We start from the raw sequence: 57,671 nt of genomic DNA, 5'->3' as shown, positions 1-57,671 counted from the left end.
AAATTTGCCTGCCGTGCTACCGTGGACGGAGAATTGGCCTGCGAGGCCGACATCATCTGTGCCGAGAGGAAAGTCGCTTGATCCATCCCACTGCCATCGTCGATCCCGAGGCGCGTCTGGCCGAGGACGTCGAGGTCGGACCCTTCACGGTAATCGGCCCCGACGTCGAAATCGGGCCTGGCTCACGTATCGGTCCACACGTGGTGATCAAGGGGCCTACGGTGCTTGGGGCACGGACTCGTATCTTCCAATTCGCTTCGGTGGGTGAAGACTGCCAGGACAAGAAATACGCCGGTGAACCGACGCGTCTGGTGATGGGCGACGACAATGTCATTCGCGAATGCGCCACGCTGCATCGTGGTACGGCCCAGGATCGCGGCGAGACCACCATCGGCGCGCGCAACCTGTTCATGGCCTACGTGCACGTGGGCCACGACTGCGTGATCGGCAACGACTGCATTCTGGCCAATCAAGCCACTCTGGCCGGCCACGTCACCGTGGGGGATTTTGCCATTCTCGGCGGTCTCGCCGCCGTGCACCAGTTTTGCCACTTCGGCACCCACGCCATGGCCGGCGGTGGTTCGATCATCACCAAGGACACCCCGGCTTTCGTCATGATCAATGGTAACCCGGCCCAGGTTCATGGCCTCAACCTGGTGGGGCTCAAGCGACGGGGTTTCTCCAAGGAAGCGATTCGGTCGCTGGGCGAAGCCTACAAGCTGGTGTATCGCCAAGGGTTGACCGTGGAACAGGCGCTGTTGGAGATCCGTGAGCGTTATCGGTTGGCGGAAACTGAAACCTTTGCCGCCTCCATCGAGATCTCGACTCGCGGCATCGTGCGCTGATCATGGCCGGCGTGCCGCTCAAGGTCTATCTAGTGGCCGGCGAGCTGTCCGGTGACCGGCTGGGTGCCGGGTTGATGCGTGAGCTCAAGGTGCGCCATCCGGATATCGAGTTTCGCGGCATTGGCGGGCCGCGCATGCTCGCCGAGGGCATCGATGGCCGCTTCCCGTTGGAGACGCTCTCGGTGATGGGGTTGGTGGAAGTGCTCAGGCATCTGCCTCGTCTCGTCGGAGTGCGGCGCGCCCTGCGCAGGGACGCCCTGGCCTGGCGGCCGGACGTGATGGTCGGCATCGATGCTCCTGACTTCAACCTGGGCCTGGAGCGCCAACTGCGCGAGACCGGCATTCCCACCGCGCACTACGTCAGCCCCTCCGTGTGGGCCTGGCGTCAGGGGCGGGTCAAGGGCATTGCCCGTGCCGTGGATGCCATGCTCACCTTCCTGCCTTTCGAGGCAGCTTTCTACGCCCGGCACGGTGTGCCGGTAGCCTTCGTCGGTCATCCCCTTGCCGACGAGCTGCCGTTGGAGAATGATCGCATGACGGCGCGTGCCGGCCTCGCCCTACCTCCCGAGGCCGAGGTGTTGGCGGTGCTGCCCGGCTCGCGGGCCAGCGAGATCCGCTTCATGGGAAGGCCCTTCCTCGATGTGGTCGAACGGCTGAGCCAGGCCCGGGCGTCGCTGCACGCCGTCATCCCCGCGGCCACCCCGGAGCGTCGCTCGGAGATCGAGGCGCTGTTGGCCGAACGGCCTGCGCTGGCAGGGCGGGTCACCCTGCTCGATGGCCAGGCGCATGAGGCCATGGTGGCAAGCGACATGGTGCTGCTCACTTCGGGCACCGCCGCGCTGGAGGCGATGCTCTGCCACCGCCCCATGCTGGTGGCCTATCGCATGGCCCCGGCCACCCACTGGTTGGCCCGGCGGCTGGTCAAGAGCGAGTGGATCTCGCTGCCGAACCTGATCGCTCGCGAGACGCTGGTGCCGGAGCTGATCCAGGACGCGGCCAGTGTCGAGGGAATCTCCCGGCGGCTTTCTGCCATGCTCGATGACCGCGCCGGATGCGCCGCCCAGGAGGCGCGCTTCGCCGAGATGCATGCCGGCCTGCAGCGCGATGCCAGCCGTCGCGCGGCCGAGGCCATCGAAGCGCTGGTGGCCCGCCGCCCCTTGCCATCCAGCGTCGTGCCCAAAACCGTCGAGGAGGCGTACTCTGATGGCGACTGAGCTGCCGCCACTGGTGGTCGACTACCAGGGTTTGCGACTGGCTGGCGTCGACGAGGTAGGGCGCGGCCCGCTGGTGGGGAGCGTGATGGCGGCGGCAGTGATTCTCGACCCGGCGCGCCCCATCGCCGGGCTCGGCGACTCCAAGACACTGAGCGCCAAGCGGCGTGAAACCCTGGACAGTGAGGTGCGTGACAATGCGCTGGCCTTCGCCGTTGCCGAGGCCACGCCCGACGAGATCGACACGCTCAACATCTATCATGCGACCCACCTGGCCATGCGGCGTGCCATCGATACCCTGACGCCCGCTGCCGAATACCTGCTGGTGGACGGCAACCGCCTGCCCGGGCATCATGTTCCCGGCCAGGCGGTGGTCAAGGGCGACGCCCGCCATCCAGCCATCGCTGCGGCGTCGATACTCGCCAAGGTGGCTCGCGACGCCCAGATGGTGGCGTTGGATGCCCGGCATCCCGATTATGGCTTCGCCCGTCACAAGGGCTACCCGACCCGCGAGCACTTGGCCGCCCTGGAGCGTTTGGGGCCGCTGGCCGAGCATCGCCGCTCCTTTGGCCCGGTCAGGCGCCAGTTGGCGCTGATTTGATGTCCCGGAATTGCTGATTTGATCAGTCAAGGCCGCAGCGAAAGGTGCCGGGGACAGGCCTACGAGGAGGCACTGTGAACCCCTCCTTGGGCGCTACTTTTGCCATCCATGGCAAAAGACCTCCTCTACGGCCTGCCCCCGGCTGAGCCCCGACAATACCCGACTGCCACTGTCTCGTTCGCGTGTTGCCCATTCACTGCCAAGCACCGAGTCCACCATGACCACGCCCTTCGTTCACCTTCGCGTTCATACCGAATACTCCCTGGTCGACGGCCTGGTGCGCCTCAAACCCCTGGTCAAGGCCACGGCCGAACGGGGCATGCCGGCCCTGTCGGTCACCGACGAGGCCAATCTCTTCGCGCTGGTCAAGTTCTACAAGAGTGCCGAGGGGGCGGGACTCAAGCCGTTGATCGGCGCCGACCTGTGGCTGACCAACCCTTACGACGAGGCGCACCCCTATCGCCTGACGCTGCTGGCCATGAACGACACGGGGTACCGCAACCTGACCGAGCTGATTTCGCGGGGCTGGGTCGAGGGACAGCAGCAGGGGCGCGCCGTGCTCGACAAAGCCTGGGTGCTCGACCAGAGCGAAGGGCTGATCGCACTTTCCGGCGGTCGCGAGGGCGAGATTGGTCGCCACCTGCTCAGCGACCATCGGGAGGAAGCGCGGGCGTTGCTCGATGAGTGGAACGCCGCCTTCCCCGAGCGCTTCTATCTGGAGTTGACTCGCACCGGCCGGCCCTTGGAGGAGGAGTGCGTGCATCTTTCGGTGGAGCTCGCCGTGGAGAGCGCAACGCCGGTGGTGGCCACCAACGACGTGCGCTTTCTCGAACGCGACGACTTCTGGGCACACGAGACACGGGTGGCCATCGGCGAGGGCAAGGCGCTCGACGATCCGCGCCGCGAGCGAAAATACACCGAGGAACAGTATCTCAAGAGCCCGGCGGAGATGGCCGAGCTGTTCGCCGACATTCCCGAGGCGCTCGAAAACAGCGTGATGATCGCCGCGCGCTGCAACGTCGACGTGCGGTTGGGTGAGATATTCCTGCCGGAGTTCGCGATTCCCGAGGGCATGACCCAGGACGAGTTCTTCCGTCAGATCTCCCACGACGGCCTCACCGAACGCCTCGACTTCCTCTACCCGGCCGAGGCGTACCCGCGTGACGGCGAAGCGTACCAGGCCATCGACCGGCGTTACCGGGAACGGCTCGACTTCGAGCTCGACATCATCATCCAGATGGGCTTTCCCGGCTACTTTCTGATCGTGATGGACTTCATCCAGTGGGCCAAGGACAACGACGTCCCCGTCGGCCCCGGGCGCGGCTCCGGCGCCGGCTCCTTGGTGGCTTATGCTCAGAAGATCACCGACCTCGACCCCATCGGCTACGATCTGCTCTTCGAGCGCTTCCTCAACCCCGAACGGGTCTCCATGCCCGACTTCGATGTCGACTTCTGCATGGAGAAGCGCGATCGGGTGATCGAGTACGTGGCAGAGCGTTACGGTCGCGACGCGGTATCGCAGATCGTCACTTTCGGCACCATGGCCGCCAAGGCAGTGGTGCGCGACGTGGCCCGCGCCCAGGGCAAGCCCTACTCGCTGGGCGACAAGCTCTCCAAGCTGATCCCCTTCGAAGTGGGTATGACGCTGGCCAAGGCGCTGGAGGCCGAGCCGGCGCTGGGCGAGTTTCTCGAAGCCGACGAGGAAGCCGCCGAGATCTGGGAGATGGCGGAGAAGCTCGAGGGCATCACCCGCGGCACCGGCAAGCACGCCGGCGGGGTGGTGATCGCGCCCACCAAGCTCACCGATTTCGCGCCACTGCTGTGCGACGACGATGGCTCGGGGCTGGTGGTGCAGTTCGACAAGAATGACATCGAAGAGGCAGGCCTGGTCAAGTTCGACTTCCTCGGCCTGCGCACCCTGACCATCATCGACTGGGCGTTGGCCATGGTCGACAAGGTGCGCGCCGTAGCGGGGGAGGGGCCGCTCGATATCGACAGCATTCCACTGGACGACAAGCCGACCTTCGAGATGCTCAAGCGCGCCGAGACCACGGCGGTATTCCAGCTCGAGTCGCGGGGCATGAAGGAACTGATCAAACGCCTGCTGCCCGACTCCCTGGAGGACATGATCGCTCTGGTGGCGCTGTTCCGCCCCGGTCCGCTGCAGTCGGGCATGGTGGACGACTTCATCAACCGCAAGCATGGCCGTGCCGAGATCTCCTATCCGCACCCGGATTATCAGCACGAACTGCTCGAGCCGGTGCTCGCTCCCACCTACGGCATCATCCTCTACCAGGAGCAGGTGATGCAGATCGCCCAGGTGATGGCCGGGTACTCGCTGGGTCAGGCCGACATGCTGCGCCGCGCCATGGGCAAGAAGAAGCCCGAGGAGATGGCCAAGCAGCGCGCCGGCTTCATGGAGGGCTGTGCCGCCAACGGCATCGACAAGGATCTCGCCGGCAACATCTTCGACCTGGTGGAAAAGTTCGCCGGCTACGGCTTCAACAAGTCTCACTCGGCGGCCTATGCGCTGGTTTCGTATCAGACGGCTTGGTTGAAAGCCCATTATCCGGGCCCCTTCATGGCCGCGGTGATGTCCACCGAAATGGACAACCTCGACAAGGTGGTGCCGTTGATCGAGGAGTGTCGCCACCTGGGGCTCACCGTGACGCCGCCGGACGTCAACGTGGGCGGCTACAAGTTCACCGTGGACGACCAGGGCCGGGTGGTATATGGCCTGGGCGCCATTCGTGGCGTAGGCGAGGGGCCCATCGGCGCCATCGTCGAAGCGCGTGAGGCGGAAGGGGCCTTCAGCGACCTTTTCGATTTCTGCCGTCGCGTCGACCCGCGACGTATGAACAAACGTACCCTGGAAGCACTGATTCGTTCTGGCGCCCTGGACAACCTGGGACCAAGCCGTGCCGTGCTCACCGCGGCGCTGGACGACGCTCTCAAGGCGGCCGCCCAGACCCAGACCAACCAGAACCTCGGCATGATGGACATGTTCGGCGAGGCCTTCGTCGATGAAGGCACGGCCAGCGATGCCTATGCCGACTACCTCCGAGTACGCGACTGGAGCGACAAGGAGCGGCTGGCCGGTGAGAAGGAGACGCTGGGGCTCTACCTCACCGGCCACCCCATCGACGAATACGAAGGTGAGCTTGCGCGTTTCGTGGCCACGCGCATCGTGGACCTCAAGCCGTCGCGGGAGCCGCAGCGCGTGGCCGGCCTGGTAGTGGCCGTGCGCACCATGAAGTCCAAGCGCGGCGACAGCATGGCCTTCGTCACCCTGGATGATCGTACCGGACGCATCGAGGCGTCGTTGTTCGGCGAGTTGTACGATACGCTGCGCGGGCAGATTGAGGCCGATCAGGTGCTGATCGTCGAAGGCGAGGTGTCGACGGATGACTATTCCGGCGGGCTGCGCCTGCGTGGCAAGGAGGTCACGCCCATGGTGGCGGCGCGCACGCGCTATGGCGAAGCGGTGGAGCTCTCTCTCGACGGCGCTCGCGGCAACGGCCGGCTAGTGGAGAGCCTGCAGGCGAGCCTGGCCCCGTATCGAGACGATGGGGGCCTGCCGGTGCGTCTGCGTTACCGCAACGCCGCGGCCGCCGGCTGGCTGGAACTGGCCGACGAGTGGCGGGTCACACCCAGCGACGAGCTGTTGACCGGGCTGCGCGATGTCGAGGGACAGGATGGCGTGCGACTCAAGTATCGGTAAACTGGCTTCGGGCTTCGGGCTTCGGGCTTCGGGCTTCGGGCTTCGGGCTTCGGGCTTCGGGCTTCGGGCCTCGGGCCTCGGGCTTAGGACCCCGAGCCGTCGCCAGCAGCGGCGGTGTCGCCTTGCGTGGCGCGTTGAGGGTGCGATAATGCCAGCCACTTTCACTTTTCGCGCCGTCGGCCCGCTTCGGGCCCGGGCGGTGAAACTCAACAAGGCCTCCAGCCAATGAACCCCAACTATCTCGATTTCGAACAGCCCATCGCCGAACTCCAGGCCAAGATCGAGGAGCTACGCCTGGTCGGCAACGACAGCCAGGTCAACCTCAGCGACGAGATCGGCCGCCTCGAAGAGAAGAGTCGCAAGCTCACCGAGTCGATCTTCAAGGATCTCTCGCCCTGGCAGGTCTCGCAGCTGTCACGCCATCCCCAGCGCCCCTATACCCTCGACTATCTCGAGCACGTCTTCACCGACTTCGATGAGTTGCACGGCGATCGGCGTTTCGCTGACGACGCTGCCATCGTCGGCGGCGTGGCCCGACTCGACGAGCGTCCGGTGATGGTGATCGGCCACCAGAAGGGGCGCGAGGTGAAGGAGAAGGTGCGCCGCAACTTCGGCATGCCGCGCCCTGAGGGCTACCGCAAGGCGTGCCGCCTGATGGAGATGGCCGAGCGCTTCGGTATGCCGGTGCTGACCTTCATCGACACCCCCGGCGCCTACCCGGGCATCGATGCCGAGGAGCGCGGTCAGAGCGAGGCGATCGCCTACAACCTGGCGGTGATGTCGCGGCTCAAGACGCCGATCATCGCTACCGTGGTGGGTGAGGGGGGCTCCGGCGGTGCTCTGGCCATCGGCGTGTGCGACGAGCTGGCCATGCTGCAGTACTCCACCTACTCGGTGATCTCGCCGGAAGGCTGCGCCTCCATCCTGTGGAAGAGCGCCGAGAAGGCTGCCGAGGCGGCTCAGGCCATGGGTATCACCGCCGAGCGGCTCAAGGAGTTGGGGTTGGTCGACACCCTGATTCCCGAGCCCCTGGGAGGCGCTCACCGCCATCCGCAGACCACTGCCGAGCGTATCAAGACGGCGCTGCTCGACAGCCTCTCGCGCCTCGACGGCATGGCGACGGAGGAACTCCTCGAGCGTCGCTATGAGCGGCTCATGAGCTACGGTGCCCCTGCCTGATCGGCCTGAGGCGACAGCGCTTGCCGGGCATGTCCCTTCAGCTTCTGGTCGATGACGCCCTGGCGGAAACCTCGCCGGGGCGTGTCGTCTGGGTGGCGCTCTCCGGCGGGCTGGATTCCAGCCTGCTGCTGACGCTCGCCGCGAGAGCCAGCCGCCGCCACCCCCGGCCCCTCCATGCAGTGCACGTCCACCACGGCCTGCAAGCGGCTGCCGATGGCTTCGAATGCCACTGTCGGCAGCTTTGCTCGCGGCTCGGGGTACCTCTCTTCGTGGAGCGCGTGGCCGTCGATGTCGCGGATGGCCAGGGGCTGGAGGGGGCGGCGCGCGAGGCGCGCTACGCCGCCTTCGCGCGTCGCGTGGCGCCCGGCGAGACGCTGTGGCTGGCCCAGCATCGCGACGACCAGGCCGAAACCTTCCTGCTCGCTGCGCTACGCGGCAGTGGCATTCGCGGCCTGGCCGCCATGCCGCCATGCCGCGACTGGCGGATGCGCCGGCTCGAGCGGCCGTTGCTGGGCGAGACGCGTAGTGCACTCGAAGCCGAGGCCGGGGCGCTTGGGCTAGCCTGGGTCGACGACCCGTCCAACCGCGACGAGTCGCTGGATCGCAACTTCCTGCGCCATCGCGTGCTGCCGCTGCTCGAAGCCCGCTGGCCACGGGCCGAGCGCTCCCTTGCCCAAAGTGCCGACCGAGCGGGCGAGGCCGACGACTTGCTCGGCGAACTCGCGGCGCAGGACCTGGCAGCGCTGGGAGGCGAGCCGGCTCGTCTCGAGGTGGCCGGGTTGGCGGCACTTTCGCTGGCGCGCCAACGGCTGCTGGTTCGCTACTGCTGCGAACGCCTGGACTTGACGATGCCGCCGGCGGCGCGTCTGGAAACGCTGCTCGGTCAGCTCGATGCGCGCCGCGATGCCGAAGTTCAGGTGGCCTGGCCCGGCGGTGAGGCGCGAGTCTGGCGCGGTATTCTGCATCTGCTGGCACCGCCCGCTCGAGTTCCCGCCGGCTGGCAGGTCGACTGGGATGGTCTGACGCCTCTGTCGTCACCGCTGGGCGAGTACCGGGTTTCGCTGGTGCCGGCTAGCGGCGCAGCGATTGCGGGCCTGCGCGTGGCTGCCCGCCGAGGCGGCGAGCGGCTGCGCCTGCCTGGTCGCGGTACGCGCGACCTCAAGCGGTTGCTGCAGGAGATAGCGGTACCGCCCTGGGTGCGAGAGCAACTGCTGGTAGCCTGGCACGGCGAGCAGCCGGTGGCCGTGCTGGCGCCGGAGCGGTGTGCGTGGCTGTTGGTCGGCGAAGGGTGGCGGGGAGAGCCCCTCGTCACTCCAGCTCGAGGGTGAAGCCGGCGGCATTCTGGTAGTCGGCTTCCTGCTCCAGGTCGGTTTGCAGCAGCGAGGGATCCTCGGCGGACTCGTGAAGCAGGTACAGGTCGTCGCCTCTGGTAGACAGGGCCGGCATCGTCGGAGGGCGCTCGGGACGGGCGTGATTGAGCAAGACCGCCAGTCGCAGCAGTCGGGCCAGCCTGCCGAGGGCGGATTTCTCGGCTGCCGGGAGCGCCTGCCACTCCTTGACCGGAAACTTGCGCCGGTGGGCGCGAACCAGAAAGGCCAGCCGGCGCTGTTCGGGGCGCGAGAAGCCGGCGAGATCCGAGTGCTCCAGCAGGTAGGCGCCGTGACGGTGGAACTGGCTGTGGGAGATGGCCTGGCCGATCTCATGCAGGCGCGCCGCCCAGGCGAGGAAGCGTGTCTGTTCCTCGTCCAGCCCCCAGGATTCGCGTACCTGGCCGAGCAGCGCCGTGGCCGTGGTAGCGACATGCCGGGCCTGGCGCGAGTCGATGCCGTAGCGTTGTTCGAGCGCCTCGATGGTCTTGAGTCGGGTGTCTTCCGGGCTGTTGCGACCCACCATGTCGTAGAGTACGCCTTCGCGCAGGGCGCCGTCGGCGTAGCGCATCGTGGCCAGCTCGAAAGCCTCGAAAATGGCGCCGAGTATGGCCACGCCGGCGGGAAAGACCCGGGCGCGATCGGCCTTCAGTCCGGTCAGGTCGAGCTTGTCGACGTGCTTGCACTTCAGCAGTCGCTGACGGAGCCGCGCGAGGCCTTGGCGAGTGATCGTTCCTTCCGGGGCATCGCCGGCGGCAGCGATCACCGCGGCGGCGGCCTTGATGGTGCCGCTGGAGCCGACGGGGTCGTTCCAGCCCAGTTCCCGATAGGGGCGCTGGATATTGGCCAGCTCGGAGTGGGCGGCCAGTTCGGCGCGGCGAAAGGCTTTTTCGGTGATGGCACCATCGGCGAAGAAGCGGCGGGAATAGGACACGCAGCCGAGTTGCAGGCTTTCCAGTGCCAGAGGCTCGAAGCGCTCGCCGATGATGAACTCCGTGGAGCCGCCGCCGATATCGACGATCAACCGTCGCCCGTTCTCGGCCAGGGAGTGGGCGGCCCCCAAATAGATGAGGCGCGCCTCCTCTCGGCCGGCGATGATCTCCACGCGGCAGCCGAGCAGCGCCTCGGCGCGCTCGATGAGCGCTTCGCTGTTGGCGGCATCGCGCAGAGCATTGGTGCCCACCACGCGCAGGTTGCCGGGGGCGATGTCGCTGACGAAGGGCGCGAAGCGTGCCAGACACGCCATGGCACGCTCCAAGGCGGCGTCATCCAACTGGCCGGTGTCATCGAGACCGGCGGCCAACTGCACCTTCTCGCCGCGGCGTGCCACGACCTGCAGGCGACCGCCCAGGGCATTGGCCACCAGCAGGTGGAAACTGTTGGAGCCCAGGTCGATGGCGGCCAGACGGGTCAGCGTAGATTGGCGTGCGGCAAAGCGAGCGTTGCGGTCCGTGACGTCGGTCATGGGAATGTCCTGGCGGCAGGTGGGCAAAAGGGTGCGGCGCCATCGGGAGCTTGTCAATCGCCGTGCTGCAGGCGGCCATCACAGGGGTTGCGTTCCCCGTCGGGCTTGTCTACCATCGTGACGTTCGCCTGTTCCGAATGCTTTCCGGCCGAGACACGGCCTTCGCGTCGCGGTCAACTCAAGTCGTCAGTCAGTCCCTTTTGTCGTCCTCGATCCGTGCCGGCCTGTCATGGGCACGTGAGCCGAGTACAGGCGATGGCAGTCCAGGCGACATAAGCGCTGCTCCCTCGACCAAGATGCCGCCTTGCGGTCTGCGTCCATCAGCCGATACGTCCGGCTGGACCATGTCGAGCGCCGAGTTCATCACCCGTAAGTCATCGCTACAGATTGGATGCCTTCCTGGGTTCTGAACGCACCCTTGCGGCGTACCGTTCTTTTCCCGTCGTTTTCGCGGCGCCGTGCCGTCACGCTGATATGAGCAACCTCCGAACGCACCGATGAATCTCACCGAACTCAAGCAAAAGCCCGTTCCGGAACTCCTGGAAACCGCCCGGGAAATGGGCATCGACAACCTGGCTCGCTCGCGCAAGCAGGACATCATCTTTGCCATCCTGAAGAAGCACGCCAAGAGCGGCGAGGCGATCTACGGGGACGGCGTTCTGGAGATTCTCCAGGATGGTTTCGGGTTTCTGCGCAGCGCCGATAGCTCCTATCTGGCCGGGCCCGATGACATCTACGTCTCGCCGTCGCAGATCCGCCGTTTCAATCTGCGCAAGGGCGACTCCATTTCCGGCAAGATTCGCCCGCCCAAGGAGGGTGAGCGCTACTTTGCGTTGCTCAAGGTCAGCGAGATCAACTTCGACCGGCCGGAGAACGCCAAGCACAAGATCCTCTTCGAGAACCTCACGCCGCTGTTTCCCCAGGAGCGGCTGCGCATGGAGATCGGCAACGGCTCCACCGAGGACATCACGGCGCGGATCATCGACCTGGTGGCGCCCATCGGCAAGGGCCAGCGCGGCCTGTTGGTCTCCCCGCCCAAGGCGGGCAAGACCTTGATGTTGCAGAACATCGCGACGTCGATCACCCGCAACAACCCCGAGTGCCACCTGATCGTGCTGCTGATCGACGAGCGTCCGGAGGAAGTGACCGAGATGTCGCGCACCGTGCGTGGCGAGGTGGTCGCCTCGACCTTCGACGAACCGCCGGCACGCCACGTGCAGGTCGCCGAGATGGTGATCGAGAAGGCCAAGCGCCTGGTCGAGCACAAGAAGGACGTGGTGATCCTGCTCGACTCCATCACCCGCCTGGCACGCGCCTACAACACCGTGGTACCCAGTTCTGGCAAGGTGCTCACCGGCGGCGTCGACGCCCATGCCCTGGAGAAGCCCAAGCGCTTCTTCGGTGCGGCACGCAACATCGAGGAAGGCGGCAGCCTGACCATCATCGCCACGGCGCTGGTCGACACCGGCTCCAAGATGGACGAAGTGATCTTCGAGGAGTTCAAGGGCACCGGCAACATGGAGGCCCACCTGGACCGCAAGCTCGCCGAGCGCCGCGTCTACCCGGCCATGAACATTCGTCGTTCCGGCACCCGCCGCGAAGATCTCATCGCCTCCGACGAAGAGATGCAGCGCATGTGGATCCTGCGCAAGCTGCTCAATCCCATGGAAGACACGGCGGCCACCGAGTTCCTGATCGATCGCCTCAAGGATACCAAGACGAACCTCGAGTTCTTCGAAGCGATGAAGCGCCGCTGATGGTTGTAGGCGGCGAGGCGCTCGGGGCTGTTCCGTCGACAAGCCTGCGGGGAGGCGCTGTGAATACCTCCCTGTACGCTACCCACGCCATCCATGGCGTAGGACCTCCCCTACGGCTTGTCCCCGGCGCCCCTCGCTGCGGTCAATTCTTGGCTCAGGAGCCTGTTGACGGAACAGCCTCGGCTCAAGAACGGTGAGGCTGGATTGTCAGTAGCTTCGCAGGGCGAAGCGATAAGGGGCAGCATGCTAAGCTGCCCCTTTCGTCATTCTGGAACCGGAAGATCTGAATGAAGTACAAGGACCTGCGTGACTTCATCAAGGCTCTCGAGGAAAGGGGGGAGCTGGTGCGCGTGAGCGCCGAGGTCGACCCTTACCTGGAGATCACCGAGATCTGCGACCGCACCCTGCGGGCCGGCGGTCCGGCGCTGCTGTTCGAGAACGTCAAGGGCCACGCCATGCCGCTGCTCGGCAACCTGTTCGGCACCCCCGAGCGGGTCGCCCTGGGTATGGGCGAGGAGTCGGTCGAGGCGCTGCGCGAAGTGGGCAAGCTGCTCGCCTTTCTGAAAGAACCCGACCCGCCCAAGGGCATGCGCGATGCCTGGGAGAAGCTGCCGATCTTCAAGCAGGTCATGAACATGGGCCCGAAGACGGTGCGCAGCGCTCCGGTGCAGGAGGTGGTGCTCGAAGGTGAGGACGTCGACCTCGACCGCCTACCCATCCAGCACTGCTGGCCCGGCGATGCCGCACCGCTGGTCACCTGGCCCTTGGTGGTGACCAAGGGGCCGCACAAGACCCGGCAGAACCTCGGCATCTACCGCCAGCAAAAGCTCTCCAGGAATCGCTTGATCATGCGCTGGCTGTCGCACCGCGGCGGTGCGCTGGACTTTCAGGAGTGGCAGGCGGCCCATCCTGGCGAGCCCTTCCCGGTGGCCGTGGCGCTGGGTGCCGACCCGGCGACCATCCTCGGTGCGGTGACGCCGGTGCCGGATACGCTCTCCGAGTACGCCTTCGCCGGGCTGCTCCGGGGCTCGCGCACCGAGCTGGTCAAATGCGGCCATGCCGACCTGGAAGTACCGGCCTCCGCCGAGATCATTCTCGAGGGGGTCATCCATCCCGACGACACGGCTCCGGAAGGCCCGTACGGCGATCACACCGGTTACTACAACGAAGTGGACCACTTCCCGGTGTTCACAGTGACACGCATGACGATGCGGCGCGACGCCATCTACCATTCGACCTATACCGGTCGGCCGCCCGACGAACCGGCGATCCTCGGCGTGGCTCTCAATGAGGTGTTCGTGCCGATTCTGCGCAAGCAGTTCCCCGAGATCGTCGATTTCTACCTGCCGCCGGAGGGGTGTTCCTACCGCCTGGCGGTGGTGACCATGAAGAAGCAGTATCCGGGCCACGCCAAGCGGGTAATGATGGGCGTGTGGAGCTTTCTGCGCCAGTTCATGTACACCAAGTTCGTGGTGGTGCTCGACGACGACGTCAGCGCCCGCGACTGGGAAGACGTGATCTGGGCCATCACCACCCGCATGGATCCGGCCCGTGACACCGTGATGGTCGAGAATACGCCCATCGACTACCTCGACTTCGCCTCGCCGGTGGCGGGGCTCGGTTCCAAGATGGGGCTCGACGCCACCGCCAAGTGGCCTGGCGAGACCGACCGCGAATGGGGCACGCCCATCGTCATGGACGCGGCCGTCAAGGCCCGTGTCAGCGAACGCTGGGACGAACTGGGAATCGCGCTCCCCCAATCTCCTGATCACAAGAGGCATTCATGACGTCAAGGACCCTGACCTGCCAGGTTACGGCAGTGGAGGATCTGACCCCCGATGTGCTGCGGGTGTGGCTGGAAGGTCGCGCCGAGGCCATGGCGCATGCGCCGGGCCAGTATCTGGAACTCAAGCTCGACGATGACACCTGGGTGCCCTTCTCCATCGCCAATGCCCATGCGGGCGACGGCAGGCTGGAACTGCACATTCAGCACTGGCCGGAGCGAGAGAATTCGGCCCAGCTGCGGCATCTCGTGCAGACGGCGGAACAGCTCTCCCTGCATCTGCCCGGCGGCGACTGCGTGCTCGACAGCGAGGGCACGCGTCCGCTGCTGCTGGTGGCTGCCGGCACCGGTTTCGCGCAGATGAAGGCGATCGTCGAAGCCTCGCTGCACGAGGCTCCCGAGCGCCCCATCGAGCTGTGGTGGGCGGCCCGCGAGCGACGCGACCTCTACCTCGAGAGCCTGCCGCAGCAGTGGGCGGCAGCGCATCCCGCCTTTCGCTTTCACTTGGTCACCGAGCGGGCGCCGGAGACGCCGGTCGTCGGCGATCGAATTGTCGCTCACCGTGGCCGCATCGACCAGGCGCTGGCGGAAACGCTCGCCGACGTCAGCGAGCATGACGTCTATCTCTCCGGATCGCCGGGCATGGTGTATGCCTGCGTGGACGTGCTGGCTTCTTTCGGTCTGGTGGCATCGCGCACCTTTTCCGATGTGTTCGCCTATGCGCCGCGCGACCCCCTGGTGCCCACCCTGGGTAGCCTCAAGCGGGGAACCGGCTCATGAGCGCCGCCCCGATTCTCATCACCGGCGGAGCCCAGCGGCTGGGGCGCCACTGTGCCGAGCGGCTCGTCGACGACGGCCATCCGGTGATCGTCAGCTACCGCCGCGAACGCGACGAGCTGACGGCACTGCGCGAGCGGGGCATCGTGACCCTGCAGGCCGATTTCGCGACGGAGGCGGGCATTGTCGACTTCCTGGCACGGCTGAAGGCCGAGACCCGTGCTCTGCGCGCCATCGTGCACAATGCCAGCGATTGGGCGCCGGACTCCACCGGCGACGAGGCTGGGGCCAACTTCGAACGGCTCTTTCGCATCCACATGCTGGCGCCCTACCTGATCAACCTGCACGGACGCGAGTTGCTCGAGGCGTGTGGCGAGCCCCAGCGCGACATCGTGCACCTGACCGACCATGTGGTGCAGAAGGGGTCGAAGAAGCATGCCGCCTATGCGGCCACCAAGGCAGGACTCGCCAACCTGACGCTCTCCTTCGCGGCCATGTATGCGCCGTCGATCCAGGTCAACGCCATCGCTCCGGCGTTGATCATGCTGAATGAGGGCGACAGCGATGCCTACGTGGAAAAGGCCAAGGCCAAGTCGGTGATGGAGATGGTTCCCGGGCCCGGGGTGATCTACCAGAGCCTGCGCTACCTGCTCGACAATCGCTATGTGACCGGCATCACCTTGCCGGTCGATGGCGGGCGCCACCTGCGCTGATCGCCCCGCTCGGTCGAAGGCGGACAGTGCCTGAGGTAAACTGACGCCCCCTGACGAGAAAGAGAGGTATTCCCATGGCGCATCATGACGACTTTCGTGACGACAGCGGCCTGCTCAGCATCATCCTGGGACTGCTCGTGCTGGTGAGCATGAGCTGTCTGCCGGCCACCATTGGCGTCTACCTGCTGCTGGCCGGCTAGGCATTGTCCGAAAACTGGCTGCGCTCGCCGACTTTTCAGACAACGCCTGAGGCCCTTGCCAGCCGTTCCGCATTGCGGCAGGATGAAGCGACGTATCAGGAGAGAGCCATGACCCCGATCTTCCACGCCCACTCTGCGCATGACGATGTTCACGTCGCTGACGGTGTGCGTGGCTATTGGTTTGGCTACTGGTTTACGACCGGTGTGCCGGTGGCCATGTCCTGAACGCAAGACGCGACATCGCCGGGCGGCACACCACCAGGGCCGCCTCCGCACAGAACCCCCGGACGGCTGGCCCGCCCGGGGGTTCTGCATTTGGGGTGACCGATACCCACGTGAGAGACGACAGGAGAGGTAGCATGACCGCATCCACCGCTTACGCCCATCGCCCGCAGACCGGTTTCACTGGCTACTATGGCTATTGGCGATTTAGCGAAGCGCGGTCGGTCCAGTGCGCCACCTCCGACCGTGAGACTGCCGGTGGCATGACCTCGACACGATGTTTACCGACCTCACGGAGTTGATCGCCATGAATGCCCCGCTTTCCCTGGCCGAGCGCCAGCCACTCGACACCGCTTCCGCCACTTGTCGCGAGACGCGATTGCCCACCCCGGCCGAGCTGCATGCCCGCCTGCCTCGTTCTCCCGAGCTCGCCGAACGCATCGCTGCGCAGCGTGACGCCGTCAAACGCATCGTGGCCGGCGACGACGACCGACTGCTGGTGGTCGTCGGACCTTGTTCGATTCACGATCCGGAGGCGGCTTTTGCGTACGCCCGGCGTCTTGCCGAGTTGATGCCAGACGTTGCCGACCGGCTGTTGCCGGTGATGCGCGTTTACGTGGAGAAGCCGCGCACCACCGTGGGCTGGAAGGGGCTCGCCTATGATCCCGACCTCGATGGCAGCGGCGATATGGCTCATGGCCTGGCTCTGTCGCGTCAGTTGATGCGCGAGATCGCCGCTCTGGGCCTGCCGGTGGCCACCGAGCTGCTGCAGCCAATGCTCGCACCCTACCTGGACGATCTGCTGGCCTGGGTGGCGATCGGGGCGCGCACCACCGAATCGCAGCTGCACCGCGAGCTGGCCAGCGGCCTCGACGCTGCCGTGGGCTTCAAGAACGCCACGGGTGGGGAGATTCAGGTGGCGCTGGATGCCATGCGTGCGGCGGCTCACCCGCATCAGCACTTCGCCCTGGATGCGGCCGGCCGGCCGGTAGTGCGCGACACGGCTGGGAATGCTCATGCCCAGCTGGTGCTGCGCGGCGGGCGCAGCGGCCCCAATCACGATGTGGAGTCGGTGCGTGCCGCCCGCGAGGCGCTGGAGGCCGCCGGACTCAACCCTCGCCTGATGGTGGACTGCAGCCACGCCAACGCCCGCAAGGATCATCGCCGCCAGGCGGCGGTGCTGCGTGACGTGCTGGCACAGCGCCGGGCCGGCGAGATGGCGCTGGCCGGGGTGATGCTCGAGAGCCACCTGAATGAGGGCAAGCAGCCGCTCGAGCGCGACCGGCTGCGCTACGGGGTCTCGATCACCGATGCCTGTCTCGGCTGGGAGGAGACGGCAGCCCTATTGTGCGAGGCCGCCGAGCAGTTGCGCTGAGTCGCCACCACCGTGAGCGGCGCCGGGAACAGGCCAGAGGGGAGGTCCGACGCCAGGGGAGAGAAGCACTGCTTCGAACGAGCTGGCCATGGATGGCCAGCACCGGTCCTGTAAGCGAAGCAGGACGCGAGAGCGAAACAGGGCGTCGGTAGCGTACAGGGAGGTATTCACAGCGCCTCCCCGTAGGCCTGTTGCCGGAACCCGTGGTTGGTCCTGTACCCGGGCGGACGATGTCGGGATAATCGCGCCATTCCCGACCGCCCCAAGGAACCTGACATGCCGTTCACCTTCGAGGACCACGACCCCGACACCTACCGGCGCAAGGCGCGCATCATCAGCGTGGCCATGGCCGGACAGCTGATCGTCTTCGGCCTGTTGTTGGCGCAGCTGCTCACCGTGACGTTCGGCTCCAGCCTGTGGCTCAATGCGTTGGGGGTGCTGCTCGGCCTGATGGCCACCAGCCTGGTATTCGCCGTGCTGCGCGAGCGTCCCTGGATGGCGGAAATGCGCTACGTGTGGCAGCTCAAGCACCACTTGTCGCGCCTCAGCGGCTACCTCGCGAGCCTGCGCCGTGGCGTGGAGGAGGGCAACGACGTCGCCTTGCACCTGCTGACCGCCTACCACCAGGGCATGGCCCAGCTCGCCGAGCTCAACGGCCGCACCCTCGACGACGACAGCGAACTGTTGGCCGAGCGGTTGCGTGTGCGGCAACTACGCCATGAAAAGGGCCTGCCCGAACGGGTCGAGGGATTCGATCCGGAGGATTTGCGCGCCTTCCGCAAGAGGTAGGCTAACGCCTGATTGTCACGCCTTGGCGGCGTAGGCGTAGAGCAGTGTCTCCTGGGCACTGATCGGGGCGCTGTCGCCGCGCTGGGGGCGGCGATAGGTGCCGTCGGGCTGCAAGAGCCAGCTCTGGCAGTTGTCCACCAGATAGGTTTCCAGGTCCTTGCGCACTCGGGCCGCCAGCTTCCTGTCGCGCAGCGGAAAGGCCGTTTCCACGCGGTGGAACATGTTGCGTGCCATGAAGTCGGCGCTCGAGCACCAGGTTTCGGGCTTGCCATCGTTGTGGAAGTGGATGACCCGAGTGTGCTCGAGAAAGCGGCCGATGACCGAGCGTACGCGAATGGTTTCCGAGATGCCGGGCACGCCGGGGCGCAGACAACACATGCCGCGGATGATCAAGTCGCATTCCACACCGGCTTGGGAGGCGCGATAGAGGGCCTGAATCAACTTGGGCTCGGTCAACGAGTTGCACTTGACGATCAGATGGGCGCGCCTTCCGCGGCGGGCATGCTCCGCCTCGCGGTCGATCATCGCCACCAGTCTCTCATGCAGCGTGAAGGGGGCATGCAGCAGCGTTTCGATGTGTCGGGCACGGCCCATGCCGGAGAGCTGCTGGAAGACCTTGTGCACGTCGGCGCACAGCGTCGGATTGGCCGTGAGCAGGCTGTAGTCGGTGTACAACTTGGCCGTCTTGGCGTGGTAGTTGCCGGTGCCGAGGTGAGCGTAGTGGCGCAGCTTGCCACGCTCGCGACGTACGATGTGCACCATCTTGGCGTGGGTCTTGTAGGCCATCACCCCATAGATGACGATGGCGCCAGCCTCCTGCAACCGCGAGGCCAGCGCCAGGTTGTCGGCCTCGTCGAAGCGTGCACGCAGTTCGATCACCACCGTGACTTCCTTGGCGTTGCTGGCGGCCTCCACCAGGGCGTTGACGATGGAGGAGTCGGCACCGGTACGGTAGAGCGTCTGCTTGATGGCCAGCACGTTGGGGTCGCGTGCCGCTTCGTGCAGCAGGTCCTCGACCGGCGTGAATGCCTGGAAAGGGTGGTGGAGGAGGATGTCACCGGCGGCAATGGCGGCGAATAGGCTCTCCTTGCGCAGCAAGGACTTGGGAATGCCGGGCGTGAAAGGGCGATAGAGCAGGTCCGGGCGGTCGACCTCGCCGAGCACCGACATCATGCGCGTCAGGTTGACCGGGCCGCTCACGCGATACAGGTCGGCTTCCTCGAGCTCGAACTGCTTGAGCAGAAAGGCGGCCAGTTCCTCGGGGCAGTTATCGGCCACTTCCAGGCGTACCCCGCTGCCGTAGCGGCGGGCCAGCAGTTCGCCACGCAGTGCCGAGGCCAGGTCGGAAACCTCCTCCGGATCCACCGAGAGATCGGCGTTGCGGGTCAGACGGAACTGGTAGAGGCCTCGCACCGCCATGCCGGGGAATAGCTCCTCGGCGTGGGCGTGAATCATGGACGAGAGAAACACGAACTCGCGAAAGCCGTCGGCGCACAAGGCATCTGGCAGGGCGATCACCCGTGGCAGCGAGCGAGGCGCGGGCAGTATCGCCAAGCCCCCCTCGCGACCGAAGGCATCTTTTCCCTCGAGTTCGACGATGAAGTTGAGGCTCTTGTTGACCAGCCTCGGAAAGGGGTGCGAAGGGTCCAGGCCGATGGGGCTTATCACCGGCATGATCTCGGCTTCGAAATAGTCGCGTACCCAGCGGCGTTGCTCGGCAGTCCATTCACCCCGACGACGAAAGCGCAGTCCGTGGGCCTCCAGCGCGGGAATCAGCGAATCGTTGAGGATCTGGTACTGGCGTGCCACCTGGGCGTGGGCCAGTTCGCTGATCTCGCTCAGGACCGAGCGTGGGGAGCGGCCGTCGGCACCGGTGGATTCGTCTCCTAGAGCGATCTGGTGCTTTAGGCCGGCCACGCGAATCTCGAAGAACTCGTCCATGTTCGACGAGAAAATCAGTAGGAACATCAGCCGGTTGAGCAGCGGGTGCGCTTCGTCGAGGGCCTGTTCCAGAACGCGGATATTGAACTGCAGGTGAGAGAGTTCGCGATTGAAGTACAGGCTCGGGTCGCCGAGGTCGGCTTCCGGGTCGGGGATCGCCTTGGGCTTGATCCCGGTTCCCGTCTGGTTGAGTCGGGGCGTAACCGGCTCGCCGGCGGTTTCGACCGGCGGTGGTGCATCGCTGGCCCGTTGTGGTGGCGTACCGGACGCAGAATGGCTGTGCGAGTCTTCCATGGTTCCTCTCATCGTCGAGCCGGAAGGGCACAGCCTTCCGGTCACTGGGCGAGCATTCGTGCCGCGCGCTTGGCGAAATAGGTCAGCACGCCATCGGCGCCGGCACGCTTGAAGCAGAGCAGCGATTCGAGGATCACCGAGTCGGCATCCAGCCAGCCGTTCTCGAAAGCGGCCATGTGCATGGCGTACTCGCCACTCACCTGGTAAGCGTAGGTGGGCACCTCGAGCTCTTCTTTCACGCGGCGTACCACGTCCAGGTAGGGCATGCCGGGCTTGACCATCACCATGTCGGCGCCCTCGGCGATGTCCATGGCCACCTCGTGCAGTGCCTCGTTGCCGTTGGCCGGATCCATCTGGTAGGTGCGTTTATCCGCCTTGCCCAGATTGGCGGCCGAACCCACGGCATCGCGGAAGGGGCCGTAGTAGTTCGAGGCGTACTTGGCGCTGTAGGCCATGATGCGCACGTTGGGCAGGTGCTCCTGCTCCAGTACCTGGCGGATCTCTCCGATACGCCCGTCCATCATGTCCGAGGGGGCGACGACGTCGGCGCCGGCCTCGGCGTGGGAGAGCGCCTGCTTGAGCAGCGTTTCCACGGTGCGGTCGTTGAGCACGTAGCCGCTGTCGTCGAGGATGCCGTCCTGACCATGGCTGGTGTAGGGGTCCAGCGCTACGTCGGTGATCACGCCGAGCTCGGGCACGGCTTCCTTGAGGGCGCGTACGCTGCGCTGCACCAGGCCGCCCGAATGATAGGCCTCCTCGGCCAGCTCGCTTTTGTGCGCCGGGTCGACCACGGGGAACAAGGCCAGAGCAGGAATGCCGAGCTGGTAGGCCTCGCGGGCCTCCTCGATCAACAGGTCCAGCGATAGCCGTTCGACGCCGGGCATGGAGGGTACCGCCTCGCGTCGAGCGTCTCCCTCCTGCACGAACACCGGCCAGATCAGGTCGGCGGCGGTCAGGGTGGATTCGCGCATCAGACGGCGGGAGAAATCATCGCGGCGCATGCGGCGCATGCGTGTGGCAGGAAACTGGCGCGGTATCAGGAAACTCAAGGTGCTTCTCCGGCTGGTGTCTCGAAACGCCACCCGGCCAGTCTAGGCGCTGAAGATGACGATTCGATGACAAGTGGATCGTGACAACGAGTATATCAGTGTCGCAGAGTGCCGGAAGCCGCGCCTTGTCGCACCCGGCACGACTCTCTACAGTGTTGGCTTCAAAGCGACGGTTGCGGACTTCCCTCGGGCGGGCCGCTCAGTGGAGGAGAGAAGCATGAGTAAACAGGTGGCGGTCATCCTGTCGGGCTGCGGCGTTCAGGACGGTTCGGAGATCTACGAAACGACGCTGACGCTGCTGCGGCTCGACCAGTTGGGTATCGGGTATCACTGTTTCGCCCCGAACGTGCCTCAGCAGGAGGTGGTCGACCATTGCCGAGGCGAAGCGGTCGACGGAGAAAGCCGTAATGTGCTGGTCGAGGCGGCGCGTCTGGCGCGTGGCGATATCGCGCCTCTCGAGACGCTGGATGCCGAAGACTACGATGCGGTGATCCTGCCTGGCGGTTTCGGCGCTGCCAAGACACTGTCGAATTTCGCCGCGGCCGGCAGCGACATGGAAGTGCTCGAGATGCTGGCGGAGGTGATAGGGGAGTTCCACGCTGAGCGCAAGCCCATCGGCCTGATGTGCATCGCACCGGCGTTGTCTCCCAAGCTGCTGGGCCCGGGCGTGGCCGTCACCGTGGGTCACGATCCCGGCGTTGCCGGCGCGATCAGCGCCATGGGCGGGCTGCACCGCAGCTGCGGCGTGGAGGACATCGTGGTGGACTTCGAAAATCGTGTCGTGTCGACCCCGGGCTACATGCTCGCCACCCGCATCAGCGAGGCGGCCACCGGCATCTTCAAGCTGGTCGACCGCATCGACGAGATGATGGACCTGTGACCCGGCTGCGCCGGGAGCTGTAAGCTATAAGCCGTCAGTTAAACCTCCAGAGCATCGAGCCTTGGGGGTTTTTTTATGGCTTACAGCTTAAAGCTTATCGCTCAAGAGTCGTCTTCCGCCTCGCGCTTCTTGCGGCGTGCAAAGCGGCCGAATAGCAGACCGATCTCGTAGAGCAGGTACATGGGAATGGCCAGCAGACTCTGCGAGATCACGTCCGGCGGGGTGAGTAGCATGCCCACCACGAAACAGCCCAGCACGATGTAGGGCCGCTTCTTGGAGAGGCTTTCCACCGTGGTGGCGCCGGAGACGATCAACAGGAAGGTGGCGATGGGAATCTCGAAGGCCACCCCGAAGGCGAAGAACAGCTTGAGGACGAAGTTCAGGTACTGGTTGATGTCGGTCATCACTGCCACGTCCTCCGGCCCGGTCTGGGTGAAGAACTCGAACAGCAGCGGGAAGACCGCGAAGTAGGCGAAGGCGGCCCCGGCGTAGAAGAGTGCCACGCTGGAGGCCAGTATCGGCATGGCCAGGGCTTTTTCGTTGTCGTAGAGGCCGGGCGCCACGAAGGACCAGGCCTGGTGCAACACGTAAGGGATGGCGGCGAACACGGCCACGACCAGGGTCAGCTTGAAGGGGGCCAGGAACGGCGAGGCCACTTCCGTGGCGATCATCTGCGACCCCTCGGGAAGCAGTGCCATGAGCGGCTGCGCCACGAAGGTGTAGATGTCGTTGGCAAAGGCATAGAGCGCCAGGAAGATCACCAGGATCGCCACCACCGCGCGGAGAAGGCGCGAGCGGAGCTCCACCAGGTGCTCGATCAGCGGAGCCTGAGCCAGGTTCGGCTTGTCGTTGGGGTCGCTCATCGGGACGAGGCATCCCTCTTGTCGTCAGCGGAAGCAGTGTCGTCCTTGACGCCGGTCAGGGCGTCGTCGAGGCGATCTGCGGCCGGTTTGGACGCGTTTTCGCCGGACGCCGGGTCGTTGCGCCTCTGTGGAGCAGGCTCCTCGGCGAGGCTTTCCACGTCGCGTTTGGCCTTGCCCAGGCTCTCGTCGAGTTTGCTCTGCTGATCCTTGAGCTTCTGACGCAGTTCCTCGGCTTCGAGTTGGGCGTTGATCTCCTTCTGCATGCCCGACACGGTACGCTTGACCTTGCCGACCCACAGTCCGAGGGTGCGCGCAGCCTTGGGCAGCCGCTCGGGGCCGAGCACCAGCAGCCCGACGATGCCGAGCAACAGCAGTTCGAGAAAGCCGATATCGAACATGGCGGCTTACTTGCGCTCTTCCCGGTCCTCGACCTTGTCCTCGGTCTTCTCTTCGGCCCGCACGTCATAGGTGTTGGGCGTCTCCTCGTGAGTGACCTTGGCCTGGGAGTTTTCTTCCTCTTTCTGCTTGTCCTCTTCGTTGACGGCCTGCTTGAAGCCTTTGACGGCGCCACCCAGGTCACTGCCCACGTTGCGCAGCTTCTTGGTGCCGAAGATCAGGATGATGATGCCGAGTACGATCAGCAGTTGCCAGATACTGATGCCACCTAACATGAAGGTTTCCTCTGGTTCGGGTTTCCGGTCATGCCGGAACGTCGGGTTCACTTTGACCTTGCGGCCTTCTCTTCGTGCCCGGAAATGCCGAAGCGTTGGCCCAGTTCGTCGAGAACGTCGCGGTGGTCGAGCCCCAGATGCGACAGCATCACCAGGCTATGAAACCACAGGTCGGCCGTTTCGGCGATCAACGCTTGGCGCTCGACATTGCCGCCCCCCTCGGCATCCTTGGCTGCCAGCAGGGTTTCAGTCGCTTCTTCGCCCACTTTCTCGAGTATCTTGTTCAGCCCGCGGTGATGCAAGCTTGCGACGTAGGACTCGGCGGGATCGGCGCTGCGGCGGCTTGCCAGCACGTCGAAGAGTTCGTCGAGAATATCACTCATGTCAGACGCTCCGATTGCGGTGGATCAAGGTTCGGCTTCGCCCGAAAGCTAGCTGCGCTCGCCGACGTTGCGGACAGAGTCTAGTGCCAGAGCAGCAGGCCAACGCCGATGATGCCGGCGCCCAGTACCGCCAAGGGCTGGTCGGCGGCCCATTGGGTCAGTGGCTGCCAGGCCAGAGCGAGTGCGATCAGCATCAGGCCCAGGCGCAGGCGGCGCCGGCTGCGACGCCCCTGCTGGAGTTCGGCGCCGATGCGAGTCACGGCATTGGCTTGATGATGGCGCTGGCGCCGTTCGTGTTCGACCTGGGTGAGCGCCTGATGGGCGAGTACCGGAAGCTCCGGCAACTGGCGCGACAGTTCCGGGGCCTGGCGCTTGAGCGATTCCCACAGGCCTCCGGCTCCGGCGCGCTCCTTCATCCAGCGCTCCAAGTAGGGTTTGGCGGTGGTCCACAGGTCGAGGTCCGGATAGAGCTGGCGTCCCAGCCCCTCGATGTTGAGCAGAGTCTTCTGCAGCAGAACCAGTTGCGGCTGCACCTCCATGTTGAAGCGCCGCGCGGTCTGGAAGAGACCCAGCAGCACCTGACCGAAGGAGATGTCCTTGAGCGGTTTTTCGAGGATCGGCTCGCACACGGTGCGAATGGCGGCCGCGAATTCGTTGGCGCGGGTATCCTCGCTCACCCACCCGGACTCGATGTGCAGGGCCGCCACTTCGTAGTAATCCTGATGGAAGAACGCCAGCAGGTTGCGTGCCAAGTAGTCCTGGTCTTCACGTGTGAGGCTGCCGACGATGCCGCAGTCGATGGCGATGTACTGGGGGTCGGTAGGGTGCTTGCGGGAAACGAAGATGTTGCCGGGATGCATGTCGGCATGGAAGAAGTTGTCGCGGAATACCTGAGTGAAGAAGATCTCGACGCCTCGCTCGGCGAGCTTCTTGAGGTCGGTACCCTGGGCCTTCAGCGCGGCCGTGTCGGCCACCGGGATGCCGTAGATGCGTTCCTGGACCATTACTCGGCGCCGCGTGTGCGTCCAGTGGATAGCGGGCACGAACAGCAGCGGCGACTCCTTGAAGTTGCGCTTGAGCTGGGACGTGTTCGCGGCCTCCTTGTAGAGGTCGAGCTCGTCGAACAGCGTGGCTTCGTAGTCGCGCACCACTTCCACGGGACGCAGCCGACGCGCTTCGGGAATGCGTGCCAGAACGGCGGCGAAGCGGTACATCAGCGCCATGTCCTGGCGCATCACGCGTTCGATGCCGGGACGGATGATCTTGACCACCACCTCCTCACCGCTGTGCATCCGGGCGGCGTGCACCTGGGCGATGGACGCCGAGGCCAGTGGCTCGGGCTCGAAGTGGGCGAAGGCGAGGTTCAGCGGCAATTCCAGCTCCTCCTCGACCAGTGCACGGGCCTCGGAGCCGGGGAAGGGGGGAACCTGGTCCTGCAGGCGCTTGAGCTCGTCGGCGACGTCTTCCGGCAGCAGGTCGCGCCGCGTGGAGAGCAGCTGGCCGAACTTGACGAAGATGGGACCCAGCGATTCCAGGGCCAGACGCAGGCGTTCGCCGCGGGAGTGCTGGCCGATCGGTACCAGCCGCAGCGGCGAGAGGGCGAACAGCATGCGCAACGGCCAGGGCAGACGCTCCATCGGCAGCAGGGTGTCGAGGCGATAGCGCGTGATCACCCAGAAGATGCGGAAAAGTCGCAGCGCCATCATGAGTCCACCCCAGCGTCGAGACGGCGGCGCAGCCGGGCCAGGCGTGCCTCCAGCCGGTCGGTGGCCACTTCCAGTTCGGTGAGGTGATCGCGGAGATTCTCGAGCTGATGGCGTCCGGGAAGCAGGCGTGCCTCTTCGAAGACGTATTCGGCGATATCGGCGGTAAGCTCGCGACGCGTACGCGCTCCCCACTGCGCCAGTCCGCGCACTCCCTCGGCGAGGCTGTGAGCCGGCACGTCGCCGAGCCAATGGGCAAGCTCGGCTTCCCAATCCAGATCGAGATCGAGCAGTAGCTCGCGAGCCGCTTCGAGCCGGTGGACTTGGCCACGTACGCCGATCCGGCCCTGAAACATCAGTCGCTCCACGGAGGCGCCGCCCAGCAGCTCGCCGAGGGCCTCGGTGTCGAGTTCCACCACGGCATCGGCGGTCGTTTCGGCGTCGACCTCCAGGCGCAACAGGTCCACGCCCTGGGCATGGAAGGCCATTAGCAGCTCGAATCGGGGCTGCTCGAGACGCAGCACGATGCGGCTGCCGGCCAGCCGAGCCAGACGCGCCGGGGCGGCAGGATCGCGGGCGAGAAGGGCGTTGAGCGTGCGCTCGATGCCGGCCAGCAACACCATCACAGCTTGATGCCGCGGTGCAGGGCGACGATGCCGCCAGTGAGGTTGGTGTATTCCACCCGCTCCAGACCGGCGGCTTCCATCATGCTCTTGAGGGTCTCCTGGTCGGGATGCACGCGGATCGACTCGGCCAGATAGCGGTAGCTGTCGGCGTCGCCGGCCACCAACTGGCCCATGCGCGGCAGCAGGCGGAAGGAGTACTCGTCGTAGGCCTTGGAGAGCAGCGGATTGACCGGCTGGGAGAACTCCAGCACCAGCAGGCGTCCCCCGGGCTTGAGTACGCGGGTCATGGAACGCAGCGCGGCGTCCTTGTCGGTAACGTTACGCAGCCCGAAAGCGATGGTGATGCAGTCGAAGGTGTTGTCGGGAAACGGCAGGGTCTCGGCGTTGGCCTGGACGTACTCGACGTTGCCGCCCACGCCGCTGTCGAGCAGTTTGTCGCGCCCCACGCGCAGCATCGACTCGTTGATGTCGGCCAGCACCACGCGCCCGCGCGGCCCCACCAGGCGCGAGAACTTGAGGGTCAGATCGCCGGTGCCGCCGGCGATGTCGAGTACGCTATGGCCGGGGCGCACGCCGGCGCGCTCGATGGTGAGGCGCTTCCACAGGCGATGGATGCCCAGCGACATCAGATCGTTCATGACGTCGTAACGGGCCGCCACGGAGTGGAAGACATGGGCCACTCGCGAGGCCTTTTCCTCGACCGGGACTTCCTGGTAGCCGAAGTGGGTGGTGCGCTTGTCGCTGGGGCTCATGCCGTGGGGCTCCCGAATCGCTGCGGTGATCGACAGGCCTGCCGGCCTCGAATGCGCGATATTGTAGCCTTCCCCGGCGGCGATTGTCTTGACGGGAGAGGGCTCCGCTCGGCACTACCCCGGCGACAGGTCTCTGAGGGGGCGCTGTTAATACATCCCTGTACGCTACCGGCGCCATCCCTGGCGCAGGACCCCCTCTACGACCTGCCCCCGGAGGCTTTCGGTATCGAGACCGGGCAACTCAAAGTTGCTTGATCTCGATGCCCAGCGGCTCGCGGCTGGCACCGGCCTCCTCCAGGCGCTGCAGGTAGTCGGCCCAGTTGGTTTCGCGATTCTCGATCAGCCACCACAGGTAGTCCCAACTGAACAGGCCGCTGTCGTGGCCGTCGTCGAAGTGCAGCTTGAGCGCATAGCGCCCGGTGGGCGTGATGTTCTTGAGCCCCACGAACTTCTTGCCGACCTGCAGCGTCTCCTGGCCGCGGCCGTGGCCGCGTACCTCGGCGGACGGCGAGAAGACCCGCAGGTACTCCACCGACAACCGGTAGCTCTCGCCGTCCTCGTAGCTGAGTTCGAGCTCGCGGGCCTGCTTGTGGTAGTGAACGTTGCTGGGAATGGGGGCGGGCATAGTCGTCTCCTGGCTTCGAGCTTCGAGCTTCGAGCTTCGAGCTTCGAGCTTCGAGCGGCTCGTGGCCCGAAGCCCGAAGCGCGCGGCTACAGAATGTACCGCGACAGGTCTTCGTCCATGGCCAGTTCGCCGAGCTGTGAGTCTACGTAGGCGGCGTCGATGGTCAGGGGGCTGCCGATGCCCGAGCCCTGGAACGAGGCCTCCTCGAGCAGGCGTTCCATGACCGTGTGTAGCCGCCGTGCGCCGATGTTCTCGGTGCCCTCGTTGACCTTCCAGGCGATCTCGGCGATGCGCTCGATGCCGTCAGCGGTGAATTCGACCTCGAGCCCTTCGGTGGCGAGCAGTGCCTGATACTGCTTGGTCAGCGAGGCGGAAGGCTCGGTGAGGATACGCTTGAAGTCGTCGGGGGAGAGGGCATCGAGCTCGACGCGGATCGGCAGCCGGCCCTGCAGTTCGGGTATCAGGTCAGAGGGGCGCGACAGATGGAAGGCGCCCGAGGCGATGAACAGAATGTGGTCGGTGCGCACCATGCCGTGCTTGGTGGAGACCGTGGAACCCTCGATCAGCGGCAGCAGATCGCGCTGCACGCCTTCGCGGGAGACCTCGCCGCCGCTCGACTGGCCGCTGCCCTTGGCGACCTTGTCGATCTCGTCGAGGAAGACGATGCCGTGCTGTTCCACCGCCTCGATGGCACGGTGCTTGATCTCCTCCTCGTTGACCAGCTTGGCGGCCTCCTCGTCGCGCAGCAGAGCGAAGGCGTCCTTCACCGCCACGCGTCGGGTCTCGGTCTTCTGCTTGCCCATGCCGGCGAACAGGTTCTGCAACTGGCTGGTCATCTCTTCCATGCCCGGCGGCGTCATGATGTCGATGCCCGGGCCCTGGGGAGTGATCTCGATGTCGATTTCCTTGTCGTCGAGCTGCCCTTCGCGGAGCTTCTTGCGGAAGGTCTGACGGGTGCCGCTGTCCTGGCGCGGCTGGTCCTCCTGGCCACGGGGCGGCGGTAGCAGGGCATCGAGGATGCGATCCTCGGCGGCGTCCTCGGCGCGGTGACGCACCTCTTCCTTGGCGTGTTCGCGTACCAGCTTGAAGGCCGCCTCGGTGAGGTCGCGCACGATGGATTCGACGTCGCGGCCCACGTAGCCCACCTCGGTGAACTTGGTCGCCTCGACCTTGATGAAGGGCGCGCGGGCCAGCTTGGCCAGACGGCGGGCGATCTCGGTCTTGCCCACCCCGGTGGGGCCGATCATCAGGATGTTCTTGGGCGTCACCTCGGTGCGCAGGTCGTCGTCGAGCTGCATGCGCCGCCAGCGGTTGCGCAGGGCGATGGCCACGGCACGCTTGGCCTCCTGCTGCCCGATGATGTACTGGTCCAGGGCGTGGACGATCTCGCGAGGGGTCATCTGGGTCATGATCAGAGCTCTTCGAGGGTGACGTGGTGGTTGGTGAACACGCAGATGTCGCCGGCGATATCGAGCGACTTCTCGGTGATCTCGCGGGCCGTGAGGTCGGTGTTCTCGAGCAGGGCGCGGGCGGCGGCCAGGGCGTAGTTGCCGCCCGAGCCGATGGCGATGATGCCGCGCTCGGGTTCCACCACGTCGCCGTTGCCGGTGATGATCAGCGAGGCGTCCTTGTTGGCCACGGCGAGCAGCGCCTCGAGACGGCGCAGGGCACGGTCGGTGCGCCAGTCCTTGGCCAGCTCCACGGCCGCCTTGACCAGGTTGCCCTGGTGCTTCTCGAGCTGAGCTTCGAAGCGCTCGAAGAGGGTGAAGGCATCGGCGGTACCACCGGCAAAGCCGGCCAGTACCTCGCCGCGATAGAGTCGCCGTACCTTGCTGGCGTTGCCCTTCATCACGGTGTTGCCCAGCGATACCTGGCCGTCACCCGCCAGGGCGACCTGATCGCCGCGGCGCACGGAAACGATGGTGGTCATTCAGAGAACTCCGAAACGGGGAGCTCGATTCCGGCTCCCGATGACTTTCGGCGCCTGCGGACGCCTTGAGTGAACTTCAGGTGAAGTGTGGGCGGCGGGGGTGGAATTCAAGGAAACCGAGTGCCGCAATGCATCGCGACTTGCCTAGTTTTGCAGGCGGATCAGCAGCGGCTCTATCCCCTGGGTCACCATCAGATCCTGGGCGCGGTTGAGTTCGCGGGTGTCGTCGTAGGGGCCCACCTGTACGCGATGCCAGGTTTCGCCGCCGCCGGTCTGGACCTGGCTGACCTGGGCCACCAGGCTGAGGTTGCGCAGGCGATTCTGCAGCTGTTCGGCATCGTCGGACTCGCGGAAGGAGGCGGCCTGCAGCATGTAGCGGGTGCCCGCTTCATCGGCGCCGTCGTTGCCCTCGGAGGCATTGCGATTCGGTGAGGCCTCGGGAACCTGGTTGGCAGCGATGATCTGGGCGATGGGATCGTCCTCGGCGGAGGCGCTGGGGGACTCTCGGTCGGGTGAAGCCGGAGGCGTTGGAGCGCCGACTTCGCCGCGGGGGGCGATCACCTCCGACTCCGGCAGCAGGGTATAGAACTCGAAGGTAGGCATGCGCGGCTCGCTGGCTTCCTGGGAGGGCGCCACAGGCTCGGGCGTCTCCGGCGGTGCCGAACGTGGCAGCAGGGTGGCCAGCGGCGAGTCGTGGCCTTCCTGCCAGGGAGCCGTGCCGTGCTGGTGCTGGGCGAGCAGGAAACCCGCTACCAGACCAGCGAGGCCCCACGCCCAGCCGGGCAGGCGCCAGCCTTCCCGGCGCCGCGAGGTGCGCCGGCGGGTACTGGCGCCGCGCTTGTTGGGGGCAGGACGGCGAGCCATGGATCACATCTCCTCGGGTGCGCTGACGCCCATCAGGTCGAGGCCATTGCGCAGCACCTGTCGGGTCGCGAGGCCGAGGGCCAGGCGAGCGTTGCGCAGTTCGTCATCCTCGACCATCACCTTCACGGCGTTGTAGCAGGTATGGAAGTCGGCGGCCAGGTCGAGCAGGTACTGGGCCACCTGCTGAGGTTCCCGAGCAGCGGCGGCATGAGAGACCACCTCGGGGAAGCGAGCCAGACGGTTGAACAGCGCTTTTTCCTGGTCGGCGTCCAGGCGGGCCAGGCTGACCATCGCCAGGTCGTGATCGAAGGGCGTGCCATCGCTCTCGGCGCGGCGCAGCATGCTGCACACCCGCGCATGGGCGTACTGCACGTAGTAGACGGGATTGTCGTTGGACTGCGAGCGCGCCAGGTCGATGTCGAAGGTGAGCTGCGAGTCGGCGCGCCGCGCGGCCAGGAAGAAGCGGGTGGCATCGCGCCCCACCTCGTCGATCAGGTCGCGCACCGTGACATAGCTGCCGGCCCGTTTGGAAAGCTTCACTTCGACGCCGGAGCGGGTAACCATCACCATCTGGTGAAGCACGTAGTCGGGCCAGCCTTGAGGAATGCCCGCTTCCAGCGCCTGCAGGCCGGCGCGCACCCGGGTCACCGTGGAGTGGTGGTCGGCGCCCTGCTCGTTGATCACGGTGGTGAAACCGCGCTGCCACTTGTCCAGGTGGTAGGCCACGTCGGGCAGGAAGTAGGTGTAGCTGCCATCGGACTTGCGCATGACGCGATCCTTGTCGTCACCGAAGTCGGTGGTGCGCAGCCACAGGGCATCGTCCTGCTCGTAGGTGTGGCCGTTCGCGACCAGACGCTCCACTGCTGCCTCGACCTTGCCTTCTTCGTAGAGCGAGGACTCCAGGAAGTAGACGTCGAATTCGACGCCGAAGGCCTTGAGGTCGAGATCCTGCTCGCGGCGCAGCCAGGCCACGGCGAACTCGCGAATGGCATCGAGGTCTTCCGGGTCGCCCTTGGCGGTGACATGGCGGTCATCGGCGTGCACGGTCTGGCCGGCCAGGTAGTCCTTGGCCACTTCGGCGATGTAGTCGCCGCGGTAGCCGTCGGTGGGCCAGGCATCGTTGCCTGGCTCGATGCCCCTGGCGCGTGCCTGTACGGAGAGCGCCAGGTTGGCGATCTGTGCACCGGCGTCGTTGTAGTAGAACTCACGGGTGACGTCATGGCCGGTGGCTTCGAGCAGCCGGCACAGGCAGTCGCCGATGGCCGCGCCGCGACCGTGGCCGACGTGCAGCGGGCCGGTGGGATTGGCGGAGACGAACTCCACCTGCACTTTCCGGCCCTGGCCGGTGAGGCTGCGCCCGTAGGCATCGCCGGCGTCGAGCACCTGGCGCACGACCTGGGCGGCGGCATCCGTGGCGGCGAAAAAATTGACGAAGCCGGGTCCGGCGATCTCGACCTTGGCGACGGCATCGCTGGCGGGAAGTGCTGCGATCAGTGCCTCGGCCAGGTCTCGGGGCTTGCAGCCGGCAGGCTTGGCCAGCGCCAGCGCCAGGTTGGTGGCGTAGTCGCCGTGAGCCTTGTCGCGGGCAGGGTCGACCTTGATCGTGGGGGTGATGTCAGCGGGCAGCGTGCCTTGCTGCTTGAGCGTCTCGAGGGCGTCCTCGAGCAGTGCAACGATGGTCTCTTTCATGAAGCGTCGGTTGTCCTGTGGCGCCGGCCTGCGAATGGCCGATGAACCGGCGGTGACGAGGCACTCGCGGCGGGGCGCGGGCATGATGGAAACGGAGCCTTGAGCGGGCACGGCCGTCCATTATCGGCAATTGTGGTGCGGCTTTAAACCCTGCCAGCCTAGCTTCGGGCTTCGGGCTTCGGGCTTCGGGCTTCGGGCTTCGGTAGCATAATGCACCGGCGCTGCCATCTTGCAACGCCCTGCCCGTAGCCCGTGCCTCGTAACGCGAGGCTCGTGTCCCGCAGCTCGCGGCTCGTGGCTCGTGGCTCGTGGCTCGTGGCTAGGCAAGCGTCTGCGGATCGATATCCAGCGACCAGCGTACCCGGCGGGCCTCGGGCGTCGCCTCGAGCCAGGCAACGAGCCAGGCGCCGGCCTCATGCAGTCGGCTGCGCTTGTCGGCGCCGAGCATCAGCTGCAGGTGGTAGCGCCCCTGGCGTCGCTCCATGGGAGCCGGCACCGGCCCCAGGCAGTCGACGGCCAACTCGCGTTCGGCCAGCCAGGCGCGCAGCGACTCGCCGGCGTGGCGACCGAGTTCGGTGACGGCCGGCTCCTTGGGGCTCTCCAGGCGCAGCAGGGCGATGAAGCGAAACGGTGGCAGGCCGGCGGTGCGGCGCTCCTCGAGGAGCTGGGCGGCCAGGGCGTCGTAGCCGGCATCCGTGAGCAAGCGCAGGTGGGCGTCGTCGCTGTGCAAGGTTTGCACCAGAACCCGCCCCGGATGGCTGGCACGGCCGGCGCGGCCGGCGACCTGCTCGAGCAGCTGGGCACTGTGCTCCAGAGCACGAAAGTCGCTGGCGTAGAGACCGGCGTCGGCGTTGACCACGACCACTAGCGTCACATGGGGCAGATGGTGGCCCTTGGCGAGCATCTGGGTGCCCACCAGGAGACAGGGTTCGCCACGCCGCACCTCGGCGAGCATCCGTTCCAGGGCATCGCGACGCCGCGTGCTGTCGCGGTCGATGCGGTGTACGGGCACTTGCGGGAACTGCGCGGCAAGCGTCTCCTCGGTGCGTTCGGTGCCACTGCCCAGTGGGCGCAGATCGGCGCTACCGCAGGCCGGGCAGGCGTCGGGCAGCGCTCGGCGGCTGTCGCAGTGGTGGCAGGCCAGCAGGGGCGGCTGGCGGTGCAGCGTCAGTCGTGCATCGCAATGGTCGCATTCGGCGAGCCAGCCGCAGGCGTGGCAGGCCAGCGTCGGAGCGAAGCCGCGGCGGTTGATGAACACCAGCACCTGATGACCGGCGGCCAGAGTCTCGCCAATCGCCGTGAGTACGGGGGGGACGAGCCCGCCCTGGCGTGGGCGGCCGCGCATGTCGACGAGCTCCAGGCGTGCCGGGGCGTGGCGGGTGGCGCGGCGCGTCAGGCGCAGGTGGCGGTAGTCGCCGCGTTGCGCGTGGTGCAGGCTCTCCAGCGACGGCGTGGCGCTACCCAGCAGCAACGGGATGGCGTGTCGCTGGGCGCGCGCCACGGCCAGGTCGCGGGCGTGGTAGCGGAGCCCTTCCTGCTGCTTGAAGGAACCGTCGTGCTCCTCGTCGACGATGATCGCTCCGGGCCGAGCCAGTGGAGTGAAGATCGCCGAGCGGGTGCCGATGATGATGGGCGCGCGGCCGCTGGCGGCAGCCTCCCAGGCGTCGAGGCGTTCGTGGTCGGTGAGTGCGGAGTGCAGGGCGACGACGGGGACGCGAAAGCGGTGGCGGAAACGCGATAAGGTCTGGGGGGTCAAGCCGATCTCCGGTACCAGCACCAGCGCCTGACGGCCACGCGCCACCACGGCCTCGATCAACTGCAGGTAGACCTCGGTCTTGCCGCTGCCGGTGACCCCGTGCAGCAGGCAGGGGTGGAAGGCGTCGAGGCGCTCGTGGAGCGTGGCCAGCGCCGTGGCCTGTTCGCGATTGAGCGGCAGGGCCGGCTCGCCCAGCAGGCGGGCGGTGGCAGGGTCGGCAGCCGCCGTGCGCGGGGTCTCGCGGCGTGTCACCAGCCCCTTGGCGTCGAGCGCCTTGAGCTGTTCGCGGGTGAAGCCCTGGGCCAGAACCGCCGGCGTGGCGAGACCGTGGGGGTGCTGGGCGAGCATCGTCAGCAGTTCGGCCTGGCGGGGAGCGCGTTTGAGTCGCTCGGCGTCCACGGCACGGCCACTGTCGGTCAGCAGCCACTGCTCGCGCATGCGACCGGCTAGCGGCCGTCCCTGACGCAGCAGCACCGGCAATGCCTGGTGCAGGGTATCGCCGAGCGGGTGCTGATAGTAGCGAGCGGTGAAGCGACACAGCCATAGCCAGTCCGCCGGTAGCGGCGCCTCGTCGAGGCACTCCGCCACCGGCTTGAGCTCGCCGAGGGGCAGCTCGCCCGTGTCGCGGCACTCGACCACCACGCCGACGACCTGGCGTCGGCCGAAGGGGACGCGCACGCGCAGGCCCGGCTGCCATCCGCTGGACGGGGGCACGTCGGCGCGATAGTCGAACAGTCGGCGCAGCGGCGTGGGAACGGCCACGCGCAGCACGCGGTGAGCGCCTGGAGTCGGGGAGTCGTGCAATTGGCCTCCGGCCCGGGGTCTGCTAGAATGCTCCGCCGCCGTGGCGCAGGGGCGTTGCGGCGGCTATCGGTTAGCTAGTGACGGTTACCACGACTGATTAACCCGTATGCGGTGCCTGGCAATGATCAGGTGGCGGCATACCGCTCAAGAGGCTCAAGATGAAACAAGGTATCCACCCGGATTACAAGACGGTCACCGCAACCTGTTCGTGCGGTGCGACCTTCGACGTCGGCTCCACGGCCGGCCACGACCTGGCGCTGGACGTCTGCTCCCAGTGCCATCCGTTCTATACCGGCAAGCAGAAGCAGGCGACCACGGGCGGTCGCGTCGAGCGCTTCAACAAGCGTTTCGGTGCCGCCCTCAAGCGCGGCTGAATGCCGCGCCATTGGCGACACCCGCTCAGCGTCATTCCGGAAAACCCGCCATCAGGCGGGTTTTCTGCTACTGGGGCCCTCGTCGAAGCGGCAATTCCCAGAGGTGCTAAATTACGGTAATTGGCACCGATCATCATGGAATGACGCCGAACGGCGGAATCGTGGGGTGCGTTGAGATGTGGAAAGTTTTTCTATACGCTAGATTGCCCGCTCGTTTCACGTTATGACACGGATACCGGATCACAGCATGACAGACGCCAAGAAGCAGGCTGCGCTGGATTATCACGCCAAGCCCATCCCCGGGAAGCTCTCGGTGGAGCTGACCAAGCCCACGGCCTCCGCGCGCGACCTTTCCCTGGCCTATAGCCCGGGCGTGGCCGAGCCGGTACGCGAGATCGCCCGCGACCCGGAGAATGCCTACCGCTATACCGGCAAAGGCAACCTGGTGGCGGTGATCTCCGATGGCAGCGCTATCCTGGGGCTAGGCAACCTGGGGCCGCTGGCCAGCAAGCCGGTCATGGAAGGCAAGGGCGTGCTGTTCAAGCGTTTCGCCGGTATCAACTCGGTGGACGTCGAAGTCAATGCCGAGAGCCCCCAGGCGTTCATCGACACCGTGGCGCGCATCGCCGATACCTGGGGCGGCATCAATCTAGAGGACATCAAGGCGCCGGAGTGCTTCGAGATCGAGCAGACGCTCATCGAGCAGTGCAGCATCCCGGTTTTCCACGATGATCAGCATGGTACCGCCATCGTCACCGCGGCGGGCATGCTCAACGCTTTGGAGATTGCCGGCAAGCGCCTGGAAGAGGCGAAGATCGTATGTCTCGGCGCCGGGGCGGCGGCGATTGCCTGCATGAAGCTGCTGGTTTCGTGCGGCGCACGCCCTGAGAATCTGGTCATGCTGGATCGCCGCGGGGTGATCCACTCCGGTCGCGAGGGTCTCAATCCCTACAAGGCGATGTTCGCCATCGACACCGACAAGCGCACGCTGGACGACGCCATCGAGGGAGCTGACGTCTTCATCGGACTTTCCGGGCCCAATCTGATGAGCGCCGATCACCTGCGCAAGATGGCCGACGATCCGGTGGTCTTCGCCTGTACCAACCCGGATCCGGAGATCGACCCCGAGGTGGCTCGCGAGGCGCGCCCGGACGTGATCATGGCCACCGGCCGCTCCGACTATCCCAACCAGGTCAACAACGTGCTGGGCTTTCCTTTCATCTTCCGCGGGGCGCTCGACGTGCGCGCCACGCGCATCAACGAGGAAATGAAGGTGGCTGCCGTGCATGCGCTCAAGGACCTGGCCCGCGAACCGGTGCCCCAGGCGGTGCTGGAGGCCTATGAGACGCAGAGCCTGGTCTTTGGTCGCGATTACATCATCCCCACTCCGGTGGATGTGCGGCTGCTCGAGCGGGTCGCCGCGGCGGTGGCCCAGGCAGCGGTGGATTCCGGTGTGGCGCGGCGCCCCTATCCCGCGCACTATCCGCTGACATCGGTAGATGACGTCTACGGTAATGGATAGCGTCCCGTTGCAGACTCGCTGAGGATATGCCGCCGCCGACCCTCGGGCCGGCGGCGGCTCGTCATGAAGCGGCGCTTACCAGCTGTAGAGCAACGAAGCGCTGGTGGTGTGGTCGGTGCGGGCGTCGGCGCTCTCCGGTGGCTGCGAGTTGTGCTTGATCTCATGGGATAGCTTCAGTGCCAGCCGCGAGTTGAGCCGGGCAGTGATGGCGCTGAGCGAACGCGACGTCGTGTTGTCGTCGGTTGCCTCGATCGAGACCTCCTGGTCGAGACTGGCCGTATCGGAGAACGCCCAGCGGTAGTCCAGAGCACTGTAGGCGACCGCAAGGGTCTCGTCTCCTGCATCGCTGATATTGTCGTCGCGAAAGCCGGGGCCGGCCTCCAGGGAGAGCCGGTGGCGTTCGCCGTCGAGAAGGTGGCGGCCGTAGCCGGCGATGGCGGTGAACTGCTGGTCGTAGCCGCTGAAGCGATCCTTCTCCCAGCGGGCGAAGCCGAACAGATAATGGGGACCCTGGAAGTCGTAGCGCTCGCGCATGGAAACCAAGTACTGCTCGGCGCTGGTCTCGCCGTCGCGTGCGACGTTGCGCACTTCGCCGCGCAGTGTGTGCATCCAGTTGCCGGTCAGCCAGGTCAGGCGACCCTTGCCGATCAGCGTCCGACTGTCGGTGTTGCCGGAGAGATGAGTGTAGCCGAGCTCGGCCTCGCCACTGAAGGCGTCGGCGTCCTCGTCGGGGGCCGGCGGTGCATAGAAGGGACTGGCAGCCGCACCGCCGGCGATCGTCAGCAAGCCAGCTAGCGGGAGCGCCAACCACTGGTGCCGTAGCCGGCGCGTCGTGGAGTCGCACATGTCGGTCTCTTCGTCTGCCTGGGGCTGGCGTCGCCGCCGCGCGAGCGGCGGCGAGCGGATAGTGTGGGTCGGGCGACATGGCGGTCGCCCGCTCGTCTAGAAGATGGCTTCATAACTGCCGCTGCCTTCGGAGCCGCTGCGTTGCTCGACTTCCTGTTCGATGCGCCGCGGCTGTCGATCCGGCAGGTGATCGGGGTGGAATATCTCGCTGATGCCGCCGGGTTGCTCGTCGGCCAGCAGGCGCCCGGTATCGGGGTCGACACGGGCGCGCACCAGCTCCTCAGGCGGCTCGGGCATGGCTTCGGGGCGATCCGCCAAGGCATCTTCCATGAAATCGATCCATACCGGCAGGGCGGCGTTGGCACCGTACTCGGCAATGCTGTCGTTGTCGTCCTTGCCCACCCACACGGTGGCCACCAGGTCGCTGTTGAATCCGGCGAACCAGGCGTCGCGCTGATCGTTGGTGGTGCCGGTCTTGCCGACGATATCCTGGCGATCGAGGGACAGGGCGGCGCGTCCGGTGCCGTTCTCGATGACGTCGCGCATCATGTCGCGCAGGATGTAGACCGCCGTCGGGTCGGCGACGCGCGGTGCCACCGGGTAGCGCTTGCCGTCACGCTCGATTGCTTCCTGACCGTCTTCGCAGTCGTGGCAGGCGATGGCGGGGCTTGCTTCCTCGATCACCTCGCCGTCGCTGCCGCGGGTGATGCGCTCGATGAACCAGGGCGAGACCTGGAAGCCTCCGTTGGCCAGCACGGCATAGGCGTTGGTCATTTCCAGCGGAGTCAGGCTGGCGCTGCCCAGTGCCAGCGACAGGCCGCTCGGCAGCCGGCTCGAGGCAAACCCGAAGCCCTGAAGGTACTCGATGGTGGTGTCCAGGCCCAGCGTCTGCAGAATGCGGATGGTGACCAGGTTGCGCGAGCGAGCCAGCGCCTCGCGCAACCGGGTGGGGCCGAGGAAGTCGCCGCTGGAGTTGACCGGGCGCCACAGCTCGTTGCTGCCGTCCTCGACCACGACCGGGGCATCGTTGACCACGCTCGAGGCGGTCATCAGGCCGCTGTCCAACGCCGCTAGGTAAATGAAGGGCTTGAAGATCGAGCCGGACTGGCGTTCGGCCTGTACGGCGCGGTTGAACTTGCTTGCCGAGAAACTGAAGCCGCCCTGCAGGGCGAGGATGGCGCCGGTGTCGGGTTCCAGTACCACCAGCGAGCCTTCGGCACCGGGGTGCTGCGAGAGGCGCCAGTTGCCCTCTGCGTCTTCGAGAATGCGCACCAGATCGCCTCGCTCGGCGATCTCGGCGGCCGAGCTGGGCTCGGCGCCGCGCGAGCGCGGACTGCGGTAGGCTCGAGCCCAGCTCAACCCCTCCCAGTCGAGGGTGACCAACTCGCCGCCGCGAGTCATGACGCGCATTTCGCGCCCTTCGCTCTCCGCCACGATGGCGGGCTTGAGCGGGCCATAACTGGTGGTGCGTTCGAGCACGCCGAGCCAGTTACTGACGTCGCCGTCGACCCCTTCGACCTCGGTCTGGCTGCGCTCGGCTGCCTGCTGGGCGGTCTCCATGATTTCCGGCGATTCGTCGAGCTCTTCCTCCAGCCCTTGTCGTTCGGTACGCGCCTGGGCCTCGACCAGGCCGGAGGGGATGTCGCGCTCTTCGGGCCCACGCCAGCCGTGGCGAGTGTCGTAGTCGATCAGGCCGCGGGCCAGCGACTGGCGAGCCAGGGGCTGCAATTCGCTGTCGATGGTGGTGTGAATGCGGTAGCTGCCGGTATAGGCGCTGTCGCCGAAGCGTTCGATGGCGTACTGCCGGGCCATTTCCGCCACGTAGTCGGCTTCCACCTCGGCTTGTGCGCGATGGCGGCGGGCGGTGATCGGCTCCTGGACGCTGTCTTCGTAGGTGGCGGGATCGATGTGGCCGAGTTCGCGCATGCGGTAGAGGATCCAGTTGCGGCGGATCAGCGCACGCTCGGGATTGGCCAGCGGGTTGAACGACGATGGCGCCTTGGGCAATCCGGCGATCATTGCTTTCTGTGCCAGCGTCAGCTCGGCCAGGGGTTTGTCGTAGTAGACCTCGGCGGCGGCGGCGATGCCATAGGCGCGGTGGCCCAGGAATATCTTGTTGACGTAGAGCTCGAAGATAGCCTCCTTGGAGAGGATCTGCTCCATCTGCAGCGCCAGCAGAATCTCACGGATCTTACGGGTGAAGGTGCGGTCCAGACTGAGCAGGTAGTTGCGGGCCACCTGCATGGTGATGGTGGAGCCGCCCGATTGGATGTCACCGCTGGCGGCCAGCTCCAGGGCGGCCCGAGCCAGTCCTTTGGGGTCGACGCCGCGATGATCGAAATAGGCGTCGTCTTCGGCGGCCAGCAGCGCCTGGATGAAATCCGTCGGGATGTCGTCGAACTCCACCGGCATGCGGCGCTCGTCACCGTATTCGCCGATCAATTTGCCGTCGCGGGTGAAAATGCGCAGCGGGGTGTGCAGTTCGAAGTCCTCGAGCTGGCGCACGTCGGGCAGCCCCGGAGAGAAGTAGAGAGCCGCACCGGCCACGCCCAGCAGCGAGGCCGAGAGTAGCGACACCAGCAGCCAGATGACGGAAAAGGTCAGGGTTTTGATCCACTTCATGAAAATACGATATCCGTGGTGAAATCCGTAGGTAAGGCGGGTGCGATGGGGTGCCGTCACTGGCGCCAGCCATTATAGGAAGCCGAGCCGCTCGTCACCAGCGTTGACGGGACATTGCGATGTCGATGTCCCTTCGTGGGGGAATATCAGGTAACCTCCTCGTTGCAGGGCAGGGTACGAATTGCCTGGTACGTTACGCTGGGCCGACCGAACCACGACGCGCGGATGACCGCATCATGATTGGGCAGGGGCATGACTAGATGCGATTCAGGGCCTCCGGCAAGGGATTGATCGGTGTCGACATCACGTCGGCCACCGTCAAGCTGATCGAGTTGCGCCGTGTCGGCGGCACCTTCCAGATCGATAGCTACGCAGTGCGTCCCCTGCGCGAAGGCGCCGTGGTCGAGCGGCGCATCCGCGACATGGGAGAGGTGGCCGACGCCCTGCGTCGTGCAGTGGAGAGCGCTCGGCCTGCTTCTCGCAATGCGTCGGTAGCGGTGCCGGCCAGTGCCGCCATCACCAAGACCCTGACCTTGCCAGCCTCGCTGAATGACGACGAGATCTCCGCACGCATTCAACTGGAGTCGGACAAGCACATTCCCTTTCCGTTCAGCGAAGTCGCCTTCGATTTTCAGCGACTCGGCCTTAACGCCCGCTACGGCGACCAGCAGGACGTGCTGCTGGTCGCCTGCCGCGAGCAGGACGTGCGGCAACTGACCGATGCGCTCCTCCAGGCGGGGCTGGCTCCGGCGGCGGTCGATGTCGAAACCTTCGCCATGGAGCGCGCCTTCGAGGAAGTTCGCGCCCAGTTGCCCTCTTCGACTGGCAGCGAAGAGTGCGTGGCGCTGGTCGATATCGGGGCCACCATGAACGCCTTCCACGTGGTGCGCAATGGGCGCATCACCTACAGCCGGGATACCGTGTTCGGAGGGCGCCAGCTCACCGACGAGATCCGCAATCGCTACGGGTTGAGCCTCGAAGAGGCGGGGCTGGCCAAGAAGCGGGGCGGGTTACCGGAAGATTATCAGGCCAGTGTGCTCGAGCCTTTCCTGGATACGCTGGTGCAGCAGGTGGGGCGTTCCCTGCAGCTCTACTACACCGCCGGGCGCAAGCATGAAGTGCAGCGCATGGTGCTGGCCGGGGGCTCCAGCGTGATCCCGGGGCTCGCCGAGCGCCTTGCCCAGGACAGCGGCATGGAGGTCTCCATCGCCAATCCGTTCCTGCGCATGCGCATCAATCCGCGTATCGATGTCCAGACGCTGGCCGGCGACGCCCCGGCAATGCTCACGGCTTGCGGACTGGCGATGAGGTCTCGCGCATGAGCATCGAGATCAACCTGCTCCCGTGGCGCGAGAAGCAGCGTGCGCGCCGTAGCCGCCGCTTCTATCTGGCCCTGGTTCTGATGGTGGGGCTGGGTGCCGGAGGAGGGCTGGGTGTCACGCACTTCTATCAAGCGGAGCTCAGCGCACAGCAACAGCGCAATGCCCATTTGCGCGATGCGATAGCCGCGCTCGATCAGGACATCCGTTCGATCACCGAGTACGAGGCGGTTCGCGAGCGCATGGCCGGCCAGCTCGACGTGTTCGGCGAACTGCAGCAGGGGCGCTCGCAGACGGTGGCCGTGTTCCGCGACCTGACCCGCAGCCTGGTGGAGGGCGTGCATTACACCTCTCTGGCTCGGCAGGGCGAACGACTGCGTCTCACCGGCCTGGCCGAGTCCGACTCTCAGGTATCCGATCAGCTGCGTGCGCTGGCGGCTGCGCCCTCGCTGGCCGAACCCGTGCTCTCCGAAGTGGAGTCGGCGAACGGCGCCCAGCGGCGCTTTGCGCTCAGCGTCACTCAGCAGTCGGTCGATGTGGCATCCGACGAAGCCGGAGGTGAGCCATGAGCTTGCGGGGAGAGTGGCGTCGTCTGCGCGAGCTCGACTGGCGGGAGCTGGATATCAAGGAGTCGGGAAGCTGGCCCTGGTCGCTACAGCTGATCTGCTGCGGGTTGGTGTTCGGCCTGACGCTCGCCGCCATGCACTGGTATCTGGCGCGCCCCCAGATCGAGGCGCTGAGCGAGGCACGAGCCGAGGAGCGCACGCTGCTGCGCGATTACCGACTCAAGGCGGCTCAGGCCTCGCGCCTGCCCACCATGCTGGAAGAGATGGCCGTGCTCGAAGCGCGCATGGAGGCGCTGATGGCCATGCTGCCCACCGGTGCCGAAATACCTTCGCTGCTGGACAGCATCAGCGAGATCGCCCTCGATCACCGGTTGTCGATCGATGTCATCCGGCTGCGCAGCCCCGAGACGCGCGATTTCTACATCGAACGGCCCTTCGATATTCAGGTTGAGGGCGACTACCACCGCCTGGCTGCCTTTCTGGCCGATATTGCGGCTCTGCCGCGGATCGTCACCCAGCATGACTTTTCGCTGGACCCGGCCGAAGAGGACGATACGCTGACGCTATCCATGCTGGCACGCACCTACAGCTACCGGACCCCCGACCAGACCCAAGGGGAGGGCGCGCCATGAGATGGCTGCAGGGTATCCTCATGACCGTTACGGTAGGGCTGGTCGCCGGCTGTGCCGATCCGCAGTTGGCAGCACTGGATCGCGAACTGGCGGCGATTCGCGACGACCCGGGGCCGACGCCCGCTTTCGAGATGCCCGAGGTTCCTACCTACCAGGCCACGCCCTATCGGGAGGCGGATAGTCGCAGCCCCTTCCGGCCGCATCGGCCGGAAACCGACCCTGAAGCGTCGGGCGAAGGTCTGCTGGCGCCGGACCCGGAGCGACGCAAAGAACCGCTGGAAGGCTTTGCGCTGGAGGAGCTGGCACTGGTGGGCGTGTTGACGGTAGGGGGCGAGCGTTCGGCGCTGGTGCGAACGCCGGACGGTCAGGTCCACCGGTTGCGCGAAGGGAACTACCTGGGCAGCAACCATGGACGCATCGTCGCCATCACTCACTCATCGGTGCAGCTGGTGGAGCTGGTGCCGACCGGCGGTGGTGGCTGGGTGGAGCGCACCACCCGACTCACGCTGGATGACGATACATGACGGCAGCACTGTGGCGACCAGACGACGTTGGCCGGTGTCCGGCCGGAGGGTGAAGAAATGATTGCAATGATGCGTGCACTGGTGGGGCTCTGCCTGCTACTGGTTGCCGCCAGCGCCACGGCCACTACGCTGACCGACCTTGACTTTCGTCAAGGACAGGGGGGTGAGCTGCAGGTCGATCTGCACTTCGACGATGGGGTGCCGGAAGTGCGCGGCTACCGCCTCGACGAGCCGCCGCGCCTGACCATCGACCTCATGGCCACCGGCAATCGTCTCGATCAGCGCCGTTTCGATCTGGGCCTCGGTGGTGTGGCGCAGGTCACCGCCCTGGAGGCGGGGAGTCGAACGCGGCTGGTGTTCGAGCTGGACGATGCCTTGCCTTACCGTACTCAGGCATTGGGCGATCGTCTGCGCCTCTCCATCGGTGGCGATGCCGCGTCGGCGCGGGCCAACGGCGCCCCCTCCGACGCCGAGCCCGCCGGTAGCCCGTCCCCATCGGGAGCGAGTCCGTCCATCGAGGCCATCGATTTTCGCCGCGGCGACGAGGGGGCCGGACGGCTGGTCGTGGTTTTCGATCGGGCCGGGGTCGACGCCCGGGTGCGAGAAGAGAGCGGTAACCGTATCATCGCCGAGCTGCGTGGCGTCGAACTGCCTGAGGCGCATAACCAGGTGCTCGACGTCAGCGATTTCGACACGCCGCTGACCCGTGTCACGCCGCGCCGCAGTAGCGACGGCGTCACCCTCGACATCCGGGGTGGCGGCGACTATGCGATGGTTTCCACGCAAAGCGGTCGACAGTTGACCATCGAGGCGCAGCCGGTCACTCAGCGGGAACGCGAAGAGCGCGTGCGCGAGCAGTTCCCCTATACCGGTGAGCGCATCACTCTCAATTTCCAGGATATCGAGGTGCGCTCGGTGCTGGCGATCATCGCCGATTTCACCGGGCTCAACCTGGTGGCCAGCGATAGCGTTCAGGGACGTGTCACGCTCAACCTGGAAGACGTGCCCTGGGATCAGGCACTCGATCTGGTGCTCAAGAGTCATGGTCTTGCCAGTCGCCAGGAGGGCAATGTCATTGTCGTGGCACCGGCCTCGGATCTCGCCAATATCGAACGTCAGGAACTTGAGGCGCGCACCGAGATGGAGACCCTGGCGCCGCTGACCACGGAGTACGTCCAGGTACGTTACGCCCGTGCCGAGGAGCTGGCCCGCCTGCTGCGCGGCGAGGAGGGGTTCGGCCTGCTCAGCGAGCGTGGTCGGGTGGCCGTGGATCAGCGCACCAATACGCTGTTGATCCAGGATACCGCCGATCAGGTGCAGGAGATCCTCGCCACCCTCGACGAACTGGACATCGCCGTACGCCAGGTGCAGATCGAGGCGCGCATCGTCATTGCCCGCGACGGCGTCACCAAGGAACTGGGCGTCAACTGGGGGGCCTCCGGCGAGGGCAGCCGTTTCAACTTGGGCGGGGCGTCGACCGGCACTCCGGTCGCTACCTACGGCGACGACTTCAGCGGTCAGCGCGAATCCCGCGGTCAGTTTGCCGGCGGTTTCGATGATCCCGCGGGCAGCCAGTTCGAGCGCGGCGGCCTGGCCGTCGATCTGGGTGGGGCCAACCCGATGACCAGCCTCTCCTTTGGCTATCTCTCCGGCGATATCCTGCTCGATCTGGAGCTGCGTGCCCTGGAGAGCGAGAACAAGAGCCAGACCATCTCTCAGCCACGGGTGATCACCGCCAACCAGCGCAAGGCGGTGATCAAGCAGGGTCAGGAGATCCCTTACCAGGAGTCCACCTCCAGCGGCGCGACCAACGTGGAGTTCAAGGAAGCGGTGCTGTCGCTGGAAGTGACTCCGCAGATCACCCCGGACGACCGCATCATCATGGATCTGCTGATCAACAACGATACCGTGGCCGAAGAGGCGTTCGGCGGAGTGCCGGCCATCGACACCAACCAGATCGAGACCCAGGTGCTGGTGGACAATGGTGAAACCGTGGTGCTGGGTGGTATCCTCACCACGGAAGAGCTCCGCCGCCTGGCCAAGACGCCGTTTCTGGGCGATCTGCCGGTGCTGGGAAAGCTCTTTCAGTACAATGAGCAGAACAACCAGAAAGTCGAGCTGCTGGTGTTCATCACGCCCCGCATACTGGACGATAACCTGGCCATTCGCTGATGCAGGCATTACCCAATCTGATCCTCGTTGGCCCCATGGGGGCCGGCAAGAGCACCATCGGCCGCCTCCTGGCGGCCGAGCTGTCACGTGAGTTCTACGACAGCGACCACGAGATTCAGGCTCGTTGCGGGGCCGATATCCCGTGGATCTTCGACGTCGAGGGCGAGGCCGGGTTTCGCCAGCGCGAAGCGCAGATGATCGAGGAGCTCACCGCCCTCGATGAGGTGGTGATCGCCACCGGCGGCGGCGCCGTTCTGCGCGAGGAGAACCGTCGCCGGCTGCGCGAGCGTGGTACGGTCATCTATCTCTTCACCACCGTGGAGCAGCAACTCAGGCGCGTCGCCAAGGATCGCAATCGGCCCCTGCTGCAGCGGCCCGATCGCGAAGCTGCGCTGCGCGAGATGTTCAAGCTGCGTGACCCTCTATACCGTGCCACCGCCGATATCGTGGTGCGCACCGATCGGCGCAGTCCGCGCGGCGTGGTGGGCGAGATCGTGCGCCGCGTACAGCGCCTGGTCGACCCCCTCCAAGCCAAGGCCTGAAAATCATGTCCGCCGCTTTCGCTTCCGAATCGCCCTGCCGCCTGCAGGTGGCACTGGGCAACCGCAGTTATCCCATTCACGTCGGCCCCGGTGTGCTTGGCGATCCGCAGTGGCTCGCTCCTCATCTCGCCGGGCGCCAGGTGATGATCGTCACCAATGCCAGCGTGGCGCCGCTGTATCTTGAGCGCTGTCGCGCTGCGCTGCCGGAGGGGCTGGAGGTGCGTGAGCTGGTGCTGCCCGATGGCGAGGCCACCAAGAACCTCGCGCACGTCTCGCGCATCTGGGACGCCCTGCTGGAAGCCGGTTTCAATCGTCGCTGCACCTTGATCGCCCTGGGCGGTGGAGTGATCGGCGACATGGTCGGCTTCGCCGCGGCGTGCTACCAGCGCGGCGTCGCCTTCATCCAGGTGCCGACCACGCTGTTGGCCCAGGTGGACTCCTCGGTGGGGGGCAAGACCGGCGTCAACCACCCGCTGGGCAAGAACATGATCGGCGCTTTCTGGCAGCCGCGGGCGGTGCTGATCGACACCGATACGCTGGCCACCCTGCCTGAGCGCGAGCTGTCGGCCGGCCTCGCCGAGGTGATCAAGTACGGCCTGATTCGCGATGTCGACTTTCTTGCCTGGCTGGAAAACGCCATGCCGTCGCTGCGTGCCCTCGACGCCTCGAGACTGGCGCAGGCCATCGAGCGTAGCTGTGCGCTCAAGGCCGAGATCGTCGCCGCCGACGAGACCGAGCAGGGCGTGCGTGCGCTGCTCAATCTCGGCCACACCTTCGGACACGCCATCGAGGCTCACCAGGGCTATGGAGCGTGGTTGCACGGCGAAGCCGTGGGCGCCGGCATGCTGATGGCCGCCGAGCTTTCCGCCCGCCTTGGCTGGTTGCCGGCCGGCGATGTCGCGCGAGTCCGCGAGGTCATCGCCGCGGCCGGCCTGCCGCTCGCCGCACCGGCCGACATGACGGCCGATGACTTCCTGGCGCGCATGCGCCTGGACAAGAAGAACGTCGACAGTCGGCTGCGCCTGGTGCTGTTGCGTGCCCTGGGCGACGCCTGCGTCCACGACGCCACTCCAACGCAGACCCTCGAGGCTCTGCTAGGCGACTTTCCCCGCCAGGCCTGATCGTTCGATCGGTTCGCTTCATCGATGCCCGCGACTCGCGGGCATCGCCGTTTACGACACGCCTCCACGCACCAATCCGCATGCCTCATGCCAGATCGGTATGGGGATAGATGCGCGAATTAGACCAAAGTCTAATGGTCGATTGGCTTTCGTTTGCCTTCCGTTGATGAGGCCCGCAAGTTCTTGACGTGGTGGTGTTTTTTGCCCGAGCTTGGATGGCAAGTGATGGATTTGGCAAGGTTTTTGGCGGTGTTTGGGCGGCAGCCGATTGCGTGGCGGCCATGGCTCTGGCTATGCTTGCCATCCTTTGTCCATCACAGCAGAGAGGGCTTTTTTGCCTAAGCCGTAAAAAAGCCAACCGAAAACAATATAATGTCTTTGCTGATCAGTCAATCGTTTCTAGCGAGAGGCACGCCCCATGAACCGAGGCCTACATCATCCCGGCGAGTACCGCGATAACTGCGGGTTCGGCCTGATCGCCCATATGGAGGGGCAGGCCAGCCACGACTTGCTGCGCACTGCCATCGAGTCGTTGACCTGCATGACCCACCGTGGCGGTATCGCTGCCGATGGCAAGACCGGCGATGGCTGCGGGCTGTTGCTCAAGATGCCCGAGGCGTTCATGCGTGACGTCGCCGCCGAGGCACTGGACGTGCCGCTCGGCGAGCGGTTCGCGGTGGGTTCGGTGTTTCTGCCCGACGACGACGCCCGCGAGGCGCGGGCACGCGGCATTCTCGAGGGTGAGCTGCGCGCCTGTGGCCTGGTGATCCGTGGCTGGCGCGAGGTGCCCGTCGATTCCAGCTGCTGTGGCCCCATGGCGCTCGAGTGTCTGCCGCGCATCCGCCACCTGTTCGTCGAGCCGGGCAAGCAGAGTGACCCCGAGCGCTTCGATGTCGACCTGTTCATGGCGCGGCGGCGTGCCGAGCAGATGCTGCGTGACGAGGAGGACTTCTACGTCTGTTCGCTCTCCTCCCAGGTCCTCTCCTACAAGGGGTTGATGATGCCGGTCGACCTGCCGACCTTCTATCACGACCTGGGGGACGAGCGCCTGGAGACGGCGATCTGCGTCTTTCATCAGCGTTTCTCCACCAATACCGCACCGCGCTGGCCGCTGGCTCAGCCGTTTCGTCTGCTGGCTCACAACGGCGAGATCAATACCATCCAGGCCAATCGCGGCTGGGCCAATTCCCGCAAGGAGAACTTCGTCACCGAGCGGCTGCCCGACATCGCCGAGCTCGACGAGATCGTCAACACCGTAGGCTCCGACTCATCGAGTATGGACAACATGCTCGAGGTGCTGCTGATGGGTGGCATGGAGCTGCATCGTGCGGTGCGCATGATGGTGCCGCCGGCGTGGCAGAACGTCGAGACCATGGATGCCGAGCTGCGTGCCTTCTACGAGTACAACTCCATGCATATGGAGCCGTGGGATGGCCCGGCCGGCGTGGTGATGACCGATGGCCGCCAGGCGCTGTGCATGCTCGACCGCAACGGCCTGCGTCCGGCGCGCTGGGTGATCACCAAGAACGGCTACATCACGCTGGCTTCCGAGATCGGCACCTACGACTATGCCCCCGAAGACGTGGTGGCCAAGGGGCGTGTCGGTCCGGGGCAGGTGCTGGCGGTGGACACCCATACCGGCGAGGTGCTGCATACCGACGACATCGACAGTCGCCTCAAGTCCGCCTATCCCTACAAGCGCTGGCTCAAGCAGGAGGCGCACTACCTGGAGTCGGCGCTCACCGAGCTGGCCAGCTTCCAGAACATGGATGCGGAGGCGGTCAAGACCTGGCAGAAGATGTTCCAGGTGAGCTTCGAAGAGCGCGATCAGGTGCTGCGGCCGCTGGGTGAAAGCGGCCAGGAGGCGGTGGGCTCCATGGGCGACGATACGCCGGTGGCGGTGCTCTCCGGCAAGCCGCGCCTGCTTTCCGACTACTTCCGCCAGAAGTTCGCCCAGGTCACCAACCCGGCCATCGACCCGCTGCGTGAGGCGATCGTGATGTCGCTGGAGACCTGCATCGGTGCCGAGCTCAACGTCTTCAAGGCGACCCCGGAGCATGCCCACCGCATCATTCTGACCACCCCCATCCTGTCGCCGCGAAAATTCTCGGCCCTGCTGGAACAGGACGATCCCGCCTTCGCCAGTCATACCCTCACGCTGGGCTACGACCCCGAGCGAATGGGGCTCAAGGCCGCCGTGCTCGAGCTGTGCCGCCAGGCCGAGGCGGCGGTGCACGAAGGCAAGGTGATTCTGGTGCTCTCCGACGCCAAGCTGGCCAAGGGTGAACTGCCCATTCAGGCGGCCTTGGCGGTAGGGGCCGTGCACCAGCACCTGGGCAAGCTGGCGCTGCGCCCGCGGGCCAACATCGTGGTGGAGACCGGCTATGCCCGCGATGCCCACCAGATGGCGGTGCTGTTCGGCGTAGGCGCCACGGCGATATTCCCCTGGCTCGCCTATCAGGTGATGGCCGACATGCACCGTACCGGCGAGCTCACCGGCAATCCGGCGGATACCCGCGAGAACTATCGCAAGGGGCTGCAGAAGGGGCTCTACAAGATCCTCTCCAAGATGGGCATTTCCACGCTTGCCTCGTATCGCGGCTCGCAGCTCTTCGAGGCGGTGGGGGTCGACAGGGAGGTGATGGACCTATGCTTCACCGGCATGGCTTCACGCATCCAGGGGACCGGCTTCAGTGAGCTGCAACTGCAGCAGGAGCTGCTGGCCCGCGATGCCTGGATACCGCGCAAGCCCATCGCTCAGGGGGGGCTGTTCAAGTACGTCCACGACCACGAGTACCACGCTTACAACCCTGATGTGGTCAAGGCGCTGCAGGAGGCGGTGCAGGAAGGCGACTACGCGAAGTGGAAGAAGTTCGCCCAGCTCGTCAACGAGCGGCCGGTGGCCACGCTGCGCGACCTGCTGAAGCTGAAGGCCTCCGCAACGCCGCTGTCCCTGGAAGAAGTGGAGTCGGTGGACGCTCTCATTCCGCGCTTCGACAGTGCGGGCATGTCGCTGGGTGCGCTGTCTCCGGAGGCCCACGAGGCGCTGGCCCAGGCCATGAACGAGGCCGGGGGGCGCTCCAACTCCGGCGAGGGTGGCGAGGATCCGGCGCGCTACGGCACCATCCGCTCCTCCAAGATCAAGCAGATCGCCTCGGGGCGCTTCGGCGTCACCCCGGCCTACCTGGTCAACGCCGAGGTACTGCAGATCAAGGTCGCCCAGGGCGCCAAGCCCGGCGAAGGCGGCCAATTGCCCGGCGGCAAGGTCAACGAGCTGATTGCCCGGCTGCGTTACTCGGTGCCCGGGGTGACGCTGATCTCGCCGCCGCCGCACCACGACATCTACTCCATCGAGGATCTGGCGCAGCTGATTTTCGACCTGAAACAGGTCAATCCGGATGCCCAGGTATCGGTCAAGCTGGTCTCCGAGCCGGGCATCGGCACCATCGCCACCGGGGTGGCCAAGGCCTACGCCGACCTGATCACAGTCTCCGGCTACGACGGCGGCACCGCGGCGAGCCCGCTCACCTCGATCAAGCATGCCGGCAGCCCCTGGGAACTGGGCCTGCCCGAGGTGCACCAGGCGCTGCGCATCAACGGCCTGCGTGACAAGATCCGCCTGCAGACCGACGGTGGGCTGAAGACCGGCCTCGACGTGGTCAAGGCGGCGATCCTCGGCGCCGAGAGCTTCGGCTTCGGCACCGCGCCCATGGTGGCGCTGGGCTGCAAGTACCTGCGCATCTGCCACCTCAACAACTGCGCCACCGGCGTGGCGACTCAGCATCAGTACCTGCGCGACGAGCACTTCCGCGGCACCGTGGACATGGTCAAGCATTACTTCCGCTTCATCGCCGAGGAGGTGCGCGAGATGATGGCCCTGCTCGGGGTGCGCAAGCTCACCGACCTGATCGGCCGTACCGACCTCCTCGAGGTGCTGGAGGGCGAGACGGCTTCACAGCGCAAGCTCGATCTGACCGACCTGCTGGTCAACGACTACGCATCGGCGGACGCGCCGCAGTTCTGTCAGGTGAGCCGCAACGTGCCTCACGACCCGGGTGCCAAGAACCAGGAAGTGCTCGAGGCGCTCGAGGCGGCCATCGAAGCCAAGAGCGGCGGCGAGTTCACCTTCGCCATCACCAACTGCGACCGCTCGGTGGGGGCGCTGACGTCCGGCGCCATCGCCAAGCGCTATGGCGAGGCGGGCCTGGAGGAGGCACCGATCATCGCGCGCTTCACCGGCGTGGCCGGCCAGAGTTTCGGCGTGTTCAACGCCCGGGGTCTGCACCTCTATCTGGAGGGCGATGCCAACGATTACGTGGGCAAGGGCATGAACGGTGGCAAGGTGGTCATCGTGCCGCCGACGGGGAGCCGCTTCGAGACCCACAAGACGGCGATCGTCGGCAACACCTGCCTGTATGGTGCCACCGGCGGGAAGCTGTTCGCCGCCGGCACCGCCGGTGAGCGCTTCGGGGTGCGCAATTCCGGCGCCCATGCGGTCATCGAGGGTGCCGGCGATCACTGCTGCGAATACATGACCGGCGGTCTGATCGCCGTACTCGGTGAGACCGGCGTCAATTTCGGTGCCGGCATGACCGGCGGTTTTGCCTACGTGCTCGACGAAGACCGCTCCTTCGTCGACCGCTACAACCATGAGCTGGTGGAGATCCACCGCATCAATACCGAGGCCATGGAGGCCTACAGGCGCCACCTGAGGGAGGTCATCGAGGAGTTCGTCGCCGAGACCGACTCGCCCCGCGGCAGGGCCATTCTCGAGGACTTCAGCGACTTCGTTCGCCATTTCTGGTTGGTGAAGCCCAAGGCGGCAAGCCTCAACAGCCTGTTGGCGCAATCCCGACGCCAGCCGGAGTGAGTGAGGCGGCGTCGGTCGCCGCGAGCGAGACCGGCGCCCTGAGTCAGCCGGAATTTCAGGAGAGACAGCATGGCCAACCGTTTGAACAACGACTTCCAGTTCATCGACGTGGGTCGCCAGGATCCGCAGAAAAAGGACGCCCGAACGCGTGCCCGGGAGTTCGCCGAGATCTATGAGCCGTACAAGCCCCAGGAGGCGGCCAGCCAGGCGCATCGCTGCCTGCACTGCGGCAACCCTTACTGCGAGTGGAAGTGCCCGGTGCACAACTACATCCCTAACTGGCTGCAACTGGTCAACGAGGGCAACATCCTCGAGGCCGTGGAGATGTGCCACCGCACCAATTCGCTGCCCGAGGTGTGCGGTCGGGTGTGTCCGCAGGATCGGCTCTGCGAGGGGGCCTGCACCCTCAACGACGGCTTCGGTGCGGTGACCATCGGCTCGGTGGAGAAGTACATCACCGATACCGCCTTCGCCATGGGGTGGCGCCCGGACATGTCCCAGGTGACCTGGACCGACAAGAAGGTGGCGGTCATCGGTGCCGGGCCGGCGGGGATCGGCTGTGCCGACATCCTGGTGCGCAACGGCGTCCGCCCGGTGGTGTTCGACAAGTACCCGGAGATCGGCGGCCTGCTCACCTTCGGCATCCCCGAGTTCAAGCTCGACAAGACGGTGATGGAACGTCGCCGCGCGGTTTTCGAGGAGATGGGCATGGAGTTCCGTCTCGAGACCGAGGTGGGCAAGGATGTCGCCTTCGATGCCCTGCTCGAGGAGTTCGATGCCGTGTTCCTGGGCATGGGCACTTACAAATACATGGAGGGCGGTTTTCCCGGCGAGGACCTGCCCGGTGTGCACAAGGCCCTCGACTACCTGATCGCTAACGTCAATCACTGCCTGGGCTTCGAGAAGAACCCGGCCGACTATGTCTCGCTGGAAGGCCAGCAAGTAGTGGTGCTGGGCGGCGGCGACACCGCCATGGACTGCAACCGCACCGCCATTCGTCAGGGGGCGGCCGCCGTGACCTGTGCCTATCGTCGTGACGAGGAGAACATGCCGGGCTCCAAGCGCGAGGTGGCCAACGCCCGCGAGGAGGGTGTGGAGTTCCTGTTCAACCGCCAGCCGGTGGCGGTGATCGGCGAGGAGAAAGTCGAGGGGGTCAAGGTTGTGCGCACGCGCCTCGGCGAACCCGACGAGAACGGTCGCCAGCGTCCCGAGGTGGTACCGGGCTCCGAGGAGGTCATACCCGCTGATGCCGTGGTCGTGGCCTTCGGTTTCCAGCCGAGTCCCTCGCCGTGGTTCGAGACGGTGGGCATCGAGATGGACGAGCGCGGTCGCGTGCTGGCGCCGGAGAAGGGCGCCTACCCCTTCCAGACCACCAACCGCAAGATCTTCGCTGGCGGCGACATGGTGCGCGGCTCCGACCTGGTGGTCACCGCCATCTACGAGGGGCGTCAGGCCGGCGAGGGCATCCTCGACTATCTGGGGGTGTAAGCCACGAGCGGCGGGCTTCGGGCCTCGGGCAGGGCGGAGTTCTCATCCTGCTCGAAGCTCGAAGCTCGAAGCAGCACTCGCTATGGTGAGCAGCGCCGGAGGCAGGCCTGGAGGGGGCTTTTGCCAGGGGTGAGGAGCACTGCTCCGAACGGGCTGGCCATGGATGGCCAGCACCGGGCCGAAATTGAGCCAAAGGTCGTAATCTGCTACTCTGTCGACCCATCCGGGCGCGGCTCCCTGCCGGGCCTACCGATCACGTTTCGACAGGTTCTCCATGACACGATATATCTTCGTGACCGGCGGCGTTGTGTCCTCACTCGGCAAGGGCATCGCATCGGCTTCGCTGGCGGCGATTCTCGAGGCGCGTGGCCTCAAGGTCACCATGCTCAAGCTCGACCCATACATCAACGTGGATCCGGGCACCATGAGCCCCTTCCAGCATGGTGAGGTGTTCGTCACCGAGGATGGCGCCGAGACCGATCTGGACCTGGGCCACTACGAGCGTTTCATCCGCACCAAGATGACCCAGGCCAACAACTTCACCACCGGCCGCGTCTACGAGCACGTGCTGCGCAAGGAGCGCCGCGGCGACTACCTGGGTGGCACCGTGCAGGTGATTCCGCACATCACCGACGAGATCAAACGGCGCGTCTACGTCGGCGGCGAGGGCTTCGACGTGGCGCTGGTCGAGATCGGCGGCACCGTGGGCGACATCGAGTCGCTGCCGTTCCTCGAGTCGATCCGCCAGATCAGAAGCGAACTGGGGTCGAGCCGGGCGATCTTCATGCACCTGACGCTGGTGCCCTACATCAAGACCGCCGGCGAGACCAAGACCAAGCCCACCCAGCACAGCGTCAAGGAGCTGCGCTCCATCGGCATCCAGCCAGATATCCTGATCTGTCGCAGCGAAGTGGAGCTCGAGGAGAGCGAACGGCGCAAGATCGCTTTGTTCACCAACGTCGAAGAGCGGGCCGTCATCCCGCTGCAGGATGCCGACACCATCTACCGCATCCCGTTGATGCTCTGCGAACACGGCCTGGACGAAATCGTCTGCGACAAGCTGCGCCTCGAGGCACCGGAAGCCGACCTCTCCGAGTGGGTGCACGTGCTCGACGCCAAACTCAACCCGCTCAAGTCGATCAACATCGCCATGGTCGGCAAGTACATGGAGCTGCTCGATGCCTACAAGTCGCTCAACGAGGCGTTGATTCACGCCGGCATCCAGACCCGCATCAAGGTCAACGTCGACTACATCGACTCCGAGGACATCGAGCGTCACGGTACCGAGCGTCTGGCCGGCAAGGACGCCATTCTGGTGCCCGGCGGTTTCGGCGAGCGTGGCGTGGAGGGCAAGGTGGCCACCGCCCGTTTCGCCCGCGAGAATGACATCCCGTATCTCGGCATCTGCCTCGGCATGCAGGTGGCAGTGATCGAGTTTGCCCGCAACGTGGCCGGTTGGGACGACGCCAACTCCACCGAGTTCACCCACGACACCCAGCACCCCGTCGTGGGCCTGATCACCGAATGGCTCTCCCCCGAAGGCAAGGTCGAACTGCGTGACGAGGCCTCCGACCTGGGTGGCACCATGCGTCTGGGGGGCCAGGTCTGCCAGCTCAAGACCGGTTCCAGGGCGCGCGAGGCGTACGCGACCGACGAGATCGTCGAGCGCCACCGCCACCGCTTCGAGGTCAACAATCAGTTCATCGAAGAGCTCGAGCAGGCCGGCCTGGTGGTGTCCGGCAAGAGCGTCGACAACTCCCTGGTGGAAATGGTCGAGTTGCCGGATCATCCCTGGTACGTGGCCTGCCAGTTCCATCCCGAGTTCACCTCCACGCCGCGCGACGGCCACCCACTGTTCACCGGCTTCGTCAATGCGGCGCTGGAGCACAAGGCGGCAAGGTCTCGCGCCCAGGCCGCCCCGCAGGAGTGACCCCCGTGTCCGATGCGCTTACCCCTGCCAGCGAACGATGCATCGCCTTTGCCGGCCTCGAAGCCGGCAACGATCTGCCGCTGATGCTGCTCGGCGGCATGAACGTGCTGGAATCCCGTGAGCTGGCCCTCGAAGTGGCCGCGGCTTACGTCGAAGCGACCGGCAAGCTCGGCATGCCCTACGTCTTCAAGGCGAGCTTCGACAAGGCCAACCGCAGCTCCATTCACTCCTTTCGCGGTCCCGGTCTGGAGAAGGGGCTGGCCATGTTGGCCGAGGTGAAGTCGCGCTTCGGGGTGCCCATCATCACCGACGTTCACGAGCCCTGGCAGGCCGAGCCGGCCGCCGAGGTGGCCGATATCATTCAACTGCCCGCCTTTCTGGCACGCCAGACCGACCTCGTGGTGGCCATGGCCGGGACCGGGGCGGTGATCAACATCAAGAAGCCGCAGTTCCTGGCGCCCCACGAGATGCGCCATATCATTCGCAAGTGCGAGGAGGCCGGTAACGACCGCCTGCTGCTCTGCGAGCGCGGCTCGAGCTTCGGCTACAACAACCTGATCGTCGACATGCTGGGGTTTGGCGAAATGAAGCAGACCGGGTACCCGGTTTTCTTCGATGTCACGCATGCCCTGCAGCGCCCCGGCGGCCGTGCCGACAGTGCCGACGGCCGGCGCGCCCAGGTGGCCGAACTGGCGCGTGCGGGAGTGGCCGTCGGCCTGGCCGGGATCTTCCTCGAGGCTCACCCCGACCCTGACAACGCCAAGTGCGATGGCCCTTGCGCGCTGCCCCTCGACCGGCTCGAGCCCTTCCTGGCCCAGCTCAAGGCCCTGGACGACCTGGTCAAGGGCTTGGCGCCGCTCGAGGTTCAATGACCCCCTTACGCTGACACGAAGAGGAAACTGCCATGACCCAGATCGTCGATATACATGCCCTCGAGGTACTCGACTCCCGCGGCAACCCCACCGTCCAGGCCGAAGTGCATCTGGCCAGCGGTGCCGTGGGTGTGGCCTGCGCGCCGAGCGGCGCCTCCACCGGCTCGCGAGAGGCCCTGGAGCTGCGCGACGGCGACAAGACACGCTACCTGGGCAAGGGCGTGCTCAAGGCCGTGGCAGCGGTCAACGGAGCGATTCGCGAGCGCGTCGTGGGCATGGATGCTCGCGATCAGCGCGGCCTCGATGCTGCCATGATCGAACTCGACGGCACCGACAACAAGGCCAGCCTGGGCGCCAATGCCATCCTGGCCGTGTCGCTGGCCGCCGCCAAGGCGGCCGCCAACGCCAAGGGCGTGCCGCTCTATGCGCACATCGCCGAGCTCTACGGCCGGCCGGGCCAGTACTGCATGCCGGTGCCGATGATGAACATCCTCAACGGCGGTGAGCACGCCGACAACAACGTCGACATTCAGGAGTTCATGATCCAGCCGGTGGGGGCGCCGAGTTTCGGTGAAGGGCTGCGCATGGGTGCCGAGATATTCCACGCCCTGAAGAAAGTGCTCTCCGCCCGCGGTCTGGCCACCGCCGTGGGCGACGAGGGCGGCTTCGCGCCGAACCTCGCGTCCAACGCCGAGGCGCTGGCGGTGATCCAGCAGGCCGTAGAGGATGCCGGTTACACGCTCGATCGCGACGTGACCCTGGCGCTCGACTGCGCTTCCTCCGAGTTCTATGCCGATGGCCAGTACAACCTCTCGGGCGAAGGCAATAGCTATGACGCTGCCGGCTTCGTCGACTACCTGGCCGAGCTGTGTGACCAGTATCCCATCGTCTCCATCGAAGACGGCATGGACGAGTCCGACTGGGCCGGCTGGAAGGCGCTCACCGACAGGCTCGGCGACAAGGTCCAATTGGTGGGTGACGATCTGTTCGTGACCAACACCAAGATCCTCGAGCGCGGTATCGACGAACGGATCGGCAACTCCATCCTGATCAAATTCAATCAGATCGGTTCGCTCTCCGAGACCCTGGAGGCCATCCGCATGGCCCAGGATGCCGGTTTCACCGCGGTGATCTCGCACCGCAGCGGCGAGACCGAAGACACTACCATCGCCGACCTGGCGGTAGGCACCAGCGCCGGCCAGATCAAGACCGGTTCGCTGTGCCGCAGCGATCGCGTGGCGAAGTACAACCGTCTGCTGGTCATCGAAGCGCAGCTGGGTGAGTCGGTGACTTACCCTGGACGTGCCGCCATCAAAGGGCAATGAGACGCTTTGGTAGGCGAAGATTCTGGCGATGCATTCTGTAAGAAATCGCCTACATAGATGCGGCGAAACAGGCTGAAAATGTCAGAATCCGGCCGACGCTTCATGCGTCGG

At 65.7% G+C, this 57,671-nt stretch carries 47 protein-coding genes (1 of these 47 only partly in view); 29 read left to right on the top strand and 18 right to left on the bottom strand.

Going from position 1 to position 57,671, the window contains the following annotated elements; translation table 11 throughout:
- The 7 genes from fabZ to tilS all read left to right on the top strand — a co-directional run.
- Positions 1-81 carry the 3' portion of a 3-hydroxyacyl-ACP dehydratase FabZ gene (fabZ, locus tag GFD32_RS17465; protein WP_089683878.1) on the top strand. Its footprint begins 363 nt before the window's first position, so 81 of the gene's 444 nt are visible here — the last part of the coding sequence; its start codon lies off the left edge, out of view; it ends in the stop codon at positions 79-81.
- On the top strand, positions 78-845 hold the full coding sequence (gene lpxA, locus GFD32_RS17460) for an acyl-ACP--UDP-N-acetylglucosamine O-acyltransferase (protein WP_163577858.1): 768 nt from the start codon (positions 78-80) through the stop codon (positions 843-845). The genes fabZ and lpxA overlap by 4 nt, the downstream gene beginning before the upstream one ends.
- Positions 846-847: 2 nt before the next feature.
- Positions 848-2,059, top strand: coding sequence for a lipid-A-disaccharide synthase (gene lpxB, locus GFD32_RS17455; RefSeq protein ID WP_163577857.1), 1,212 nt, complete (start codon positions 848-850; stop codon positions 2,057-2,059).
- Positions 2,049-2,657, top strand: coding sequence for a ribonuclease HII (gene rnhB, locus GFD32_RS17450; protein WP_163577856.1), 609 nt, complete (start codon positions 2,049-2,051; stop codon positions 2,655-2,657). Before lpxB ends, rnhB begins: the two co-directional genes overlap by 11 nt.
- 217 nt (positions 2,658-2,874) lie before the next feature.
- The gene (dnaE, locus tag GFD32_RS17445; protein ID WP_163577855.1) at positions 2,875-6,378 is read left to right on the top strand and encodes a DNA polymerase III subunit alpha; all 3,504 of its coding nucleotides are present in this window, start codon (positions 2,875-2,877) and stop codon (positions 6,376-6,378) included.
- A gap of 225 nt (positions 6,379-6,603) precedes the next feature.
- The gene (gene accA / locus GFD32_RS17440; protein ID WP_163577854.1) at positions 6,604-7,557 is read left to right on the top strand and encodes an acetyl-CoA carboxylase carboxyl transferase subunit alpha; all 954 of its coding nucleotides are present in this window, start codon (positions 6,604-6,606) and stop codon (positions 7,555-7,557) included.
- Between the two features lie 29 nt (positions 7,558-7,586).
- A complete protein-coding gene (gene tilS / locus GFD32_RS17435; RefSeq protein ID WP_163577853.1) occupies positions 7,587-8,885 on the top strand; it encodes a tRNA lysidine(34) synthetase TilS in 1,299 nt (432 codons plus the stop codon).
- On the opposite strand, the gene ppx is transcribed toward tilS, so the two are convergent.
- Positions 8,866-10,389 (bottom strand): exopolyphosphatase, encoded by a 1,524-nt coding sequence (gene ppx, locus GFD32_RS17430; protein WP_163577852.1) that lies wholly within the window; start codon positions 10,387-10,389, stop codon positions 8,866-8,868. The genes tilS and ppx overlap by 20 nt on opposite strands.
- Before the next feature lie 497 nt (positions 10,390-10,886).
- Here ppx and rho point away from each other — a divergent pair, with 497 nt between their 5' ends.
- The 7 genes from rho to GFD32_RS17400 all read left to right on the top strand — a co-directional run bounded on the left by rho (position 10,887) and on the right by GFD32_RS17400 (position 18,005).
- Positions 10,887-12,146, top strand: a complete 1,260-nt coding sequence (rho, locus tag GFD32_RS17425; RefSeq protein ID WP_163577851.1) for a transcription termination factor Rho — start codon at positions 10,887-10,889, stop codon at positions 12,144-12,146.
- 287 nt (positions 12,147-12,433) lie between these two features.
- Positions 12,434-13,933: a 4-hydroxy-3-polyprenylbenzoate decarboxylase gene (gene ubiD, locus GFD32_RS17420; protein ID WP_163577850.1), complete on the top strand. Its 1,500-nt coding sequence runs from the start codon at positions 12,434-12,436 to the stop codon at positions 13,931-13,933.
- Positions 13,930-14,709 (top strand): NAD(P)H-flavin reductase, encoded by a 780-nt coding sequence (locus tag GFD32_RS17415; protein ID WP_163577849.1) that lies wholly within the window; start codon positions 13,930-13,932, stop codon positions 14,707-14,709. The genes ubiD and GFD32_RS17415 overlap by 4 nt, the downstream gene beginning before the upstream one ends.
- Positions 14,706-15,419 (top strand): dihydromonapterin reductase, encoded by a 714-nt coding sequence (gene folM / locus GFD32_RS17410; RefSeq protein ID WP_163577848.1) that lies wholly within the window; start codon positions 14,706-14,708, stop codon positions 15,417-15,419. Before GFD32_RS17415 ends, folM begins: the two co-directional genes overlap by 4 nt.
- 74 nt (positions 15,420-15,493) lie before the next feature.
- On the top strand, positions 15,494-15,619 hold the full coding sequence (locus GFD32_RS20080) for a hypothetical protein (RefSeq protein WP_276208818.1): 126 nt from the start codon (positions 15,494-15,496) through the stop codon (positions 15,617-15,619).
- A 529-nt stretch (positions 15,620-16,148) separates the two neighbouring features.
- On the top strand, positions 16,149-17,216 hold the full coding sequence (locus GFD32_RS17405; RefSeq protein ID WP_163577847.1) for a 3-deoxy-7-phosphoheptulonate synthase: 1,068 nt from the start codon (positions 16,149-16,151) through the stop codon (positions 17,214-17,216).
- Positions 17,217-17,492: 276 nt separating this feature from the next.
- Complete coding sequence (locus GFD32_RS17400) at positions 17,493-18,005, top strand: DUF3087 family protein (RefSeq protein WP_163577846.1); 513 nt, start codon at positions 17,493-17,495, stop codon at positions 18,003-18,005.
- A 15-nt stretch (positions 18,006-18,020) separates the two neighbouring features.
- On the opposite strand, the gene ppk1 is transcribed toward GFD32_RS17400, so the two are convergent.
- Both ppk1 and hemB read right to left on the bottom strand, forming a co-directional pair.
- Positions 18,021-20,240: a polyphosphate kinase 1 gene (gene ppk1, locus GFD32_RS17395; RefSeq protein ID WP_163577845.1), complete on the bottom strand. Its 2,220-nt coding sequence runs from the start codon at positions 20,238-20,240 to the stop codon at positions 18,021-18,023.
- A gap of 41 nt (positions 20,241-20,281) precedes the next feature.
- The gene (gene hemB / locus GFD32_RS17390; RefSeq protein ID WP_163577844.1) at positions 20,282-21,289 is read right to left on the bottom strand and encodes a porphobilinogen synthase; all 1,008 of its coding nucleotides are present in this window, start codon (positions 21,287-21,289) and stop codon (positions 20,282-20,284) included.
- A gap of 217 nt (positions 21,290-21,506) precedes the next feature.
- On the opposite strand from hemB, the gene elbB reads away from it, so the two are divergent.
- Positions 21,507-22,169 (top strand): isoprenoid biosynthesis glyoxalase ElbB, encoded by a 663-nt coding sequence (gene elbB, locus GFD32_RS17385; protein ID WP_163577843.1) that lies wholly within the window; start codon positions 21,507-21,509, stop codon positions 22,167-22,169.
- Between the two features lie 101 nt (positions 22,170-22,270).
- On the opposite strand, the gene tatC is transcribed toward elbB, so the two are convergent.
- The 13 genes from tatC to GFD32_RS17320 form a co-directional block, all read right to left on the bottom strand.
- Positions 22,271-23,032, bottom strand: a complete 762-nt coding sequence (gene tatC / locus GFD32_RS17380) for a twin-arginine translocase subunit TatC (protein WP_163577842.1) — start codon at positions 23,030-23,032, stop codon at positions 22,271-22,273.
- Positions 23,029-23,430, bottom strand: a complete 402-nt coding sequence (gene tatB, locus GFD32_RS17375) for a Sec-independent protein translocase protein TatB (RefSeq protein ID WP_163577841.1) — start codon at positions 23,428-23,430, stop codon at positions 23,029-23,031. The genes tatC and tatB overlap by 4 nt, the downstream gene beginning before the upstream one ends.
- A 6-nt stretch (positions 23,431-23,436) precedes the next feature.
- The gene (gene tatA / locus GFD32_RS17370) at positions 23,437-23,703 is read right to left on the bottom strand and encodes a Sec-independent protein translocase subunit TatA (protein WP_163577840.1); all 267 of its coding nucleotides are present in this window, start codon (positions 23,701-23,703) and stop codon (positions 23,437-23,439) included.
- A gap of 47 nt (positions 23,704-23,750) precedes the next feature.
- Positions 23,751-24,086 (bottom strand): phosphoribosyl-ATP diphosphatase, encoded by a 336-nt coding sequence (locus GFD32_RS17365; RefSeq protein WP_163577839.1) that lies wholly within the window; start codon positions 24,084-24,086, stop codon positions 23,751-23,753.
- 80 nt (positions 24,087-24,166) lie between these two features.
- The gene (gene ubiB / locus GFD32_RS17360; RefSeq protein ID WP_163577948.1) at positions 24,167-25,789 is read right to left on the bottom strand and encodes a ubiquinone biosynthesis regulatory protein kinase UbiB; all 1,623 of its coding nucleotides are present in this window, start codon (positions 25,787-25,789) and stop codon (positions 24,167-24,169) included.
- Positions 25,789-26,412 carry a ubiquinone biosynthesis accessory factor UbiJ gene (locus GFD32_RS17355; protein ID WP_163577947.1) on the bottom strand — a complete coding sequence of 208 codons (624 nt, stop codon included), beginning with the start codon at positions 26,410-26,412 and terminating at the stop codon, positions 25,789-25,791. Before GFD32_RS17355 ends, ubiB begins: the two co-directional genes overlap by 1 nt.
- A complete protein-coding gene (gene ubiE / locus GFD32_RS17350; protein WP_163577838.1) occupies positions 26,412-27,167 on the bottom strand; it encodes a bifunctional demethylmenaquinone methyltransferase/2-methoxy-6-polyprenyl-1,4-benzoquinol methylase UbiE in 756 nt (251 codons plus the stop codon). The genes GFD32_RS17355 and ubiE overlap by 1 nt, the downstream gene beginning before the upstream one ends.
- A gap of 241 nt (positions 27,168-27,408) precedes the next feature.
- A complete protein-coding gene (locus GFD32_RS17345) occupies positions 27,409-27,792 on the bottom strand; it encodes a gamma-butyrobetaine hydroxylase-like domain-containing protein (protein WP_163577837.1) in 384 nt (127 codons plus the stop codon).
- 86 nt (positions 27,793-27,878) lie between these two features.
- Positions 27,879-29,201, bottom strand: a complete 1,323-nt coding sequence (gene hslU / locus GFD32_RS17340; RefSeq protein WP_163577836.1) for an ATP-dependent protease ATPase subunit HslU — start codon at positions 29,199-29,201, stop codon at positions 27,879-27,881.
- A gap of 2 nt (positions 29,202-29,203) precedes the next feature.
- Positions 29,204-29,722: an ATP-dependent protease subunit HslV gene (hslV, locus tag GFD32_RS17335; protein ID WP_089683830.1), complete on the bottom strand. Its 519-nt coding sequence runs from the start codon at positions 29,720-29,722 to the stop codon at positions 29,204-29,206.
- 144 nt (positions 29,723-29,866) lie between these two features.
- Positions 29,867-30,586, bottom strand: a complete 720-nt coding sequence (locus tag GFD32_RS17330; protein WP_163577835.1) for an SPOR domain-containing protein — start codon at positions 30,584-30,586, stop codon at positions 29,867-29,869.
- A gap of 3 nt (positions 30,587-30,589) precedes the next feature.
- Positions 30,590-32,275, bottom strand: a complete 1,686-nt coding sequence (gene argS / locus GFD32_RS17325; protein WP_163577834.1) for an arginine--tRNA ligase — start codon at positions 32,273-32,275, stop codon at positions 30,590-30,592.
- Between the two features lie 319 nt (positions 32,276-32,594).
- Positions 32,595-34,835 (bottom strand): primosomal protein N', encoded by a 2,241-nt coding sequence (locus tag GFD32_RS17320; protein WP_163577833.1) that lies wholly within the window; start codon positions 34,833-34,835, stop codon positions 32,595-32,597.
- Positions 34,836-34,993: 158 nt separating this feature from the next.
- Here GFD32_RS17320 and rpmE point away from each other — a divergent pair, with 158 nt between their 5' ends.
- Positions 34,994-35,209: a 50S ribosomal protein L31 gene (rpmE, locus tag GFD32_RS17315; RefSeq protein WP_163577832.1), complete on the top strand. Its 216-nt coding sequence runs from the start codon at positions 34,994-34,996 to the stop codon at positions 35,207-35,209.
- A 247-nt stretch (positions 35,210-35,456) separates the two neighbouring features.
- Positions 35,457-36,731 (top strand): malic enzyme-like NAD(P)-binding protein, encoded by a 1,275-nt coding sequence (locus GFD32_RS17310; protein WP_163577831.1) that lies wholly within the window; start codon positions 35,457-35,459, stop codon positions 36,729-36,731.
- Positions 36,732-36,806: 75 nt separating this feature from the next.
- Here the strand turns inward: GFD32_RS17310 and GFD32_RS17305 are convergent, their stop codons facing one another.
- Both GFD32_RS17305 and GFD32_RS17300 read right to left on the bottom strand, forming a co-directional pair.
- On the bottom strand, positions 36,807-37,577 hold the full coding sequence (locus tag GFD32_RS17305) for a DUF481 domain-containing protein (RefSeq protein ID WP_163577830.1): 771 nt from the start codon (positions 37,575-37,577) through the stop codon (positions 36,807-36,809).
- A gap of 96 nt (positions 37,578-37,673) precedes the next feature.
- Positions 37,674-40,199, bottom strand: a complete 2,526-nt coding sequence (locus GFD32_RS17300) for a penicillin-binding protein 1A (protein ID WP_163577829.1) — start codon at positions 40,197-40,199, stop codon at positions 37,674-37,676.
- A 260-nt stretch (positions 40,200-40,459) separates the two neighbouring features.
- On the opposite strand from GFD32_RS17300, the gene pilM reads away from it, so the two are divergent.
- The 12 genes from pilM (at position 40,460) to eno (ending at position 57,560) form a co-directional block, all read left to right on the top strand.
- A complete protein-coding gene (gene pilM, locus GFD32_RS17295) occupies positions 40,460-41,521 on the top strand; it encodes a type IV pilus assembly protein PilM (RefSeq protein ID WP_163577828.1) in 1,062 nt (353 codons plus the stop codon).
- Positions 41,518-42,087 (top strand): PilN domain-containing protein, encoded by a 570-nt coding sequence (locus GFD32_RS17290; RefSeq protein ID WP_163577827.1) that lies wholly within the window; start codon positions 41,518-41,520, stop codon positions 42,085-42,087. The genes pilM and GFD32_RS17290 overlap by 4 nt, the downstream gene beginning before the upstream one ends.
- Entirely contained in the window at positions 42,084-42,716 is a 633-nt protein-coding gene (locus GFD32_RS17285; RefSeq protein ID WP_163577826.1) for a type IV pilus inner membrane component PilO, read from the top strand. The genes GFD32_RS17290 and GFD32_RS17285 overlap by 4 nt, the downstream gene beginning before the upstream one ends.
- Positions 42,713-43,240, top strand: coding sequence for a pilus assembly protein PilP (locus GFD32_RS17280; protein ID WP_240455698.1), 528 nt, complete (start codon positions 42,713-42,715; stop codon positions 43,238-43,240). Before GFD32_RS17285 ends, GFD32_RS17280 begins: the two co-directional genes overlap by 4 nt.
- 57 nt (positions 43,241-43,297) lie before the next feature.
- Positions 43,298-45,412, top strand: coding sequence for a type IV pilus secretin PilQ family protein (pilQ, locus tag GFD32_RS17275; protein WP_163577825.1), 2,115 nt, complete (start codon positions 43,298-43,300; stop codon positions 45,410-45,412).
- A complete protein-coding gene (gene aroK / locus GFD32_RS17270; RefSeq protein WP_163577824.1) occupies positions 45,412-45,954 on the top strand; it encodes a shikimate kinase AroK in 543 nt (180 codons plus the stop codon). Before pilQ ends, aroK begins: the two co-directional genes overlap by 1 nt.
- Before the next feature lie 5 nt (positions 45,955-45,959).
- Entirely contained in the window at positions 45,960-47,075 is a 1,116-nt protein-coding gene (gene aroB / locus GFD32_RS17265; RefSeq protein WP_163577823.1) for a 3-dehydroquinate synthase, read from the top strand.
- 418 nt (positions 47,076-47,493) lie between these two features.
- Positions 47,494-51,945, top strand: a complete 4,452-nt coding sequence (gltB, locus tag GFD32_RS17260) for a glutamate synthase large subunit (RefSeq protein WP_163577822.1) — start codon at positions 47,494-47,496, stop codon at positions 51,943-51,945.
- Between the two features lie 69 nt (positions 51,946-52,014).
- The gene (locus tag GFD32_RS17255) at positions 52,015-53,433 is read left to right on the top strand and encodes an FAD-dependent oxidoreductase (RefSeq protein WP_163577821.1); all 1,419 of its coding nucleotides are present in this window, start codon (positions 52,015-52,017) and stop codon (positions 53,431-53,433) included.
- A 274-nt stretch (positions 53,434-53,707) separates the two neighbouring features.
- A complete protein-coding gene (locus GFD32_RS17250; protein ID WP_163577820.1) occupies positions 53,708-55,363 on the top strand; it encodes a CTP synthase in 1,656 nt (551 codons plus the stop codon).
- A 5-nt stretch (positions 55,364-55,368) separates the two neighbouring features.
- Positions 55,369-56,235 (top strand): 3-deoxy-8-phosphooctulonate synthase, encoded by an 867-nt coding sequence (gene kdsA / locus GFD32_RS17245; RefSeq protein ID WP_163577819.1) that lies wholly within the window; start codon positions 55,369-55,371, stop codon positions 56,233-56,235.
- Between the two features lie 32 nt (positions 56,236-56,267).
- Positions 56,268-57,560, top strand: a complete 1,293-nt coding sequence (eno, locus tag GFD32_RS17240; protein WP_163577818.1) for a phosphopyruvate hydratase — start codon at positions 56,268-56,270, stop codon at positions 57,558-57,560.
- The last annotated feature ends 111 nt before the right edge of the window (positions 57,561-57,671 follow it).

It is taken from the genome of Halomonas faecis, from assembly GCF_010993975.1.
GTDB classification, from domain to species: Bacteria; Pseudomonadota; Gammaproteobacteria; order Pseudomonadales; family Halomonadaceae; genus Halomonas; species Halomonas faecis.
Note: the sequence above shows the minus strand (reverse complement) of the source record. Positions and strands in the feature narration are given on the sequence as shown.

What these genes read in the sequence shown, in the direction of transcription:
- GFD32_RS17280 (WP_240455698.1), top strand. Translation starts at nt 42,713, where the DNA reads ATGAGATGGCTGCAGGGTATCCTCATGACCGTTACGGTAGGGCTGGTC.
- tatB (WP_163577841.1), bottom strand. Translation starts at nt 23,430, where the DNA reads ATGTTCGATATCGGCTTTCTCGAACTGCTGTTGCTCGGCATCGTCGGG.
- accA (WP_163577854.1), top strand. Translation starts at nt 6,604, where the DNA reads ATGAACCCCAACTATCTCGATTTCGAACAGCCCATCGCCGAACTCCAG.
- ubiD (WP_163577850.1), top strand. Translation starts at nt 12,434, where the DNA reads ATGAAGTACAAGGACCTGCGTGACTTCATCAAGGCTCTCGAGGAAAGG.
- ppx (WP_163577852.1), bottom strand. Translation starts at nt 10,389, where the DNA reads ATGACCGACGTCACGGACCGCAACGCTCGCTTTGCCGCACGCCAATCT.
- GFD32_RS17345 (WP_163577837.1), bottom strand. Translation starts at nt 27,792, where the DNA reads ATGCCCGCCCCCATTCCCAGCAACGTTCACTACCACAAGCAGGCCCGC.
- gltB (WP_163577822.1), top strand. Translation starts at nt 47,494, where the DNA reads ATGAACCGAGGCCTACATCATCCCGGCGAGTACCGCGATAACTGCGGG.
- folM (WP_163577848.1), top strand. Translation starts at nt 14,706, where the DNA reads ATGAGCGCCGCCCCGATTCTCATCACCGGCGGAGCCCAGCGGCTGGGG.
- rpmE (WP_163577832.1), top strand. Translation starts at nt 34,994, where the DNA reads ATGAAACAAGGTATCCACCCGGATTACAAGACGGTCACCGCAACCTGT.
- rho (WP_163577851.1), top strand. Translation starts at nt 10,887, where the DNA reads ATGAATCTCACCGAACTCAAGCAAAAGCCCGTTCCGGAACTCCTGGAA.
- hslU (WP_163577836.1), bottom strand. Translation starts at nt 29,201, where the DNA reads ATGACCCAGATGACCCCTCGCGAGATCGTCCACGCCCTGGACCAGTAC.
- GFD32_RS17255 (WP_163577821.1), top strand. Translation starts at nt 52,015, where the DNA reads ATGGCCAACCGTTTGAACAACGACTTCCAGTTCATCGACGTGGGTCGC.
- eno (WP_163577818.1), top strand. Translation starts at nt 56,268, where the DNA reads ATGACCCAGATCGTCGATATACATGCCCTCGAGGTACTCGACTCCCGC.
- lpxB (WP_163577857.1), top strand. Translation starts at nt 848, where the DNA reads ATGGCCGGCGTGCCGCTCAAGGTCTATCTAGTGGCCGGCGAGCTGTCC.
- GFD32_RS17285 (WP_163577826.1), top strand. Translation starts at nt 42,084, where the DNA reads ATGAGCTTGCGGGGAGAGTGGCGTCGTCTGCGCGAGCTCGACTGGCGG.
- GFD32_RS17290 (WP_163577827.1), top strand. Translation starts at nt 41,518, where the DNA reads ATGAGCATCGAGATCAACCTGCTCCCGTGGCGCGAGAAGCAGCGTGCG.
- argS (WP_163577834.1), bottom strand. Translation starts at nt 32,275, where the DNA reads ATGAAAGAGACCATCGTTGCACTGCTCGAGGACGCCCTCGAGACGCTC.
- GFD32_RS17300 (WP_163577829.1), bottom strand. Translation starts at nt 40,199, where the DNA reads ATGAAGTGGATCAAAACCCTGACCTTTTCCGTCATCTGGCTGCTGGTG.
- GFD32_RS17365 (WP_163577839.1), bottom strand. Translation starts at nt 24,086, where the DNA reads ATGAGTGATATTCTCGACGAACTCTTCGACGTGCTGGCAAGCCGCCGC.
- GFD32_RS17330 (WP_163577835.1), bottom strand. Translation starts at nt 30,586, where the DNA reads ATGGCTCGCCGTCCTGCCCCCAACAAGCGCGGCGCCAGTACCCGCCGG.
- GFD32_RS17400 (WP_163577846.1), top strand. Translation starts at nt 17,493, where the DNA reads ATGCCGTTCACCTTCGAGGACCACGACCCCGACACCTACCGGCGCAAG.
- pilM (WP_163577828.1), top strand. Translation starts at nt 40,460, where the DNA reads ATGCGATTCAGGGCCTCCGGCAAGGGATTGATCGGTGTCGACATCACG.
- GFD32_RS17355 (WP_163577947.1), bottom strand. Translation starts at nt 26,412, where the DNA reads ATGGTGTTGCTGGCCGGCATCGAGCGCACGCTCAACGCCCTTCTCGCC.
- rnhB (WP_163577856.1), top strand. Translation starts at nt 2,049, where the DNA reads ATGGCGACTGAGCTGCCGCCACTGGTGGTCGACTACCAGGGTTTGCGA.
- GFD32_RS17415 (WP_163577849.1), top strand. Translation starts at nt 13,930, where the DNA reads ATGACGTCAAGGACCCTGACCTGCCAGGTTACGGCAGTGGAGGATCTG.
- ppk1 (WP_163577845.1), bottom strand. Translation starts at nt 20,240, where the DNA reads ATGGAAGACTCGCACAGCCATTCTGCGTCCGGTACGCCACCACAACGG.
- aroK (WP_163577824.1), top strand. Translation starts at nt 45,412, where the DNA reads ATGCAGGCATTACCCAATCTGATCCTCGTTGGCCCCATGGGGGCCGGC.
- tilS (WP_163577853.1), top strand. Translation starts at nt 7,587, where the DNA reads ATGTCCCTTCAGCTTCTGGTCGATGACGCCCTGGCGGAAACCTCGCCG.
- dnaE (WP_163577855.1), top strand. Translation starts at nt 2,875, where the DNA reads ATGACCACGCCCTTCGTTCACCTTCGCGTTCATACCGAATACTCCCTG.
- GFD32_RS17305 (WP_163577830.1), bottom strand. Translation starts at nt 37,577, where the DNA reads ATGTGCGACTCCACGACGCGCCGGCTACGGCACCAGTGGTTGGCGCTC.
- tatC (WP_163577842.1), bottom strand. Translation starts at nt 23,032, where the DNA reads ATGAGCGACCCCAACGACAAGCCGAACCTGGCTCAGGCTCCGCTGATC.
- GFD32_RS17405 (WP_163577847.1), top strand. Translation starts at nt 16,149, where the DNA reads ATGAATGCCCCGCTTTCCCTGGCCGAGCGCCAGCCACTCGACACCGCT.
- pilQ (WP_163577825.1), top strand. Translation starts at nt 43,298, where the DNA reads ATGATTGCAATGATGCGTGCACTGGTGGGGCTCTGCCTGCTACTGGTT.
- ubiE (WP_163577838.1), bottom strand. Translation starts at nt 27,167, where the DNA reads ATGAGCCCCAGCGACAAGCGCACCACCCACTTCGGCTACCAGGAAGTC.
- GFD32_RS17310 (WP_163577831.1), top strand. Translation starts at nt 35,457, where the DNA reads ATGACAGACGCCAAGAAGCAGGCTGCGCTGGATTATCACGCCAAGCCC.
- hslV (WP_089683830.1), bottom strand. Translation starts at nt 29,722, where the DNA reads ATGACCACCATCGTTTCCGTGCGCCGCGGCGATCAGGTCGCCCTGGCG.
- ubiB (WP_163577948.1), bottom strand. Translation starts at nt 25,789, where the DNA reads ATGGCGCTGCGACTTTTCCGCATCTTCTGGGTGATCACGCGCTATCGC.
- GFD32_RS20080 (WP_276208818.1), top strand. Translation starts at nt 15,494, where the DNA reads ATGGCGCATCATGACGACTTTCGTGACGACAGCGGCCTGCTCAGCATC.
- GFD32_RS17250 (WP_163577820.1), top strand. Translation starts at nt 53,708, where the DNA reads ATGACACGATATATCTTCGTGACCGGCGGCGTTGTGTCCTCACTCGGC.
- elbB (WP_163577843.1), top strand. Translation starts at nt 21,507, where the DNA reads ATGAGTAAACAGGTGGCGGTCATCCTGTCGGGCTGCGGCGTTCAGGAC.
- aroB (WP_163577823.1), top strand. Translation starts at nt 45,960, where the DNA reads ATGTCCGCCGCTTTCGCTTCCGAATCGCCCTGCCGCCTGCAGGTGGCA.
- tatA (WP_163577840.1), bottom strand. Translation starts at nt 23,703, where the DNA reads ATGTTAGGTGGCATCAGTATCTGGCAACTGCTGATCGTACTCGGCATC.